The organism is Blastocatellia bacterium (assembly GCA_016713405.1).
GTDB lineage: Bacteria > Acidobacteriota > Blastocatellia > Chloracidobacteriales > JADJPF01 > JADJPF01.
The window spans coordinates 173015-230685 of sequence record JADJPF010000003.1; the positions used below are offsets into that span (position 1 = coordinate 173015).

Below are 57671 nucleotides of genomic sequence, written 5' to 3' on the forward strand. Positions count from 1 at the left end.
TTTAATATAATCCGGCAAATAAGTAGTCCCTAATATTTAAGACCAAGTTTCATTATTCTAACTTAAGATAAGCACATAATTTTGACTCTATGACACAAAATTCCAATATTAATATATCTTTGTATGCTCAAACAAATATTGGTATGGTTCGCCACGGAAATGAGGACAATTTCCTGGTGGTGGACTTAAGCTCGTCCGATACTTGGACAGTCGAAAATGCCAATTCCCCACCACAACGCTTATTAGGCTTTAACCAAGGCCACTATGGTTCTGTTATTGCCGTTTCCGATGGTATGGGCGGTGCCCTTGCAGGTGAGGTGGCTAGTCAATTAGCTGTTAGCTCTGTACGCGATCGGATGCTGCAATTTCAAGCAACCCCTAGTTTTTCACATTTTGCCTTTCCTGAAAGATTGCGCTTAGCGGTTGAGCAAGCTAACTATATCATTCACAGCGAGAGTCAAAACAATGTTGAATATACAGGAATGGGAGCAACCTTTACTGCTGCTGGCATAGAAGGTCATATGGCCTACTTTGCTCAAGTAGGTGACTCACGCTGCTACTTAGTACGTAATAACAAAATATCTCAAGTAACTAAAGATCAATCTTTAGTTAGCCAATTAGTTGAAGCAGGCCACATTACAGAAGAAGAAGCAGAACAACATACCTATAAAAATGTCATCCTTCAAGCTTTAGGTGCCCAACCTCGCGTTAACGTTATAGTGGATCGTATTAGCTTAAAACAAGGTGATACCTTATTACTATGCTCTGATGGCCTTTCTGGTAAGGTTAAAGGCATAGAAATGCTAAAAATTATCCAAGACTCAAATGGAGATCTTCAAGCTTCCTGTGATGCTTTGATAAAGTTAGCTAATGATCGTGGTGGCGAAGATAATATCACAGTATTAATTGCTAAAGTTGACGGAGAAGGTTTAGAGTCTCCTGTTCCAGAAGATCCTTCAAAAGGCGAGTTTGTTATTCGTGATTCTAGCTTGCCAGATGAAGTTGATCCTTCACAGCTTATTTTTGGTGATGATGAAACTCTAAAACCTGAAGAAGATGTAGTAGCAAAAGTACGTGAGCGGGATCGGGTAGATGTGGTAGAAACCCAAGAAGTACAAGCAACTATGCTTAATATGCAAGCTATTACACCCCAAATGCTTGCACAAATGGCAATGGAAGCACCTTCTGCTGAACCTACTTCTGATGAGCCTGCTGCAATACAACCATCAGCAGCTTCATCTAACAATTCTTCTGCTTCATCTAATTCTTCTGCTTCAGCACAAGAATCAGAAGAAGTTGAATATGCTGGTAGTAGTAGCCGAACACTTACCACAATCGTTGTAATTGTATTATTAATAGCTCTAGCAGTTTTTGCTGTATTCTATATCCGTAGTCAAAGAGGAGCAGCACCTGAACCAGCAACAAACACAGGAAAAGTTTTAGTAATAAGTGACATTTCTAAGTGCTAAAGACTTTTTTTTAACAATTTAATATTTTTCTAATTAAGCGCGAAATCCAAAACCTTTCGCGCTTAATTGTTTTATTAAAGAGTTTTTGAGAAAATTATTTTTGTTAAAACATTTGATAATTAATTAACAAAGGCAAATTTTAATGATCGAAAAATCAATAGGTGTTTTTGATTCTGGTATTGGGGGGCTAACGGTTTATAAATCAATTCGTGCAAACCTTCCCAAAGAAAGTATTATTTATCTTGGGGATACGGCCCGCATTCCTTATGGAACACGTTCACCTGCAACAGTACGCCGCTATGCTTATCAAGACGCAGCTTTTCTTTCTAGACAAAATATTAAAATGCTTATAATTGCTTGTAATACCATCTCATCAATTGCAATGGAGTTATTAAAAGAAAGTTTTCCTATACCGATTTTAGGAGTAATTGAACCAGGTGCAAGAGAAGCTGTAAGAACAAGTAAAAATGGTCGTATTGGTGTAATAGCAACAGAAGCAACCGTAGAAAGTGGAGCTTATACAAAAGCAATAGAAGCTATTAATCCTAATGTGTCTGTCTACGCTAAAGCTTGTCCCCTATTTGTTGCGCTAGCTGAGGAAGGCTGGCATAATCATAGCGCGACTAGGCTTATTGCAAGCGAATATCTAGCACCTTTACAAGAAATGGAAATAGATACTTTAGTTCTTGGTTGCACACATTACCCACTTCTAAAAAATGTAATTCAATCTGTAGTTGGTAGTCATGTAAACTTAATTGATTCTGGAGAATGTGTTGCAAAAGAAGTAACAACATTGCTTAATAAGTCTGAAGAAACTGATTTAGAAAATAAAGCAACAGATATTTTTTATGTTACCGATTCTGGAAAGCGTTTTTGTAGAATTGCAGAGCTTTTTTTAGGTAAACCTTTAGAAAACTTAATAGCTGTAGACATATGGGAAGCAAACGCAGAAGCTAAAACTGATCCAAATTGGTAAACTTTCAAAGGTGAACAATATTAAGTACATGGACAAAAATAATATTACTCTTGCTCGTTCCAATAACCGAGCATTATCTTCCTTAAGACAAGTAAAATTAATCCCCAATTTTACTAAACATGCTGAAGGCTCTACTTTAGTAGAGTTTGGAGATACTAGGGTACTTTGTACTGCTAGCATAGAAGAACGTGTACCACCCCACTTAAAAAATAAAGGTGTTGGGTGGGTGACAGCAGAATATGGTATGCTCCCACGTTCTACAGAAACACGTACTAACCGGGAAGTACGAAGCGGCCCTTCAGGTCGTACTCATGAAATTCAAAGGCTAATAGGTCGTAGTCTAAGAGCCGTAGTAGAAATGGAAAAGCTTGGCGAGCGAACCATCTTTTTAGATTGCGATGTCATCCAAGCCGACGGTGGAACTCGTACAGCTTCTATTACAGGGGCATTTGTTGCTCTAGTACTTGCTCTAAGAAAACTTAAAGATCAAAAGAAAATTGATTATGTTCCTGTTCGTGATTATGTTGCGGCTGTTAGTGTTGGTATTGTTGGAAATAAAGTCTTACTAGACTTAGATTATCAAGAAGATTCTCGCGCTGAAGTAGATATGAATATTGTTCGCACTGGCTCAGGTCGGTTTATTGAAATCCAAGGTACAGCAGAAACAAACCCATTTACACAAGAACAAATGGTAGAAATGGTTAAAGTAGCTAGCCAGGGAATAGAGCAGCTTATAACTGCTCAAAGACAAATTCTAGGAAATTTACATTAATTTTTTACTAAATATTTATCTATAAAAGAGATGTAGCTATGTTCTCACTAAGAAATAGAAGATATTTTTTACTTAGCTTTTTTTTATTAATTTTTGGATCATTATTGACTTTTTTACCTCAAGGAATTTCAGGTCAAGAAACAACAACTTATCAAGATCCAGAAGGTAAATACCAGCTAGAACTGCCTAAAAATTGGCGGGCAGTTTCTTATCAAGATGGCTCTGGTAATACAAGAGTAGATATAATTTATCGGGATAGAGCTTTTGGACTACTTAAAGTTAACCAAGAAACTATTTCTACAAATACTAGTTTAGAAACCCATATTCAAAGCGAAATAGATCAAAATCTGCGGTTTCGTCCTGGCTATGTTTACAATAATATAGAGCCTTTTTCTGGTGGAAACCTACGAGGAAAACTATTTGAATTTGATTTTACCGCTGCTGGACAACCTAAAAAAGGGCGAAATTACTACTTAACAACTTCTAATCAAACTCTTTGGGTACTTAGATTTACAGGCAATCGAAAGATTTTTGCACCTCTTCGCCATGAATCTGATGCGATTGCTCGTAGCTTTAAGCTAAATCAATAAAATATCTAAAAATCAGAAATTAGCTAGGTTAGCTAATTTCTGATTTCTTAAAAACTCTTTTACAACCCTTCATTGTGATTAAATAGGCACAATCACATTTTCGCCTACTATCTCACCACGCTCTATTGTCTCGCAACGATCCCGACGAACAACTACTACACGTTCTAACTTACTATTAGCAGGAATAGTAACATCATCTGTAACAATTACTTGGTGTAAAGTTGCATTAGCTTCTATTTTGATATCTTGCCAAAGTATTGAGTTTGTTACTCTCGCGCTTTCCGCTATTGTTGTGCCTGCTCCATAAACTAGATTTTTTCCTTCTTTGTATAAAAACTCTAAACTAATGTCTAAATACCTAGCTAAAGTGCTTAGTTCATACCAACCACCATTACTAATATGTGCCGCAACAATTTTTCCTTCTTTAATTGCTTTAGGGTAAACATCTGTAGTGGAATGAGAAAACTGTTTTTGTGGGATATAGTTAAATATTTCTTTTTCAAGTATTTGTATTCCTGTAAACATCAAAGGAATATTTTCTTTGTCTTTAGGATCAGGAAAAGGCCCAAACTTTTCTATATTTCCATTTTTATCAAGCAAAACATTTGAAAATCTCTCTCTTTGACGATTTTCCTTTAAGACAAGTGTTGCCAAAGCTTTACGGCTACGGTGTGTTTCAATTGCAGAGGCTAAATCAATATCTGTAATAACTTTTCCATTCATTACAATAAAAGTATCATTTTCTAATAAATGGCGTGCGTGATCTAAGGCTCCAGAAGTGCCAAGTATTTCTGTTTCCTCGCTATAAAAAATCTTGACTCCAAACTTTTCACCTGTCCCTAGAGCTTGACGAACTGAATCACCTTGATGATGTAAATTAACAATTATCTCTTTAATACCAAAGCGTTTTAGGTATTCAACAGAGTAACAAATTAAAGGTAGGTTTAGAAAAGGTACAGCCGGCTTAGTACGATCTATGGTTAAGGGCCATAACCTAGTACCAAATCCAGCAGCTAAAATCATTGCACGCATAGAGTTTGCCTTAAAATTTTTAGGTGAAAAAATTATCTATCTAAAATTAATTTTCTCGATTAATAATAAATTTAGAAATACTAACTAGTGCTTGTTTATAAGCATTTTCTGGTAAGTCTATAAGCAAGGCTTGTGCTTCCTGAGCATAACGTAGCAATTCTAGGCGAGAGCGTGATAAAGCCCCATGACTTTCTACTAAATTAATAATCTCATCTCTATCAACAGATATATAGTCTTGCTCTTCAACAACTCTACATATTTTTTCTAGTACACTGCTATCTGCTTGTTCACGTAGGTAAATAACCGGTAAAGTTAACTTTCCTTCTAATAAATCACTGGCAGCAGGTTTACCTAATTTTTCATCTGTAGAAGTAAAATCTAATAGATCGTCGGCCAATTGAAAAGCAATGCCAATTTTTAGTCCAAAAGTGCGCATTATTTCTTGTTGTTTGGGGGTAGCCCCAGCCAAAATTGCACCTATTTCACAACAAGCACTAATTAAATAAGCCGTTTTTCGGCAAACAATATCTAAATACTCTTTTTCTGTAATCTCTACTCGTCCTCGCTGCATCAGTTGAATTAATTCGCCTTCTGTCATAAGGCGAGTAACTCGAGTAAGAATATCTAAAATTTCAAAACAGCGTTCCTTTAAGGTAATTTCAAAAGCTGACATATAAAGCCAATCGCCAGCTAAAACAGCAATATCATTTCCCCATTCTGCTTTTACTGATGGGCTACCTCGTCTAATATCAGCATCATCAATAATATCATCATGAACTAAAGTAGCTGTATGTAAAAACTCCATCACTGTAGCCATACGTACAATATTTTCCGTAACTTTTGATCCTAGGGCTTGTGCAGTAAGTAAAAGCAAGGCTGGACGGACACGTTTACCACCTGTTTTTTGCAAGTATTGTCCAATGTGCATCATTAATTGCACATCACTATTAATCAACTGGGTAAACATATCTTCAACCCGATCTAAATCAGGTTTAATAAGCGAATAAATTTCTAGGGTTGATAGTTGGGGTATTGGAGTGCTTGTTAACATATTTAAGTTTGGCGATTGTATCATCAGTTTATTTAAGTGTCTATGAGGGTCTGAGTCTCATTTAGAGAAAAACTCCTTGACTAGTAACCAAAAATACTTGCTAAATGTTATTATTTAGCAATCTTAAAATATTATGAATAATAACTCTCTCTCTAGTAACAAAAAAGAAACAAATGCTGTTTTACAAGTGTTAGCTTTTCTGATACTCACATCTATTGTGTCGGAAATTATTTTTTGGCCGACAAATGGCCTACTAAATTATCTTTTACCCATAACCCAAGAAGAAAGCTATATCTCTAATTTGTTTTGGGTAATAAAACAACTTGGATTTCGCTTAACCTCATTAATAAGCGTTATCTTAGTTTCTATAGTCTGTATTCATTTATTTACTAATCGTAATATTAAATCCCTAGGCTTTTCTTCACATACAAATTACTTTAAAGATTATCTACTAGGATGTTTAATTAGTTTTGCTATGGTATCACTAATAGCTTTATTACAATTTTTAGTAGGTGGAACAAGTTACACTTTAGCACTAGCAAAGTTTTCTTTACTAGGCATATTACTAATGTTTCTTATGATGTTTGTTGCAGCCTTTTTTGAAGAAGTTATGTTTCGAGGTTATCCACTACAGGTTTTAGCAAGTCATTTATCTCCCATATATGCAACACTTGTATTGTCTGGCCTTTTTGCGATTGTACATTTAGGTAATCCTAATCCTACATTTTTTTCTACAGCTAACACGCTTTTAGCAGGTGTTTGGCTATCAATTGCTTACTTTAAGACTCGTAGTTTATGGCTAGCAACAGGACTACATTTAGGCTGGAATTTTACTTTAGGTGCAATTTATGGACTTCCTGTTAGTGGAATTATGGAGCTTTCAAAATATTCTTTTTTAAGCTCTCAAGATTTAGGAAAAACCTGGTTAACAGGTGGCAATTATGGCCCGGAAGGTGGCTTAATTACAACCATAATACTTTTATTAGGATGCTTTTTACTTTTCAAAATTAATTACTTAAAAATTAGCCCAGAAATGCAAAAATTCTTCCCAGATAATAACCAAACAACTACAGAAATTAAAGACACAAATAATTTAGATATTGTTGATAAAAATATTGCTTAAAATATTACTTCATAGGATATAAACTTTATGCTAACTCACATTGTTATTTGGAAATACCGAGATGATATTGACGAAGAAACTCGCCAAGAACATCGCAATAAATTAAGAAAATTACCTGACTTTATGCCTGAAGTTGATATAAAAAGCTTCAATGTTGGAGCAGATATTTTACACCTAGAACGCTCTTATCATACTGGACTAGTAGCAATTTATAAGGATCGTGCAGCACTTGAAGCTTATACAATTCATTCTGAACATATGGCCGTAGCCGCTTTTGGACGCTCAATTTCTGCTCATGTTGCTTCTGTGGATTTTGAAGATTAAGAAATTAAAAGGATAAATTAAGGTGAGTTTAAAAATTTTGCCTTTAAAAAACAGAAGGCCCGGAAACCTTTCTGGGCCGCACAACGACACTTTTATGTGTCTAATCCATTATCCATAACCGAAATAGTCAACTGAATGACTATTCACTCAGAATAATCGGCACAACAATCAAAAAAGTTGCGCGACGTTCAGAAAATTTTCAGGAAAAATTTCCTTTTTTGGGTTAACTAAATGAGTAACGATCAAATTATATCTTTTCTTAGAAATGCTATTACAGCACGATTGGAACTATTTGGTAGTCCCAATGAAAACGCTTTTCGTTTGTTTAATGGTTTTTTTGAAGGTTTTACTAATTTAGTTATTGATATTTATGCTTCTACAATTGTAATTCACAACTATGCTAATCCTCCTGAACAACTAGCAACATTGCTAACAATTATTTGCCAATATTTAACAAAGGAATTTCCTTGGCTACAGTCTATAATCTTAAAGACTCGTAATTCTAACGATTTAGCGGCCAAAAATGGTATTATTTTTTTAGGAGAAAAGCCAAATAACCGTATACGTGAGCATAAAGTTTGGTATTCAATAGACTTACTCTTAAATCGTGACACAAGTTTTTATCTTGATACTTATAATTTACGTGCTTGGATTCTTGATAATCTTGCTAATAAATCTGTCTTAAATACATTTGCTTATACTGGAAGCCTTGGAGTTGCAGCTAAAGCTAGTGGTGCAAGTCAAGTTATACACCTAGATCTTAACCGTAAGTTTCTTAACGTTGCAAAAACTTCTTATACTCTTAATGGTTTTCCAATAAATAAAAGTGATTTTCTTGCTGGTGATTTTTGGACTCAAATTAGCCATTTTAAGCGTATTGGCAAGACTTTTGATGCTGTTATTGTTGATCCACCTTTTTTTGCTATTACCAACAAAGGAAAAGTTGATCTTGTTAATGAAAGTTATCGAATTATTAACAAAGTACGTCCCTTAATTAACAATGATGGTTATTTGATTGTAGTAAATAATGCGTTGTTTGTTAGTGGTGCAGATTATTTTAGTTCTTTAGAAAAACTTTGTATGGACGGCTATTTATCAATTGAAACATTAATACCTGTACCAGAAAATTTTATTGGTTATGAGCAAACTAAAGTCAATTCGCCGCTTGTAGATCCTAGCCCTTTTAATCATTCAACTAAAATAGTTGTTCTAAAAGTAAGACGAAAAGCAATTATCATTTAACTAAACGATTTGTGCTAGTTGAAAAATAAAAAGGAGTTATAAATTATGGAAGCAAGTTATTGGCAGCAAAAATGGGAAAAAAACGAGATTGCATTTCACCAACCTGAAGCCAATCCATTACTAGTTAAATATTTCAATGAGCTTTCTTTAGAAAAGAACAGTCGCGTGTTTTTGCCATTGTGTGGTAAGACTCTTGATATTTCTTGGTTACTTTTCAATGGTTATAGGGTTGTCGGGGCTGAATTAAGCAAAACAGCTATTGAGCAGCTATTTACTGAGCTAGATGTAGAACCAAAAATATCAGCAGTTGGTGAAATGGCTCACTATAGCGCAAAAAATATAGACATCTTTGTTGGTGATATATTTGATTTGTCTAGTAATATGCTTGGTAAAGTTGATGCTGTTTATGATAGAGCCGCTTTGGTAGCATTGCCTGAGAAAACACGCAGTTGCTACACAACACACTTAATTGAAATTACTGGTAAAGTACCTCAATTACTAATTTGCTATGAGTACAACCAAAATTTAATGGAAGGCCCTCCTTTTTCAATTAATAAGGAAGAACTAAATCAACACTACAAAGATAAGTATGCTCTAACTCTTCTAGCAACTACTGATATTACTGGTGGATTAAAAGGACAATGTGCCGCAAAGGAATTAGTTTGGTTGTTAAAAAATTAGCAATGCTTGTGTAATGTAAATACTGTGATATATGGTAGTGCTAAAAAGTAATGCTGAATATAAATTCAGTTTTGGCAAAAATGAATTATTCTTCAGCATTACTTTTTACGTATTATCAAGAAATGTAATACACATTAGTTATATAGATTAGGGCTTTTTGTTAAAATGTAGACCTGTCATATAAGTAGTATTGTTACTCTCCACATACTCAGCTACTACAAAATCATAGTCATTCAGATTAATATCTGAGAATTTAAGAAACTTCAAGCCGTCATTAGTAATTAAAGGTATTGAAGTTCCTAGAGGTACTGTTAGCGTCAAGTTGTTAATAGTTATAGATCTATTTGCGAAATCAATTGCTTGTGGCTGACCACCAATCGTTTTGCCAAAGGTAGCACCATTTGTTTCAAACACATTTAATATCTGGCGTTTTTTGATCTTCTTGCTTTTCAATGGCTGATTCAGCACTACACTAATAGGGGAGCCAACGTCAACAAAAGTCTTTTGGAGAGCTTGTAGCTGCTCTTGAGTAACAGTCACACTAAAATCGCCAATAAGCGACAATCTTGTACCTTCGATATTGGTTATCCGGCTCAGAACAGCCATCTCTAGATCAGGTGCTTTTTCTAGCACAGAAACTTCATATGCCGTGAAAACACCATCCTTAAATTCAGCCCAGATAATAGCAGCCTGTCCATCTAATAAAGTGGTTGCACCACGAATCTCTGTCTTATCATTGATTACTACTGGCTGACCCAAAATATTAAATCCAGCAGCACTGACACCACTAATATTACCTGAAAATCTGACATCACGTGTCTTTACTACGGTAACGGTTTCAGCTTGAAGTAATGATTTAAAGTTGGTATTTGAGATAAGTTGCCCATTGCTATAAAGCAAGTCACCAACTTCGATTGTGCGTTTTACATTAGCAATCGAGATATCAGTAGTGAGATCTAGCTCACATTGCACAATATTACCATTAATTGATAAGACTTTTGCACCGCCAAAAAACTCTTTCTCTGGGTCAAACTCTGACTGGGCAAAGGCACTATTACTGCTAAAGAGCAAAATAACTGCAACAAATAATCCCGTCAGTATGTACTTTAACTTGTTAAAACAACTCGATATTAACATAACTATCATCTTCCTTTATTATATAATTAAGGCAATGAGCCTTTTTAACTGCTATAAGATGACGCGTAATTTCTATTCAAAAAGCATCATCAATAAGCTACCAATTAAAGCATCAAAGAGTAGTGAGCAAAATGTACTGAATTTCTATTCAGCATTACATTTGTATCATTACCAAAGATTCTGCTTTACTTCTTTCTGCTTGTAATGAATTGGTCAGTAAAGGAAGAAAAATTATTGAAACTTTTATTAGTGTTTTTACTAGTTCTATAAATGCTGCTTCTACTCATGTTCGTTCCATTAGCGGCTTTCTCACTAATTTAGTTTCTAAAATCACTGCTTTTAATCTCGCTAATTATCTTAACTTATTACTTGCTCAACCTGTTTTGCACATTTCTTCTATCGTTAATTAGCTTTTGGTTAACTAGCACAAGTCGTAACTAAATATTTAACATATCCAGCCTTGAGAATTTATTCCAACTAGTGCTAGACCTTCTGAGAAAGCATTTACCCAGTCATATTGTGAGCGAAAAATTACTTGTCCGGTTTTATCAATATAACCCCAGTCATTTTTAGCAAACCTAACCCCAGCTAAACCATCGGAAAAAGTCCAGCCAAATTCAAATTGTGGAGTAATAACCATTTCCCCTAAATAATTGATATAGCCCCACTTACCTTTAATCCCTACACCTGCTAGACCTTCAGAAAATGCCCACCCACAATCAAATTGAGGTTCTATTACATATTTGCCTGTCATATCAATGTAGCCAAACTTATTATTAATCGCTACTCCTGCTAATCCTTCAAAAAACCTGGATGCCCAATCATATTGAGCTTTAATTACAATTTCTCCCTGCTTATTTATAAAACCACATTTATTTTTATTAATTCGTACTGCTGCTAGTCCTTGGGAAAAATCATCTACCCATTCAAATTGCTCTCGGATTACATTGTTACCATTTTTATCTATATAGCTCCATTTTCCATTAGTTCTTACTCGTGCCAATCCTTCAACAAATCCACCAGCATTATCAAACTCAGGTTCTATAATCATTTCTGCTTTTTGATTTATATAACCCCATTTTCCATTTATTCCTACACAAGCCAAGTCTTCAGAAAATGCACCTGCTCCATTATTAAATTGGTGAGGGATTACTAAATTTCCAACTTTATCTATATAACCCCAAAGCCCATTATTTCTAACACTTACAATGCCTTGTCCAAAACTTCCTCCTCCTTCATAAAGGAAATCTATTACTTGTTTTCCCGATTTATCTATAAATCCATAATTTATATTACTTAGCATATGTTTCTTGCTTAAGTTGAACTTTGGTTTTCTTTATTTAAGGTTGAATGTCTTGCACCATATAAGAAATAAATAATAAGTCCAGCAGCCAACCAAACAATAAAACGTTTTATAGAAGTTGGAGGTAAATAATAAATTAGCAATAAACAAGAAAGAATACCTAATACTGGAATTACAATTCCAAATGGTACTTTAAAAGGTCGTTCTCGATTAGGATCCTTTACCCTTAAAATAATAATTCCTACACAAACTAGAATAAAAGCAAACAAAGTCCCAATATTAGTTAAATCTACCATCGCTTCAATACTAGATACGCCAGCAGTAGCAGCAACCGCAATACCTGTTAAAATTGTGGTGACATGTGGAGTCTTAAACTTTGGATGGATACGAGAAAAAACTGGTGGAAGTAGTCCATCACGTCCCATAGAAAAGAAAATTCTTGGTTGTCCTAATTGAAAAACTAGCAATACTGCTGTATTTGCTACTACTGCACCAAAAGCGACGATTCCAGCAGCAACATTTAAGCCATTATATTTTAATGCTATAGCTAATGGTTCAGCAGCACCTTCCGCTAGTTTTTGATAAGGAATCATTCCTGTAAGTACAGCAGCAACAACAATATAGAAAATAGTGCATACTATAAGCGAGCCAATAATCCCTATAGGCATATCTCGTTTAGGGTTTTTCGTTTCTTCTGCTACCGTCGAGACAGCATCAAAACCTATGTAAGCAAAGAAGATAACCGAGGCACCTGCTAAAATTCCAGACATTCCATTAGGTGCAAAAGGTTGCCAATTTTCTGGCTTAATATAAAAAGCCCCTACAAAAATAAAAAACAGCAAAATTATTATTTTAATTACTACCATTAAGGTATTAAATCCAACACTTTCTTTAATCCCTACTACTAAAATAGCAGTAATGGCAAGCACAATAAAAACAGCAGGTAAATTAAAAATTATCGGTATTCCACCAATGTTTGGAGCAGCAGCTAAAACTTGTTGCTTAAAGGCTAAAGCAGCTTGATATTTTTCCTGATTAGCTGGATCAGGCAGTACAAAAACGGAAGTGTAATTAGTAGACAACCAAATAGGGATATCAACACCTAACCCCCTTAGGAGTTCCTTAAAATAACCGGCCCAACTTATTGCTACCGCAACATTACCAACAGCATATTCAATAATTAAGTCCCAACCTATAATCCAAGCTATCATTTCTCCAAGCGTGGCATAAGAATAAGTATAAGCACTACCAGAAATAGGAACCATTGCTGCAAATTCAGCATAACAAAGCGCGGTAAAAGCACAGGCTACACAAGTAATTACAAAGGAAATCATTAAAGCAGGCCCTGCACCCAATCTTTCTGAGTCGCCTAAAGCAGCCGTGCCAACAGTAGCAAAAATACCTGTTCCAATAATCGCCCCTATGCCTAATAACACTAAGTCAAATGCTCCTAAAGCTTTTTTTAGCCCTTTTTCAGAGTCTTGAGCTTGAGCTATTAACACATCTAGGTTTTTTGTCCGAAATAGATTTTTGAACATTTCTTGCCTCCAAGCAGGTAGGTGGATAAAGCTAGGTTAGTTAGGTTAATTGCATACAATAGCCTAAAAAATATTATGTTAATAGCTAATTATGCAACTCAGCTAATCCTGTCTAAAGCTTACGAAAAAACCTTATTTTTTAACCCTATTTAAGAATTAAGAAAAGCATAAATCTTAAAATTAAAAGTTTTTCTAATTTTATAAAAGGTTAAAAATCCTCTCTTCAAAAGCAAGAAATTTATCTAAATAATTTGTCTAAATAATAAAGGCAAGAGATATTTAGCTCTTTTAGTTTTATTTGATTAACTTATTTTAATTTTTACTAATATTTTGTAAGCTAATGCTAATGGGTTTTTAAAGCAGATTTTTGGCAAATAAATTGAAGTTTCTTGTAAGCATGATCAAAAGCCCTGGTTAACAAAACAACCTTTAGCTACAGTTTCTCTTAAATTCATGCCATTCCATAAAGCTGTACATTCTGAAAGAACTCCAGATGCAGGCGTACTATTTACACCAAACTCAAATTCATTCAAAAAGTTATCTGTTGTGTCACTATCAAAATCTGTTTTTACTTCAAAACAAGTAAAAGGATCTAAAGCATAATGACCTGTAATAGAAGCATTAGTAAAGTCTTTACGTTTAGTTCTAATATTAGCTCCTGCTCTCCAAACACTACCAACTATGTCTATATATGCTTTAAACGTTATTCTTGGTAATGCCCCAGCAGATGGAATGGATATTTGGGAAGGAATAGTTTGCATTGCAGCATTTGTAGTAAAAGACGCTTTGGAAACGATCTTGCTTAACTTATTGTCAATCACTGTTTTGCTTACTTCTGCTTTATTAATAGATAAAGATTCTCTATCATTTGCTAGCACAATCTCTTTTGCATTAATACGAGTACCAGCAATTGTTAAAATCCCGTCTGCATCCGTGATTAAGTCAAGAATAGGATCTTCAAAACTAAAAATAGATTTTCCGTTTTCATCAATTCTTTCATAAGAAGAAACACATCTTACGGTTCCACGCATACCAGAACTTTCGTCTTTTTCCATTAAAAAAGCTTCTGACAAGTAGTTAATAAGTTCGTCTTCATCCTTAAAAATGTTTCTACCTGGTTTTAAGTAGCCTTTGCCATAAGGAAACCTGACTTCTACTTTACTACGACCAATAGCAGTAATTTCACAATTAGAATCTGTAGGCAATTTAAGATTTATTGTTGAGCTTATAGGTTTTGGAGATTTTCCAGTTGTTTTAGTTGGTAAAGCTAATAAATCAACTGGATTAGTAAGTAAACTAGCTGTAGTTATTAAAGATAGGTTTGTAAGAAAATTTCTACGAGAATTGTTAATATTATCTGAATTCATTGATATTTTTCCTTTAAGTTTTTAAATTAAGAAAAACCCTAAGATTTAAAAATAAATATTTCGGCAGATGAGCATCTAAACCCTAGGAAAATAAGGGTTTTCCAGGACACACAAAACCGAAATCTTTTTCTTAAAACCTTATAAAGTTGTTCTCGCTAACATGACAAAAGCTAAAAACACAATATAACAACTAGCTAAAAATTTTTACCAAATTTTTAGCTATATTTGGAGTTTATTAGTTAAGAAGATAATTTTTATCCAATCACCTAATAAATTTTAGCTGCTCAAAAACAAACATCTAATGTGCTAGATTAGCTTAAAAAGCTAGTAACAGAGTGCTAGAATCTCTCGCGTTTTTGAATCAATTAACTTTTAGGAAATTTACTAATGTCAACACCTCATTATCATTTAATTGGAATTTGTGGAACTGCAATGGCTTCGCTAGCAGGAATGTTAAAAGCAAAAGGTTTTCGTGTAACTGGTTCAGACGCTAATGTTTACCCTCCAATGTCAACATTTTTAGAGCAACTAGAAATTCCTGTAAACCAAGGTTTTTCAGCAGATAACTTACAGCCTCACCCTGATTTTGTTGTTATTGGCAATGCAATTCCTCGCGGTAATGCAGAAGTTGAATATACTCTTAACTCTCGCCTTAGATATGTTTCTATGTCAGAAGTATTAAAAGAACAATTTATTCGTGGGCGACACTCTGTTGTTGTTGCAGGAACACATGGAAAAACTACAACAACCTCGCTAATGGCTTGGGTGATGGATGTTGGCGGATTAAATCCTTCATTTTTAATTGGAGGAATTGCAGAAAATTTTGGTGTAAGTTTTCGAGTTACTGATAGCGATTATTTTGTAATCGAGGGTGATGAGTATGACACGGCCTATTTTGATAAAGGGCCTAAGTTTATGCACTACCTACCAATTACTGCAATAGTAAATAATGTTGAATATGACCATGTAGATATTTACTTTGACTTTGAGCTTTATAAACTAGCCTTTCGACGCTTTATAAATTTAATTCCTAGCAATGGTCATTTAATTGCTGGTGTTGATAGCGAAGTAGTCCGCGAACTTTTGCCCCGTGCATTTTGTCCTGTAGAAAGTTTTGCCGTTGATAGTGATAATGCTGCTCGTTGGCAAGCAAAAGATATTTGTTATGTTGATGGAAAAACACAATTTACTGTATTTTATGATGGTCAAGAATACGCTCAATTTACTACTTCACTAGTTGGTGATTTTAATATCCGCAACTCTTTAGCTGTAATTGCAGCAGCAGAAAAACTTGGTATTGAAAAAGAAAAAATTAAGCTTGGTATTGACACTTTTCGCAGCGTCAAACGCCGTATGCAAGAGCGCGGGACGGTTGCAGGTGTAACGGTTATTGACGATTTTGCTCATCATCCAACAGCAGTAAAAGAAACTCTTTTAGGCGCGCGTAAACGCTATGCAGATCAAAGAATAATCGCCGTTTTTGAACCCAGGTCTTTATCAGCACGTCGTAAACAGTTCCAAGCAGCCTATGAAGAAGCTTTTCAAGTCGCAGATATGACAATTATTGCAGCACTTTTTGAGCCTCACCGAGTAGCACCTGAAGATCAACTCTCCCCACAAGAAATTGCTGATAAATTAACCACTCAAGGCCGTCAAAGTTGGTCAATCCCTGAAGTTGACCAAATAGTTTCTCACCTAGAAACTATTGTAAAGAGTGGAGATATAATTATGGTTATGTCAAATGGCGGCTTTGGTGGAATACATGAAAAGCTATTAGAAATGCTTAAAAATAAATAATAGATATTCTTCAAAGAGAGTTTATAATCCATTTTGGTTATTTCAAATAGGTGTTAACTAGTGAAAGAATCCAAAAATACAGGTCAAAAAAACCAAAACATTTTGCACCATTACATTTGCCCTAGCTGTGGTGCTGATCAAGAATTTGAGCCTAAAGATGGTTGTTTATCTTGCGCTTACTGTGGACGGCAAGAACAAATCCCTGAAAGCGATGAGGCTGTAAAAGAGCATTCATATAAAGACTATTTACAACCTCAAAAACAAAAAACAGCCCTACTAGCACAAAATGCAATAGAGGCTACTTGCACTAGATGTAGTGCTTCTATTATGGTTATTCCACCAGATATTGTAGGAGATTGTTCTTTTTGCGGTACAAAAATCATAGCTCAACCAAAATCATCGAATCCTCTTATAGCTCCTGAAGCTATATTGCCTTTTAATATCACTAAATCCCAGGCTACTGATAATGTAAAAAAATGGATTTCATCCCGTTGGTTTGCCCCAAACGCGCTAAAGCAAATAGCTACACAAAGATCTATAGAAAGTGTTTATATACCTTTTTGGACATATACGGCTTATACAAATAGCCATTACAAAGGCGAACAAGGGGAATATTACTATGTAGAAAAAGGACGAGGGCAAAACAAGCGTCAAGAGAGAAAAACAAAATGGTACAAAGCCAAAGGCCAAGTCTCTCGATGGTTTGAAGATGTTTTAGTTCCAGCTATTACTTCTCTTCCACGTAAATATCTTGATAATTTGGCACCCTGGGACTTAAAACAATTAAAACCTTATGATCCCGCTTTTCTTCCTGGTCATAAAGCTCAACGTTACCAAATAGAGCTTGTAGATGGCTTTGAAACTTCTAAAGAAATAATGGCAAGCACAATAGAGGAAGATGTAAAGGAAGATATTGGAGGTGATACTCAACGAATCTCTAAAATCTCAACTCATTATTCTGCAATCACTTTTAAAAGCGTACTTTTGCCCGTTTATGTAGTAGCTTACTTGTTCAATCAAAAAAGCTATCAAGTTTTAGTTAATGCAAGAACAGGTGATGTTCAAGGCGATAGACCTTATAGCATATTAAAAATAGTTCTCTTCTCACTACTTTCAATAATTCTGCTTATAGGTCTTATTATTGTGTGTGTAGCAATTCCAATAATCCCAATAATTATTATTTTTTTATTAATAGTAGGGTTGATTGGTTGGGTTATATATGAGCAAATTAAAAAATCAAAGTAAAAGTACAAGGATGATAAAATTAATTAACTTGCATTTTAGTCTAAATAATACTAATAATTTATTTGCCCCTGTTAAACCAATGACTAGATATTTACCCAAGGAATAAAGCTTATGTCAAGCACAGCAATGATAAATACAGACCTAGAGATAATATATCCTGAAAGAGATGGTCGTCCAATGGCAGATAATACTAGGCAATATGAGTGGATAGTGTTAATAAAAGAGGGTTTAGATTCGCTATTACAAGACTTTGTAGCAGCAGACATTTTTTGGTATCCAGTAGAAGGAAACCCAAGAATAGTTCAAGCACCAGATGTAATGGTAGCTTTAGGTAGACCAAAAGGGCATCGTTCCTCTTATAAGCAGTGGCAAGAAGATAATATTGCTCCCAGAGTAGTTTTTGAAATACTTTCTCCTGGAAATACTTTGCCAGAAATGTTTAACAAACAACGTTTTTACCAAAGATATGGTGTAGAGGAATACTATGTCTATAACCCTGATTCTAATGAAATGTGGGGTTATTTTGGTCAAGAGCGTTGGCAAGAAATAGATAATTTTAATGGTTGGGTTAGCCCTTTACTTAACATTAGATTTGAGCTTACTTCCGATAATTTAATCATTTATCGCCCTGATGGCAAACGTTTTCTTTCCTTCTTTGAGCTTGAACAGCAAAATCAACAGCTTGAACAGCAAAATCAACAGCTTGAGCAGCAAAATCAACAACTTGAGCAGCAAAATCAACAACTAGCCCAGGAAAAAGAAAACTTATCTGCAAAAGCTGAACGCTTAGTTGCAAGACTCAAAGAATTAGGAATTGATCCTGAGCAGGTTTAGAGGTTAAGATTCTAAAAACTTCCTTTGTCGGCTTTTTGTGGCTAGGTCTTCATCAAATATAACTTTTTGACCGCGTATTATCAAAATTTGTTTTTTTATTTGTTTTTTTATAAGAATAATGGACTGTTGTTCTTGAGGTTCTTTCTTCTTTGGCATATTGCCCACCTGTATTTATTTTTAACCTATCGAAGCCGAGCCATAAAAAAAGCGTCTACATATTCACCTTCACGAAAAGAAAACTTAACTAGGCGGCCCTCAATTTCAAAACCAAATTTTTTATATAAAGCTATTGCTGCATCATTATCACAATAAACTTCTAACTCTAAGCGCAACAGATTCAACCATTTGTCAGCTAAATTAACAGACTCTTTCATTAAAGCAGAACCAACGCCTTTTCCTTGAAAATCATCCCTGACAGCCATTCCCAATTGACCAACATGGCGGCGGCGAGGATTATCAGGAAAAGTATGTATTCCTAAAGTTCCTGCTATTTCATCTCCAACACAGGCAACTAGGCTAAATAAGCCTGCTGGCGGATCGGCTAACTTTTTACGCCATAACTCTATGGAAGGAAAAGGAAGTTGTGAAGTACCCCAAATAGCCTTTGGGCCAACAAAAATTTTTTGCACCTCAAGATAGTCTGTAGGCTCAAGTCGTCTTATAACAATTTCCATAATTTTAATTTTTTCTTAATTTTAAGAACAAAGAGCAGTATAAACATTTTAGACGGTAACATTTTTAATAAACCTTTATCAACGATTAAATTCTGCTGCATCAAATCAATTACAAAAGTTTAATGCTAGATTAAAATTTACAAAAAACTGTAATTATTCTAGCAATTTAGTTTTTAGGAGTTCTAAAAATGAAGCCAGATCGTCCAAAAATTGGTTTAGCTCTCTCTGGTGGGGCTGCACGTGGTATTGCACATATTGGTGTTTTAAAAGTGCTAGAAGAAAATAACTTTCCCATAGACTTTATTGCTGGGACTAGCATGGGATCAATCATTGCTGGTGCTTATGCTGCGGGAATGAAAATCGGACTACTAGAAGAAATTGCATTAAGTATTCGTTGGGGAGATGTTAGCAAAGTTTCTTTTTCTCGTCTGGCAATTATGACTAACAACCCTTTAGAAAAATTACTGCGGCGTTTAATGCCTGTTTCAGACTTTGCTAAAATGAAGATTCCCTTGGCAATAGTAACAGCAGATGTTCAAACCGGCCAAGCTGTTGTTTTTACTAAAGGTGATGCAATCCGAGCCATTCGCATTAGTTGCAGTGTACCAGGCTTTTTTGCTCCAGAAATTGATAGCGAAGGCCGAATGTTAGTTGATGGTGGAATAGTTCAAAATCTGCCTGTTGATGCTACTAGGTCACTTGGAGCAGAAAAAGTTATTGCAATTGATGTTAATTCAGGTGTTGAAATGACTTCGCATCCTGCTAACATTTTCCAAATTTTAATGCAATCCTATATGGTTATCGGACGGGGATCAGCAGCTTTTCAAGCTAGCCATTCAGATTTACTTATAGAGCCTAATATTGGGCGAATAAGAGTAGACGAATTAGAGCGAGCCGCAGACTTAATTGCTGGAGGAGAAGCAGCTATGATAAAAGCGTTACCAGCAGCAAAAGCATTACTAGAAAATATAGAAAAAGCTTAACTTATGAGAATTTTTGCAATAGGTGATTTACATCTTTCACACGCTAAACCAAAGCCAATGTGGGTTTTTGGTGAGCATTGGCGAGATCATGAAAAAAAAGTAGCTGAAAATTGGTCTAGTATTGCCCAAAAAGATGACATTTTATTAATTGTTGGTGATATTTCTTGGGCTATGCGACTTGAGGAAGCGCGAGCAGATTTAGATTATTTAGCAGCTTTGGCAGGACAAAAGATTATCTTAAGAGGTAATCATGACTTCTGGTGGCCGTCTAAAAGTAAGCTAGAAAGCGTTTTAGACCCTAGCATTAAATTTTTACAAGCTAGCTCATTAATAATTGACAATGTTGCAATTGTAGGAACTCGCGGTTGGCAATGTCCCGGTCAAATACCCAGTGCAGATATGATGACAGAGGGTAAGGAATTTAGCTATACTGAAGCAGACTATAAAATTTACCAACGTGAAGTTGCTAGATTAAAACAAGCACTAGAGTCATTAAAAGGTAAAAAATACCAGCATTTAATTGTTGCCCTACATTATCCTCCAATGAATGCCCAACATGAGCCAAGTGGCTTTACAGAACTGATTGATAAATATTCTGCCAAAACTTGTGTTTATGGACATCTTCACGCTGAAGCAATTAACTTAGCTTTTAATGGGAATCGTAACCAAACACAGTATCAATTAGTTAGTGCTGATAGTGTAAGCTTTATGCCTAGACAGATTTTTTAACTAAATTGAAGCTAGCTGAACTAGTCGCTTTGGCTAATGAATGCTATGCTTTGAAATTTCGCAAGTAACAAAATAACAATTAAGGTTAAATAAGATAGTGTTTTTTCGATTTTCACAAAAAATTTTAGCCAAAAAATTTTTAATCCTCTGGCTATTTTTTATATTTTGGAGTTGTAAACAAGCAGATATTAAACCTGCTCAAGGTAAAATTGCGGACTTAAAACCTACAGTTATATTAATTTCCTTAGATGGTTTTCGTGCAGATTTTCTTAACAAAAATACTACCCCTATCCTTTATCAACTAGCTTCAGACGGCGTTAGAAGTGAGGCTTTAATTCCTGTATTTCCTACAAAAACATTTCCTAATCACTACACAATTGTTACAGGTCTATACCCAGAGCATCACGGCATCGTGTCAAATAGAATGTATGACCCAAAATTAAATAAATATTTTCCAGGCTCAGACCGAGAAGAAATTCAAAACGCTGCTTGGTGGGGTGGCGAACCTATTTGGATTACGGCTCAACTTCAAGGCCAAATTAGCGCAACTCTTTTTTGGCCCGGTTCAGAAACTACAAACGGACGTAATGCCAATCATTGGCTTCCTTATGATAAAAGCATGTCTTACCGTGATAGAGTTAATCATCTTTTAACTTGGCTAGACCTTCCACTAGAAAAACGTCCTACATTGATTACTTTATATCTAGAAGAAATAGACGAAATTGGTCATGACAATGGCCCAGATTCGCCAAAAATCAAAGAGGGTCTTTCTTTAATAGAAAATACTTTGCAAGATTTAATCGCAGGACTAAAAGCTAGAGGTATTTTTGAGCAAGTAAACTTAGTAATTGTTTCTGATCATGGAATGGCACAACTTTCAGAGGATAGAGCAATTTATCTGGACGATTACTTAGACTTATCAAAAATTAAAGTCGTCCAAGAGTCGCCATTAGCCTGGGTTTGGCCTAAAGAAGACGAGCTTAAAGAAGTTCATCAAAAATTATTAAAATCTCATCCAAACTTAAAAGTCTATCTTAAAGAAGAACTTCCTGAAAAATATCATTATCGTAATAATGATAGAATCCCTCCTCTTATTGCAATTGCTGATGAAGGTTACTTTATAACAACACATGGGATTATGAAATCTTTAGGGCGTACCTTTGCCAGTGGTGGAACACATGGCTATGATCCAGATTTGCCCTCAATGCAAGGAATTTTTATTCTTCACGGGCCCGCTTTTAAGAAAAACTTAGTCGCCCCTCCTTTTAGAAATATCAATGTTTATAATGTTATTAGCAATGTTTTAAGCTTAAAACCTGCTCCAAATGATGGTTGTACAGATTGCTTTCAACATCTGTTAAAGTAAAAATACGCAACTAAAAATATTTAATTGATGTTAATTAACAAATCCATCAAAAGAAACCGTTTTGTTTATTTACTTTTGACGCTGCTAGTAATTATCCTTGGGCTAGCTTCCCGTAAGTTTGCAAGTTTCCTACCTTCATTTGTTAATCTCTATGTAGGTGATAGTCTTTGGGCATTGACGATTTTTTGTTTTGTAGGCGTAATTTTTCCAAAAGCAAAAATTTGGCAAAACTTTTTAATCACGCTTATTTTCTGCTATTTTATTGAAATCACACAGCTTTATCATTCTCCTTGGATCGATGAATTAAGACGTAACCAACTAGCAAGTTTAATTCTTGGACGCGGTTTTTTATGGAGTGATTTAGTTTGTTATACTGTAGGAGTAACTTTTGGGTTAGCTTGCGAAATTGCTTACTTAAAATTTCTAAGCAAAAGAAAAAATTAAATCCTTTTTTTAGATCGTTGCAGGAAATCAAAGTAAGAAATATAATCAAAAAATAAAATAGATCATAAGAAGAAACACATATGAGCAAAATAAGAATAGAAAACAATGTGTTGGACAAAAAAAATCTGCCAACAATGTATGATTTACCTAGCGAAGAAGTAGGAGAAAGCGGATTGCCAGACATATTTCATATTTTTCAATCACAGCTTCTTAGAGAAACATTTCAACCCCTAACTATTCACCAAATGAGGTATTTGTAGCAACGGATTTAAATCTTTATTTTGATGTAAATCATCCAAGCTGGTATAAACGCCCTGATTGGTTTGCTAGCGTTGGTGTTCCTAACCTCTATGAAGATAAAGACTTACGCCTAAGTTATGTCGTTTGGCAAGAACAAGTTACACCGCTTGTTATAATTGAACTTCTTTCCCCTAGCACTGAAAATGAGGACTTAGGCAAAACTACTAGAGCTAAAAAAAGTAGCAGAAAAGGTAAAGAAGAAGAAATCCCGCCCAAATGGGAAGTTTACGAATCTATCCTAAAAGTACCCTATTATTTTACTTATGATCATCTAACAAAAAAAATACTAGCATTTCAGCTAAGTAGTGATGGATATATTTCTTTTTTACCTAACAGCCAAGGTTTTTACTATTTGCCTGATGTTGAGCTTTATTTAGGCTTATGGACTGGCTACTATGAAAAGGCTTCTACAATCTGGCTTCGTTGGTATGATCAACATTTTAATCTTATTCCTACTCCTTTAGAGCGAGCGCAAGCCGAAAAAGAAGCTTTAGCTGAAAAGCTTGTTAGTGCTAATAAGGAAAAAGAAGCTTTGTTGGCAAAATTAAAAGCTTTAGGCATTGATCCTAGTAGTTTATGAATGTGGGATTATTCCTATTATTTTTAATACTTCTGAGACTAATTTTTCCTCATTTCCAAAAGCATTTAGCCAATTTACTCCGCTGGTGTGTCGCCACCAAGTAAGCTGGCGTTTAGCATAATGGCGAGTATCAAGTTTTGTTTGTTCAATACAACTTTCTAAGCTACGCTGGCCTTGAAGGTATTCAACTACTCGACGATAACCATGACCACCAAAAGCTTTTGCATTTGGTGGAACACCGCATTTTAATAGATTTTCTACTTCAGCAATTAATCCATCGTTAAACATTTTATCTACACGAGTATTAATTTTGTTATAAAGCTCTTCTCTAGGAGGGTTTAGGGCAAAAATACAAATTCGCTTAACAAATGGCAAAGCTTCAGGCATTTTTTGTTGCCATTCAGTTATGGAACGTTTGGTTTGAAAATAAACTTCTAAGGCTCGAATACTTCTTGACCAATCTTTAACGGCTATTTTAGCGGCTGCTACTTTGTCAAATCTCATTAACATTTTATATATGTGTTCTGGGCCTTTTTTGGTCAAAATAGCTTTTAGTCGTTCTCTAAGTTTTAGGTCTGTGGTTAATTGCTCGTCAAATAACGAACCTTGCAAAGCACGCAAGTAGAAACCTGTTCCACCAACTAGTAAAGCATAGTTATTTTGCTCTTCAATTTCTGCAATTTTTGTTGTAGCAGCACGTGCATATTTTCCAGCAGTAAAATTTTCTGTTGGGCCGACAATATCTATTAAATGATGTGGTATGCCCTGCATTTCTTCTTTAGTAACTTTAGCTGTAGCAACATATAAACCTTGATAAACTTGTACAGAATCAAGATTTATAACCTCCCCACCTAAACGTTTAGCTAAAGCTATTCCCAAAGCACTTTGCCAGAGGCAGTTGGCCCAACTATTGTAATAATTGGATTTCCTACTTCTTTTGGTATTAATTGACTCATAATAATAGTTAAATTGTTTCTTGAATAATTTTAGCTAAGTATTCTGCTTGAGCAGTAATTTCTGACAAATTTTTACCTTCAATCATTACCCTAGCTAAATTTTCTGTTCCAGAATAGCGAAGTAGTAGCCGACCTTGACCAGCTAACTCACTTTCTACTTTTTTGGCAGCGTCAACGATTGCAGGAATGGAAGAAAAAGCAGGTTTACTTTTAACTTTGACATTAATTAATACTTGAGGAAATGTAATAAAATCCCTGCTTAACTCGCTTAGTTGTTTTGTTGGGTTGCTAGCTAGCACATGTAAAACTTGTAAGGCTGTAACAATACCATCTCCAGCAAGACTTATATGAGGGAAAATAATATGTCCAGACTGTTCACCACCAACTATAGAATCTGTTGCTAACAGTTCTTCTAGTACGTATTTATCCCCAACAGCGGTACGCTTTAGATCTATATCTAGGTTCTTTAGTGCAATTTCTAAGCCTAAATTGCTCATAACAGTAGCAACAATTAATTTGGGATTTAAGTTTTGATGGATTAGAAAATGTCTAGCTAAGATATAAAGGATTCGATCCCCGTCTACTATTTCGCTTGTTTCATCAACAAGCAAAGTGCGGTCAGCATCACCATCAAAAGCAATGCCTAGAGAACAGTTTTCTTTTTTTACCAATTCTTTTAAGTTATTTAAGTGAAGAGATCCACAATTCTCATTAATATTTTGCCCATCAGCTTGACAACCTATTAAAACAAGTTCTGCGCCAAGATCTTGAAATAATTTTGTAGCAAAATTTATAGCAGCACCATTAGCACAATCTAACGCGATTTTTAGACCTGAAAGCTTTAAGTTTTGAGCAATTTCTTTTTTAAGAAAATCTAAATAATGAATAGGAAGTTCGCTTAAGAAATTAATAGGATTTAGTGAGCTATCGTCTAAAATAGGCTGACTTGTAAGTAGTTTTGATTCAATAAATTCTTCATCATGTTCATCAAATTTGCGACCTGAAGGAGAGAAAATTTTTATTCCATTATCTTCATAAGGATTATGCGAAGCAGAAATTACAATTCCAACATCATAACCAAAATTTTTAGTTAAATAAGCAATGCCTGGTGTTGTTATAACGCCTGCTGAAACAACTTCAGCACCTACAGATATTAGCCCATTGCCTAAAGAAGTTTCAATCCAGCTACCTGAAGCGCGAGTATCTCGGCCAATTATAGCTTTAACTTTACGGTTAAGACGATTTTCTAAAAGTTCGCCTAATGCTTGACCAATAGTAAAAAGTGCTGTTTCTGTAAGTGGAAATTCTCCTGCTTTAGTTCTAATTCCATCTGTGCCGAAAAATTTTGGCATTTTTAACTGCTCCTAAAAATTTTTATTAATTACTAGCGGTGTTTTTTGATTGAAATCTGCTCTGGATCAATCTTTATAATTGTGACAGCGTTACTTGCTGTGGGAGGAAGATTAATTCTTGGTGTTGCAACCGAAGTGTCTGGTAAATCTTTAACTTCTATTATTGCTGAAACATTAGCAGGTGAAAGACTTTCTATTATAGATTTTCGACCTTCTAAATCAACCGTAACTGTTAAAGGACTAACACTAACTTTTTCTTCACTAGGATAAATATGTACAGGAATATTAGTTAATTTTCTTTCAATACGAATTTGTCCGATATCTACCCTAACTTCAATCTCAGGTGAACCAATAATGTTTACTTTAGGATCTCTTATATCTAAGTTAGGACGTTCAATAAAACTAATACGATGTTCAGATAAAGAAATCGTTTCTGTTGTGACTTCATCAATATTATTGACGCGGCTTTCTGGCCCTTTAATAGTCACAACACTTGGGTTAACGGAAACCGATGTAGATTCATAATCTTCAGGAACTTTACCTGTAAAACGTGCCACAACTTTAACTTTTTTCTCAACAATATGTTCAATAGTTAGTCTTGTCCTTTGAGGCTCAATGCTAATGACATCAATAGGTTGAGGAGAAATTATATCTGTATTTGAAAGTTGAATTACTCTTTCGCCAGGTTTGATATTTGCAAGCGAAACCCTAACAGTTAAAAGATCTGCTCTTAAATTTTCTATTATTTCTTTTGTCCCTTTTATACGAATATTAGCAGTTTTAATAGAGTAATCATCTGCAATTATTAAGCCTGGAGTTAAATCTATATATTCAATAGGCACAGCAAGCAAAGTAGTAGAAATAGTTTCTTGTTTAGAGACTGCACCCCATAAAACAACAGCTATTAATAGAGATATGATGGTTAAGATTTTATCTTCATAAAAATATTGTCTTAAAAGATTTCCAATCACACCAATAATAGAGCTAACTAATTCTGATAGCTGCTGCCATAGCTGCACTTTTTATATACCTCCCATTAATCTTTGCTAGCAAAAGGACGTGCATTAAAAACAGGTTGTTTAGCAGGATTAGTTGATAAACTTTTATCTAAAGGGTTAGCACTTAGGTCTGGAGAAAATGAAGCTTCTAAGCCATTACGACTACTAGATTTTTGAGGCTCTAAAGCCCGAACTAGCATAGCTCGTAGTTTACCACTATCTAAATTACGAATAATTTGTCCACGTTCAACAAAAGAAATTACACCCGTTTCTTCTGATACAACAATAGCAATAGAATCATTTTCCTCTGTAATACCAATAGCAGCACGATGTCTTGTGCCTAGTTCTTTAGCTAGTCGTGGGTTAAGTGTTAGAGGTAAAAAACAACTAGCAGCAGCAAGTCGGTTATTACGAATTATTACTGCACCATCATGAAGTGGAGTATTAGGATTAAAGATTGTCACCAATAAATCATAACTTGTAACAGAATCTAGCTTAACGCCCCGGTTAATATGGTCTTGTAGCCCAACATTACGTTCAACAATAACTAAAGCACCTATTTTTTCAGAAGCTAAAGAAGTAGCCGCCAAAATAATCTCATCATAAAACTCTTTATTGCTTTTGCTATCACGATTAGCGCGAAAACCTAGAGAAGGAAGACGAAAATTTTTACCAAAATGGGCTAGTGCTGTACGTATTTCTGCTTGAAATACTACGATAATTGCAATACCTAAATATAAGACAGCATTTCTAACAACTACTTGCACCGTTTGTAGTTGAAAATAGCCTGAAACTACATAAAGAAAAGTAAAAAACAAAATTCCATATAGAATTTGTACTGCACGAGTCCCGCGAAGCAACTTTAGTATTTCAAATACCAGCATAAACACTATAAGAATGTCCAACAAATCCAGCCATTTAAACTGGGTTAGAAAGTTGGGCAAACTAATAGGAAAGATAGAAGCCATTTCATTACCTCAAGAATGTTTGCTGATAATTTTGTTTGTTAGGGACAAACCAAAAACGCTTCTCTAAATAAATAGTTTCACAATGTAACTAAAATAATATGGAGCTATAAATAAAACCAAACAAAGCTATTAAGAGTTCATCTTATAAAATTTTAGCACTTTTTATAAGTAGTTGGCTGACCAAATGTTAGCGGCAGTAGGATGCAAGATCGGTTTTTTAGGTTGGTCTGCCGAGTTTTGGGGCAAACAATTGGTTATTAATAAATTATAGTTTTTTTTAAGTGTATTATTGCCGACTCATTACAGAAAATTCAAGCTTTAATTGGCAAGTTTTAAGATAAAAATTTTATTTTTCTTTTTCTAAGTTAACAAGTAGTTCTTTTAGAGCTTTAGCACGGTTAGCAAAAGGATTTTCTCCCGTTTCATCTAGTAAAATGGATTTGTCTAAATATTTTTTAGCTTCCTCTAAATTACCATTTTCAAAATAAAGCTCTGCTAAATTTGTGGTGGCAGCAATGTCTTGTGGGTTAAGTTGAAGTGTATATAAAAATTCCCCTGCGGCTAAGTCTTTTTCTTCCATTCTCATATAAAGCGCGGCTAAGCAACTATGTACAAAGGTGTTTTCTGGGTCAATTACAGATAGTCCAACAAGCAAATCTTTTGCATCTATGATATTTCCTTGCTCGGCTAATTGGCAGGCTAAAGCACTACAAGCATAAATTTGCTCATCACTCATTGACATTGCAGCCTTAGCAGTTGAATGAAGTTGCAAGGGACGAGGAAGGGAACGTCTCAAGGTGTTTAACATTTGCGTTAACTCTTTATTTGCCATTAATTTAGTGTCCTCAAAACACAAGCGCGGGCAACTTGCCCGCACTCATAAAATTTCAAATAAATTTCTAGTAATTAAATACTTTAGCTTAATCAACTAACTTATGGTCTACCATATAAGCTAAGTAAACATTGTCATACATATGATAACCAAATGGGTTTAATGTGTCACGTACAGAAGCTAGAGTTTGACTAAGAATTTGTGATCCTAATTTTCCTAAGAATTTTCCTGGATTGCTCTTTAAGCTTTGAATATCATCTGCGCCAAAATCATGAATTACTGTAGCAACAACATCTTTATCATGTCTAAGCATTTCAAAATTAGGTCTGCTTAATTCACCTGGCCCTTGTTCGCGGTTGATTTTTGTTCCATAAGGCTCACCTTTTCCAGATAGAAAAATATCTTCAGTTGTAAAGTAATCGCCTATGGTTTTGCTGCTAGCTGTACGTGGGCCGGGTGGGACGTTGCCAACAACATGACCTGGATTTGTTAGGTCTACTGGACAACCTGTTAAAGCAACTCGGACATTTTCACTCATTAACTGCTTAATTTGACTATCGCTATAGCCATTTTCTTTCATTTTTGTAATTGCAAGTGAAACGGCGTGTGTAGTCATAATTGTACCTTGGCTATAACCAACTAATTGCAATTTTTCAGGAGGATTTTTAGTTAGATCTTTATAAATTGCATTGGCTAATGTTTCTGTTGGCTTAGTTGGAATCCCTAAGAATAGCTCTTTAGCACATTGGAGTAGGTCTATTGCTGGGCCTTCAGTAGAATTATTAATAAAATTTACATTTTTATTTAGAAATTGCGCCGTTTTATTACCCATATCTGCACGAGTTAGTTCATTTGTAGCAATACCATTTACAGCATAAACTTTTGGTACAGTAGGAAGATTTTGACCTTTAGGATATTGCTCAAGTTTGCCATCATTTTTTAAGTCTGGAGTTAATTTGCTAGTTAGTGGAATTGTTCCAGCAACTAACTTTAATAAATACTTTAAGTTATCAAAGGAAAGTGGATTTTCAGGAAATCCTGCTCTTGGTGTTAAACTAGTAGTATTTGAGCTTAATTTAGGGAAAAGTTTTGATCCTAAAGATAGAATATCTTTAACTTTAGGTAGAAAACCTATAGAGTCAACCCCAGAGCTTTGATTAAGGTTTTGTGTTGCTGGTTTATTATCAGACTGATTAACAGGTAAATCCAACATTCTGCCGATATTATTAAAATTAATTGCCACAACTCCTCCAAATAACTGCAATATAATAACTTAAATAAATTTAACTTGATCTTGACTTTGACTTACTCGATTTAGTGCATTAGTAAAATTAGTTAAACTTTCACGATTGCGATAATAGACTTCTACTAATTCTTCTTTACTTAGGTCTATGGGTGGAATAACTGATTTTGGATCAAGTATCCATTGCCAAACTAAGACTTGTCGGGCAATATCTACTGGCTCAATAGCTTTTTGTGCTAGATTTTTAAGGCTTGGGATGCTTTCATCAACCAAATTTTCATCAGTCATCAATTAAATTACCTAAGAAAAGGATTTTACTGACTGAATTATCGTTCATTTTATCAGGTAAGTTGCTTGGACTTTGCCGGAGATTATAAAGCTATGCTAACCAAAGAATTACCTAATCCTAATAATCGCTCTGGGATCTCGCTAATTTTAATAATTGGGTATGCTACATTACTTTCTCTTATTATAACTTCTGGTTTTATAAGTTCTTATCAAGTTAGCCTTATTAGAAGTTCTGTTACCAATTTAGAGCAAGATCATATAAATCAACTTAATACAATATTTAAGATTCGAGAACTAATTTCTGAAATTTATTTTGAAGCACGAGACATAGTTAGATTAAGACGAGCCGACCCCAACATAAAACAATTTACTGCACTTCCAACTAATCTTAACTCTGAGCTAGAAAAACAACTACAAACAATAGAAGATTCAAGTATTAGCAAAACTGATGAATGGAAAAAGTTTAATTTATCCCTAGCACAATTTACTAAAACAGCTATTAATCCTTTCTACTTTCAAATCAATGGTTTAGCCCACCAACAAGAAACTTTTAAAGAACTTGATGAAGTAGTAAAAAAAATCCGTTTAGAAAGAACAAAGATCGCAGATCAAAGCAATGCCCTACAACTAAATGCAGAAAAAGCTATTAATACTACTACTAATGTTAGCATCGCTGTAGGTTTAATCGTAGCAGGTTTAACAGTAGTAGAAATCCAAAAGCGACTCCGGCAATTACAACTATCTTTTCGAGTAATTAGTCAGGCCCGCGAATTTAACCGCAATATTATCAATGGTGTAGTAAATGCTTTATTTACACTTGATACAAGCGGAAGTATTTCTAGCGCAAACCAAGCTTTTTACAATTTATTTAATTTAACACCTGATGTTTTAGGTCGTTCCTATCAAGATTTCTTAAAAAATGAAGCAGAACTTTATCAAAAAATCACTGAATTATATGAAAACAGCAATATTATCAATAATAATTACTGCGGTAGAATTAACTTAATGCCTAATGATAAGCTTTTACGAGCAGATTTATATATAACAGCACTTAAAATTAATGAGCAGCCTATAGGATTTATTCTAATACTAGTGGATGTAACAGAAATGGAACTAGCCCAACAAGAACGCACCCGTAACCAAGCCCTAGTTGCAATTGGACAAATAGCCGCACAGGTAGCACATGAAATAAAAAATCCTTTAGGCAGTATAAAACTAAACCTTACTTATTTAGGGCGTACAATTGCTAAAAATGAAGAAGCTATAGAAGTAATTTCTGAAATTCAAAGCGGCGTTGACCGACTTAATAAAACCATTTCTGAGCTATCTACTTTTGTTCGTCCAAAAGAATTAATGCTTTCTAACATAGATATAAATCTTAATATTGAAGAACAGTTAGCATTTATTAAAGACAAAATCCAAGAAAAAAATATTCAAGTAGAATGTCAGTTTCAGTCTGATTTACCTTTAATAAAAGCCGATAGTCATGAATTAGGCAAAGCTTTTATTAATTTTTTGGTTAATGGTGTTGAAGCAAGTAAAGAGGCAGGAAAAATTATTATTGCTACTAAATCACTAGAAAATAAGGTTTTAATTAGTTTTACAGATTTTGGTATAGGAATGACTAGGGAAACAATTGCAAGAATTTTTGAGCCATTTTTTACCACTAAACCAACTGGTACAGGTCTAGGAATGAGCATAGCAAAACGAGTTATTGAAATGCACAAAGGTAGCGTTCAAATTAATAGCAAAATAGGCGAAGGTAGTCAAATAAATATAGAACTGCCAATAACTTAAAAGCTTTTAGCTTTCTTGCTCTAAAGAACTATCATCCGTTTCATCAGTTAAACCATGTTTTTTCATAAGGCTATAAAGCCTAGCTCGGTAAATACCTAAGCTTTTGGCTGCTGCAACTTTATTCCAATTAGTTTTTTCTAAAACATATAAAATCGCTTTTTTTTCTATTTCATCCAAAGAAAAATTTGTTAATTCTTTGCTACTAAAAACTAAATCATCTATAGAGCTTTTTTGCTCCACTACGCTAGTAACGTTACTGTTAACAATTTCTGACATTCGCTCTAAATAAATATTTGCAGGGCGAATTTCTTCTTCACGACAAAGCAAAACGGCTCTTTCTAAAACATTATGTAGCTCTCTAACATTACCGGGCCAACTATAGCTATACATTAGCTCATAAGCATCAGGTGTAATTCCTACAATTTTCTTTTGGTATTTTTCATTAAAACGTTTGATAAAAGTTTCTGCTAGAAGCGGTATTTCCTCTAAACGCTGTTTTAGAGGAGGAATTTTTATAGTAATAGTATTAATACGGTAAAAAAGATCCTGTCTCATTGTGCCTTTTTCTACAGATTGGTTTAAGTCTCGATTAGTAGAGCAAATTAAACGAAAATCTGCTGGTATTTCCTTACTACTTCCTACTTGGCGGTAGCTACGATTTTCTAAGATACGTAGCAGCTTAGGTTGTAATTCTATAGGCATTTCGCCTATTTCATCTAGTAGCAATGAGCCACCATTAGCAGCACCAATTAGCCCTTGTTTAGCATCTACAGCACCAGTAAAAGCCCCCTTTAGATGTCCAAAAAGTTCAGACTCAAAAAGGTCTTTTGGTAGTGCAGCACAATTTACTTTAATAAAACTTTTCTTAGCTCGTAAACTATTGTAATGAATAGCATTAGCAACAAGTTCTTTTCCCGTGCCAGATTCACCAATAATTAGCACATTTGCATCCGTCCCAGCAACTAAATCAATGGTTTCAAAGACTTCTTGCATCGCCTGACTGCTACCAATAATAGAATAATATTCATTATTTTTTCTAAGCTGTTTTCTAAGGTTTTCTGATTCAGCAACTAGCATTCGACGTTCTAAAGCTTTGCTAACTAGTAGTTCTAGCTGTTCAGCATCAACAGGTTTTTCTAAAAAGTAATAAGCTCCTATTTTAATAGCTTCAATGGCTCGTGCTAGCGTTCCATGTGCTGAAATGACAATAACTTCTGTAGTAGGACAATGCTCTTTAGCAAAACGAATAATGTCAAAACCATCTCCATCAGGCAGATTAAGATCTGTCAAAATCAAGTCAAAATCATCATTCTTAATAGTATTTATCCCACTAGTTAAGGTTTCAGCTATTGTCACATCATAATTTAGGCTAACTAAAACTCGCCGCAAGGCTTTAGTTATCAGGTTGTCATCATCTATGCAAAGTATCTTGGGGAGAGATTTCATAAATTTCGCTTGTTTAATTGCTAATTTTATTTAGACATAAACTTTATATTAGAACATCAAAAACAACTGAGAGAAACTTTGACTCCCAGTTGTTTTTAACATTTTGCTTTTTATAACTAGAAAATCTCTTTAAGGCAAGACATTTAACTGCCCTGATTTAATGCCTTCATTAACAAGTAATCTAATTTCTACACGTCGGTTTTCTGCACGACCAGATTTTGTCTTATTATCAGAAATAGGTTTAATTTCTCCTACACCTACCATATTTATTTTATAAGACGGAACATCTTTTTCTACTAGGTATTGAAACACAGATTGTGCGCGTAGTTGGCTAAGTTTACGATTAGCATCAACACTACCTGTAGCATCTGTAAAACCTTTAACTTCTAGTATATAGCCATTTTGTCCTAAAATTTCATTTACTATTGCATCTAGTTTTGCTTTGCTTTCATTTGTTAAGGTGTGTTGGTTAAGTTTAAAGTTAATGGTTATAATTTGTTGCTCTTGCCAATTATCTAGTTTATTTACTCGGCCATCTACCTTAGCAGTTTCTGCCAGAGATTCTTGTTTAGCTAAAGAAGCTTGGCGTTTTGCTTCTTCTTTTGCATCTTCAATACCACGACTGCTACGTTCATCTAAGTCTGAAAGGTCTGTTTGTAATTTTTTAGTTGTTGTATCCAAAGTATTTGCTTGGTTTTCTAAGTTATCTGTTTTGTCTTTTAGCCCTCTTACACCGCTTTCTAGCTCTGTTGCCCGACCTTCTATCGGCGAAACCCTTTCATTTACAGTAGTTCGGACATATTTTTTGCTAGCACAAGCTGGAGCAAAAGTTAAAAAAAGCATTAGTGCAAACATTAAACTAGTAATAGATTTGATAGACATTTTAAGAAATCCCCCTCATTTTTAAGTAAGTCCTTTAAGTATTAAAATTTATTCCCCTGTAGTCGTTTCATCTATGTTTACTTTCCAGCGATTATTTTCTTTCGTTAAGCTAATTCGGGCATAACTAGGCGCATTGCTAGCTTTAACCTCTAAACTAGCTTGATCTGTTAAGATAGTTTCATTACGAAAATCAAATGATGTTACATTATTAGCTAACATTCCTTGAGCATCTTGGTCAACAATGCGTTTTAGAGCTTGATCTAAGTTAAGGTTTGTACTTGTGCTAGCTTGTTGTAGGTTTGTTAGGCTTCTTTGAGATAAGTTTTCTCTAACAACTCGGTAATTTCGCTCGCGTACAGCTTCTAGGAAATTTTTAGTAACTTCTGTTGGTGTAGCAATTTTTTCCGCTACTACAACAGGTTCAGTTTTAGGACTAGTGTTTTTTACATTAGTTGCTTGTGTGCTGCTACAACCTGTTAACGCCAAAGCAGAGACAAAAATAAGCAGACAAATACTATTAAGCCATTTCATTTTGGTATCCTCCAAAGTTAATTTTTATTTTTTGCTGAAAAAAAGAGTCACCTTAAAAACCTTCTTTAAGGTGACTTATTCCAAGAACAGCGTTAATAGGGATTAGAGAGTTGCACTAGTGAATTACTACCATTAGCTAACAGACTGCCAACCATCGCCCCTTGAGGGCCGCTTAATCTTTGATATGGATCATTACTAAAATTAACATTTCTAATTAGATTAGGATTATTAATACTAGCATTATTACCGCTAATATTTTGCGCAGGTACTTCCCTATTAGCAAAATTTACTGGTCGAGTTTGTGGGTTACGACTTGGAGCTTTTAAGTCATTACGAGTTAAAGCATAAAGCGTAGAGCTACCACCACCAATTAAAGCACCAATTCCAGCACCTTTTTTGCCACCTATTGCAGCACCAAGACCAGTGCCTACAAGACTACCAGCAGCAATTGTGCTAACCATACGGGTTTTACGACCATAGCCAGAGTCACGTTTAGCAAGTGAATGTGCTGTTAAAGCACCGCCGCCTATTAACGCACCAGCAGCAGCCCCTCGACCACCGCCTATTAATGCACCAACTCCGGCCCCAAGTGCTGTACCAACACCAATTTTTGCAGCAGTCCTAGTTTTTGAATCACGTCGCTTTGTTTCTCTAGCTATTGCTGGAGACATTACAGTTATTATTAATATGAATGAAATGATTACTGAAGAAAGCTTATTCATTGCGATACCTCCTAAGTAAAATTTTTATAACTGTTTGAAAATTAAAAGTTTATTTATTTTATTTATTTTATTTATTTTATTTATTTATTTTTTATCTTTACTTGCCCTTAGATATAATCAAATGGTGTGCCATAAATAAAGATTTTCTATAAGCTATTTATTTAATAACTAATTAGCTAAATTCCAAGCTGAAAATAATAAAAAGAGGTAAAATCTAAAGCAAGTTATTGTATGCTTTTTAGACAGGCTGTATTAAATCAATACAAAGCTGAGAAATAAAAATGTCTTGAGGTTAAATTTCGTTGCAATTGTTTACTATAACTGGGAGCGCAAGATTTTACTGGCAGGTAGGCAAAAAGCTTGACATCGCACTCCCAGCCAAGCATATTTACTTAAATTATTTTAAGACAGACAAGTACAGCTTATTATTTACTTAATAAACCGTACTCCTAAACGAAACATATCTGACTCTTTATCAAGTGTTGCGCTAACAACTTCTGCTTTTAATAAAATTTTGTTGCCTCTATCAATAATAATTTTGCTTTTTAGTGGGACTAAAGAATAAGTGAATAGTGCGGCTCCATGTTCAGTAATATCTAAAATTACAGCAAATTGCTCTTCTGCTTTTTTATTATTGGCTTCTTTAAATTTTATTAGAGTATTTGTTTCTTCGCGGATTTCTCGCCTGTGTTCTATTAAATTAGTTGTGGCTAACATAACCCCTCCTTTTATAGGCTGAAAGTTATTTTTCTAACTAGCAATCAACATACCAAAGAAAATCAAAAGCTTTGTTTATATAACTTATTGCTTTGACTATAGTTATAATAAAAGCTTTAATCAAAAATTTCCTAATTGTCAAAATCTCTCTTTTCTATAAAGGTTTTAAGAGCAAATTTCCACAATAGAGTTGGATAAAGATTTTCTAGCTTTGGTTCCTTTCATAAATTAGCTTAAGACCTTCTAACAGCAAATCATCGTCTATTATTTCAATAATTGCCGAACCTTTGCCGATTAATGGAGCTAGCCCGCCTGTTGCAATCACAGTTTTTTGTGGCCCTAGTTCATCAATCATTCTAGTTAAAATTCCGTCTACTAGGCCAATATAGCCAAAATAAAGTCCTGATTGAATGCTCATAATTGTAGAAGTACCAACAACTTTTTCAGGATGACGAATCTGCACCCTAGGCAATCGAGAAGCACGTAAAAATAAAGCTTCTGAAGAAATTTGAACACCTGGCGTAATAACTCCGCCTAGATAATCGCCTGCTGGAGAAATTGCGTCAAATGTCGTTGCTGTTCCAAAATCTACAACAATGCAAGGCCCTCCGTATTTGTGAAAGGCTGCAACAGCGTTAACAACGCGGTCAGCACCTACGGCTTGAGGTGTATCATAGTGTATTTTAATTCCAGAATTTTTTTCAGGTTCAACAAAAAGTGGCTCAATTTCAAAATAAGTTATCGCCATTTTATATAAAGTAAAATTTAGGGTTGGCACTACAGAAGAAATTGCAATAGCTTTTATAGCTGTAAAATCTAGTTTTGCTAAAGTAAAAAGATTACGACATAAAATACCATACTCGTCTATAGTCCGATCTCGCTCTGTGGTAAGCCGCCAACGGGCTACAATCTCATCTCCTGCATAAACACCTAACACAGTATTTGTATTTCCTACATCCATCACTAATAACATATTGTTTCCCCTTCGCTAGTTATTTCATTGCCATAAAGAATTATTTCTTGACCTGTTGAATCTTTTATTTTTAGCGCACCTGTCTCTAATAACCCATCTGTAACAGCTAAAACTTCTTTATTATTTAATATAACTTTTATTTTCTTACCTTTAGCAAAACTTGATAATTCTTCCCATCTTTTTAGAATATTATCAGACTTAATGTTCAATATTTGATACCAATAATCTAATTTTTTAAGTAGCAAGTCCAAAAAGTTGTCTCTATCGACTATTAAGCCTGTAGCCAAATAAATTGATGTTGGCAAGCGGTTAAAATTTCCTTCAGGAAAAGACTTTTGAGATAGGTTAACTCCAATGCCTACAATAATATAATTTAAGTTACTATCCTTAAAAGAGCTTTCAATTAAAATTCCTGATACTTTGCAATTATTTATGAGGATGTCATTGGGCCATTTTATATCAATAGCAACGGGGCAACTTTCCATAATGGCTTCTGCTGTAGCAACAGCCGACATCAAAGAAATTAGAGGAAAGCTTTTTAGATCAAGTTTTGGCGTAAGTAGCAAGGAAAAATAGCAACCTTCTCCAGTGGCAGAATACCAAGAACGCTGCATTCTGCCACGTCCAGCCGTTTGCATATCGGCCAATGCTCCTACACCTTCTAAAGGGTTTTGACTAGCTTCTATTTGGGCATTTTGAGCATATTTTTTTAGGAAAGTGTTAGTTGAATCTATTTGCTCAAAATGAAAAATTTTTGCAGAAAAACTTGCTAAATTTTTAGAAATAATTCTTTTTGGAGTTTCTTCAACCATAAAAACAGCAAGTTAATAGCCCAAGCCTATCTTAAAACTAATATCAACAGCCGGGGCAGAATGAGTTATTGCGCCAATAGAAATTAGGTCTACGCCTGCTTTAGCATATTCAGCAACATTTTCTAAAGTGATGCCTCCAGAGGCTTCTAGTAAGATATATTTTCCTCGTTCGCTTTTTCTAACAATTTCAACAGCTTCTTTAACCTGCGAAGGCTTCATATTGTCTAACATAATAATATCTGCACCAAAATTAATAGCCTCGTTTAATTGTTCAAAGCTGGCTACTTCTACTTCAATTTTATGTAGATGCCCTGCACGTTCACGAGCGCGTTTTATTGCCGTTTCAATGCCGCCAGCTAGCAAAATATGGTTATCTTTAATTAATATGCCATCATCCAAGCCAAAGCGATGATTATATCCGCCACCTATTAAAACAGCATATTTATCAATCATTCGTAATCCTGGCATAGTTTTACGTGTATCAACAATTCTAGCTGAAGTGCCTTCAGTAGCAGCAACATATTGACTTGTGAGCGTAGCAATACCAGACATTCTTTGCATTAAATTTAACGCCAAACGTTCGCCCATTAGCAAGGTTGTAGCAGGCCCGTCTAAGCGAGCAATTTCTGTGTTAGCTTTTACTCGTTCACCTTCATAAACAAAGGCTTCCAGTTGTAATTCTGCATCCAAACAAGTAAATACAGTTTCAGCAACTTCTAAACCAGCAACAATCATTTCTTGTTTAGCTAAAAATTTTCCTCTACCCCGCGTAGCCTCAAGCACTGTTGATTGTGTGGTAATATCGCCACGTCCAAGATCTTCACTAAGAAAACTAGTAATTGAATCAAAAAGTAAATTTTTATCTATCTGCATTAATAAATCCCTGAATAATTAAAATATAGATTGGGTGGAAGTTGGCTAGCAAAAAAACTAGCCAACCAAATTTTATAAATTAGCCATAGTTGCTCTGATGGTTTCACATTGATTTGTTAAATCTTCTACTCTGCTACGTGCTTGAGCAACTACATCTGCTTGAGCTTTTTCAACAAAGCTTGGATTAGACAAACGTTGAGAAAGCTTTTCAATTTCTGACTCCATTTTTGCTAACTCTTTCTTTAGACGATCCCGTTCTTTATCAAGATCGATCAATCCTTCCAATGGGATCGAGATCTCAATCCCTGTGATCACAGCACGAGCAGAAAATTTTTCTACCAGCAGATCAGATCTGATCTCGATCGCTTTTACTCTAGCTAGTCGTTTGATCGCGTCTTCACTCTCTACGATCACCTTTTGCAAAGCTTCATCCTTGATCCCAAGCTTGATCGTCAAGAACTCACTTACAGGTAAATTCATTTCTGATCTTACGCTTCTGATCTTAGTGATCAACGCGATCACATTTTGCATTTCTGCTTCGATCTGATCGTTGATCATTTCACGATCAGCTTCGGGAAATGCTACAAGTGAGATCGATTCCCCTTCGTGTGGTAGTCTTTGCCAAAGTTCTTCTGTGATGTATGGCATAACTGGATGTAGCAAGCGCAAAGACTTCTCTAAAACATACATAATTCTTTGACGGGCAAGTATAACTTCTGGAGTCGTCTCTTTAGCTGCTACTAACACTTTTGCAAGTTCAATATACCAATCGCAAAAATCACTCCAAAAGAAGTGATAAAGTGTTTGTGTAACATCATAAAACCTAAATTGATCTAAAGCTTTGTTAGTGTCTTCAATTGCACGGTTTAAGCGCGACAAAATCCAACGGTCGTAACGGGAAGGATCCGTTCCAAAAGCTTCTGCATTAAATTCAGTTTCGCCCAAGTTCATCATCACAAAACGGGAAGCATTCCAAATTTTATTAACAAAATTGCGTGCAGCTTCCATTTTTGGATATTCGCGGACATCAGCACCTTTTTTAACTTCTTGTAGGTCTACATCTGCGCCACCTGTAACAGAACTAGCTAAAGTAAAGCGCACTGCATCCGTGCCATAGCGGTCAAAAACATCTAGCGGGTCAATTACATTACCTTTCATTTTTGACATCTTTTCACCATCAACACGAACTAGACCAGTAATATAAACCCTACGGAATGGGACATCTCCCATAAACTTTAGGCCCATCATCATCATTCTTGCTACCCAAAAGAAAATAATGTCAAATCCTGTAATCATTTCTGTAGTTGGGTAAAAAGTCTTTAAGTCGTCTGTTTCATTAGGCCAACCCAAAGTAGAAAAAGGCCAAAGTGCCGAAGAAAACCAGGTGTCAAGCACATCTTCATCTTGGCGAATTTCTGTACTTGCACATGTGCTACAAGTTGTGGGTGTTTCACGTGCAACATTTATATGATTATTTGCACAATACCAAGCAGGTATTCTATGACCCCACCAAAGTTGTCTAGAAATACACCAATCTTGGATATTTTCTAGCCAATCATAGAAAGTTTTAGTCCAATTTTCAGGAATAAATACCGTCCGACCATCTTGTACAGCTTTAATAGCTTCTTCAGCCATACCTTTCATTTTTGCAAACCATTGTGTAGAAATCAGCGGCTCAAGCACCGTGTCGCAGCGTTGGCAATGTCCGACTTTGTGGGTGTAATCTTCTACCTTAACCAATAGTTCAAGGGCTTCTAGCTTTTCTATGACTAGTTTACGAGCAGCAAAACGGTCTAAACCTGCAAACTCTTCGCCTGCTTCAGCAGTCATTTTTCCATGTTTATCAATTACAGAAATTTGCGCTAAGTTATGAGTTAGCCCCATCTTAAAGTCATTAGGATCATGTGATGGTGTAACCTTAACGACACCTGTTCCAAAATCCATTTCTACAAGCTCATCACAAACAAAAGGTATTTCTCTGCCAACTAATGGTAAAATTGCATACTTACCATGAAAAGCTTTGTATCTTTCATCATTTGGATGGATTGCAACGCCTGTATCACCAAGCATTGTTTCTGGTCGAGTGGTAGCAACAACAATTTTTTCTTCGCTATCTTTAATTGGGTAAGCAATATGATAAAGTTTAGCTTTTACTTCTTTTTTTGGTGCTTCCAAATCAGATAAAGCTGTTTGGTCTTTAGGACACCAGTTCACCATATAGGCACCACGATAAATCAAGCCTTCTTCATAAAGTCGAACAAAGACTTCACGAACAGCTAAAGAAAGCCCATCATCTAAAGTAAAGCGTTCTCTAGTCCAATCACAGCTAGCACCTTCTTTGCGGATTTGACGTTGAATTGTTCCACCTGCATGTTCTTTCCATTGCCAAACACGGCGTTCAAATTCTTCTCGTCCAAGTTGGGTACGAGTTACTTTTTCCTCAGCTAAAAGCCGTTTCTCTACAACAATTTGGGTTGAAATGCCTGCGTGATCTGTGCCTGGCAACCAAAGAGCATTATAGCCCTGCATCCGTCGCCAGCGAGTTAAGCTATCCATCAAGGTATGCTGCAAAGCATGTCCCATATGCAAATAGCCTGTTACATTAGGTGGAGGAATAGAAATACAAAATGATGGTTTTTCTGATTTAGCTTGAGCAATAAAATAACCCCTGCTTTCCCAAATAGGATACCATTTACTTTCTATTTCTTTTGGTTCATATGTTTTTGGTATTTCCATAAATTATTATTTTGACCTTATTTATATGGTATAGAATGAAATTTTGTAGAAAAGGCAATTTAACCATAAAAAGCAAAAAGCGGACAGTAGAAAAAAGCAGATTTATTGCTTATCTTCGACTACGCGCTTTTGATGTTATGGTTGCTCAAGACGATTATTTGCTTTCCAAATAAAGGCGCAATTTATCCTATAAATGAAGTGCTAGGCATTCTTGGGAGCTTTTAATTTAAATAAATAGCTTAGCAGCATTAGAAGAAACATGAGAAGACAAATATTGCATAACTTCTTTCTGCATAGTTTCAATTTCAGAAATATAACTGCTAACAAGAAGTAGGAAACTCTTTAGGTCTAGCAGTTACTTTTTTTGATATTTTACTTTATTACTTAATATCTAACACTGCCGCGATTCATCCACACGACTCGCATTCGTGGGCTTTCTCGCGGAAGATTTTTAGGTAAGCTATCAACATTTCTCAGTTACAGTTTTTAGCTTAATTAGCTTGTATATTTTTTACAGTATAACCCTTTGTAGGAGGGTTATGCCAATAAACCCTATTTGCCTTTAGTGCTTCAAGTTCTCGCTCATTCTCGCTCATTATGGTTTTGATCTCTTTTGCGGTCAGGTTCTGCAACAAACTCAAAACTGGTGTTACGTCATGATAGCCAATCATCACGCTACCATCTTCAAACTCATAGATGATATCAGCACCTAGTAACAGTGCGATTTTGAGCATAGGTGTGTTTTTATGGGTTACGGCAAAAAAGACTTTCTGCCCAAATAGATATGCGTGGTGAAGCATGAAACGGTATAGGTATAGTACTGGTTCCAGACCTGTGCGCGCTTTTGGTACTAACCCGCCCGACAAACCGTAAAAAACTTCACCCCTAATTCCATGTGTATAGCAGTACTCATCAAGTGCTGCATATACTTGTGTGTGTAGGTACTCACTCTTTATCTCAGGGTTATAGCAATCGCTCATCGCACGCTCGGCAACCTCTGCACAATCAAGCAACAGTCCTATTGAGAAGCCAGTGATCTGTGTGTAGCTATGGTGAAGAAAGAGAAAGGCTTGATGTTGTTGCATCCTATCAAGGATCTCTTGCACAAGTGACGTATCTATCAAACAACTAGCAAGTTCTGCACCACAGTCACAGAGGGGTTGAATCATATGCTCGTACTCAGCAAAGCTAAAACGCTTGCCATAACCTTCGGCTGTGCAGTAGTAAGCCAAACGCCATTCTTCACCGCCAAAGATTTCAGAATAACATTCTTCAATTTCCTGTATTTTATCTAGTGCCTCTTGATAACTAGTGGATCTTATATTTGTTGGTGACGCAACTAGCTCTTGCCCAAGTTGGTAAATTGGGAAATCTTGCACACGCTGTTTAATTTTCAGATAGCCACTATTCATTTTTCTACCCCTTATTAGTTTTATAAATTTGTTAAGTAAGGCGTAAAAGTTTTAAAAAGTGGTCAACAAAAATTCCGAGAACTTAAAAAACTGAAAGAAAGTTGAACTGATTCAGGTTGCTTGGACAATTGATTAGGCTCAACCCAATCAGGAGAATCATCAGGAAAATAAAAGATAGTGTTATGAGTAGAAGACCAAATCTTCCAAAGCAAGAGTTCTTCCCTACAATTGTCATATTTTAGTGGATCAGAGCCAAATTTAGCCATCATTTTGGCTCTAAAAGAAAGCTTGCTAAAAATAACTTCTCCAAAAAAGAATGCTAACTGAGAAACTACTCCTCTAGCTCTTAGAATTTTTATTAATAAACTTTTCTAAATTATCACTAGCCTGCTTTCTGATAGCTGCTTGAACAGGTGGAAACCATCCCAATATCTTCCCTTTTATTCCTAGTGCCATAGCAGCCCAAGCCCATAAATCAAAGCTATCCGTATGTTTAACTATCTTTCCTTGCTTAAACTGGAAAACTGCGTCAATTTTATTATGGACTTTATTCCCAGTTTGGCTAAAAGTATAAAAAGCTTCCCAATGAGCTTTGCCTTCGTTATCGTCAGCTTTTATAGCACTAGTTTTAATTTCTAAGTCTGCTGCTCGCTCACAAAGCATTTGCCACATAGCTTTAGCTCTTTCACCCTTCAAGCCAATAAAAACAGCATCAGAAAATTCTATATCCTGGTGATAGCATTCATTCATCCCTTTATAATCACGTTTTTGGAAACATTGATAAAATTTTTCAATTAATTTTTCATTTGGGTGCATTTTGCCTCCTAGAGTCAATTAACATCAAAACTAGCAAAAATTGTTGGGGTTAATTATTAACACTTTGTTATTATTGCAAAAATATCTGCCACCAAGTAAGCTAAATGTCAGGTCATAAAAATCCGTGAAATTTCTTTATCTTGTTTTTATTGGAATAATTAACATTTTTTATAGCCTAGGTCTATCACTAATTGAATTAGTACTTTTTGGTAAATATTTTTGGTGGTGGAAACTTCACGGACTACTATTTTTTTCTTACCTAAGCGATGGCCCTTATTTAATCACTAAACGAGAAGGTAAACGCGCACCTGTACTAGCTCAAAATCTAATTTATGGGGAAACTCCTTGCTTAACTATAAAAAAATACTTGAAGAAGCCAACATCCAACCTACAGACCATTTTGTTGACTTAGGTTGTGGTCGTGGCCTTATTACCATTTTTGTTAACCTTTATTTCCAAATCCCTACAACAGGTGTAGAAATAATTCCAACTTTTATCAGACGGGCGCAAGTAATAAGTAAAACTCTAGGTTTAACTAAAGTTCGCTTTATTAAAGAAAATCTTTCTTGGGTAACGCTTGAGCAAGTAGGGCGAGGAACAATTTTTTATTTAGCTGGAACAACTTTTCAAGAGGAATTGCTTGCTAAAATCACAAACAGATTAGAGTTATTGCCTGTAGGAATAAAACTTATTACCTTATCAGACTCAATTATTTCACCACATTTTAAGTTAATAAAAGTAAGTGAGTATTATTTTTCATGGGGAAAGACCGAAGTATATTTTCATGAAAAAGTTAGTTAATAGCTTAGTAGACGATAGGTTGAGCAAAAAGTTATTAATGTGATATAACAAAATATCCTTGATTAAAGCACATTAAAACCATTTAAGAAGTTTTGGAGAGTTATTTTAATGACAGCAAAAATTAATAAAGTTTTGCCTGCTGCGGCAGTACCTGCGGGGAAGTTATTATAAGTTGTGAAAACTTTGACGCTTCTAACTTTCGTATTTGCAAAGCTTTATTTGGTAGCAGCCAAGGACGAATAATTAGCGCGTCTACTAAACGTGTAATTGTTGCTGCACCAGAAGCACAACAACTAGAAGATTGTGTGTCAGGTCTTAAACTTTGTGTTGGAAATCAAGAAAGTAACACGGTTGATTTTAAGTTAGGTGAAAAACTAGCCGACAGCCTCCATCCTGTAACCAACCCAGCATTTGACCCAGACACGGGAAATATTTATGCAACGCTTTCTGGTTCTCGTGGTCAAAAAGTTCCTGTGTCAGTTTGGAAAATATCCCCTAAAGGTGAAACTACTCCGTTTCTTTCCAATATAGTAAACCCTACAGGAATTGCTTTTGACCCAGACGGAACAATGTATGTTTCTAGCCGACATGACAGCAATGTTTATTGTATTTCTCCTTTTAAGGAAGCAGAACCCTTTGCTAAAAACTTGGGTATTGCTACAGGAATTGCTTTTGACAAACTAGGTAATCTTTACGTAGGGGATCGTCAAGGAAATGTTTACCAAGTAAGTAAAAAAGGCGTAGTAACAACATTTGCAACCTTAGAGCCAAGTGTTTCTGCCTATCATTTAGCTTTTGGCCCGGACGATTATTTATATGTAACCGGCCCAACAGCATCAAGCTATGAAAGTATTTCACGCATTAGCCCAACAGGTGACGCTTCTTTATTTTATAGCGGGCTTGGTCGTCCTCAAGGTTTAGCTTTTGACATAGATGGAAATTTATATGTTGCAGCAAGTCTTTATGGTCATCGTGGAATAGTAAAAATTACTCCCGATAAACAGTCAGAACTTTTTATTGCTGGTAATTCTTTAGTTGGTCTAGCTTTTGATGATAGCGGACATATCATTACAGCTAGCACAAGTGAAATCCATAGAGTCGCCCTAGGTATTAAAGGGTATTTAATTTCTAATTTATCTTAAGCTTAACTGGGAGCGCGAGCATCTTGCTCGCATGTAAATAAAATATTTGCTCTCTTAAAACATAAATAATCATAATTTTCCCACCTTTATACATCTTTATTTAACTTTTTTACTATCAAAACCGTTGAAGTTGACACTATAAAAACGGCGTGCTACTTTGGCAAGAAGCCAAGTTTTTTTTGAAGGAAAATTTATGAATTTTGATCCTGGCAATTTTATACTTTCTTATGTAGTTTTTGTTTTTTCTCTTACTTTGCATGAAGTTGGACATGCTTGGACTTCAGAAAAGTTTGGCGATCCTACTTCCCGTTATTTAGGCCGTATTTCTCTAAATCCTTTAGTACATATGGATCCTGTTGGTACCGTGCTACTTCCTTTAATTGGAGCTTTAACTGCGCTTCCCGTTATTGGTTGGGCTAAACCTGTGCCGGTCAATCCGCTACTTTGGCGAGATAAAACTATTGCTAACATCGCAGTTTCTGCTGCTGGCCCGATAGCTAACGTAATTATTGCTATTGGATCTCTATCTATATTAAAAATATTGCTTTACCAAGAACTTATTACTTTTAACCTTAATGGTGGACTTACAGAAATATTAATTCCAACAAATCCAAGTCCAATTTATGCAGCAATTTGCAAACTATTGCTTTTTGCTTTAATCATAAACATTGCCTTAGCAATATTTAATTTAATTCCTATTCCCCCACTAGATGGTAGCCATATTTTATCAAGTGTTTTAAGTATTGCTTCGCCTTCGCTTATGGAAATGTACGAAAGTTTAAGACCTTATGGTTTTATGCTTTTAATTTTATTTGTTATTGTAAATGACTCTTTACATATACTTTCTTCGCTGCTTTTCCCTGTGTTATTTTTGGCACTAAAGTTTTTAGCTCTATAAAGTAATTTTTTAGGAGAAGTTTATCTGCTGTGTCTCTATCTCTAGTAAATGATCTTAATGCCTTTTCAAACACCCCTTATAAAATTAAGTTAGATATTTTTGAAGGGCCGCTAGACTTACTTCTTTACTTAATAAAAAAAGAAGAACTTGATATTTATGATATTCCTATTGCACATATTACCGAAGAATATCTAAAGTATATCCAGCTAATGCAAGAGCTAGATATTGATTTAGCTAGTGAGTTTTTGGTAATGGCAGCAACCTTAATTCATATTAAATCTAAAATGCTCCTTCCTGTTATTAATGAGAGTAGCGAGCTAGAAAACCTAGAAGACCCCCGCCAAGAGCTAGTTAAACAACTTTTAGAGCATAAAAAATTTAAGTCTGCTGCTGAAATGCTTTGGTCACGTGTACAAGTTGAACAAAATGTTTTTGTCCGTGCTGCAATAGAAACCGACTCAGAAAATCCAGAAGTTGCAGCTACCGTGTTTGACCTAGTTTCAGCTTTTCAAAAAATCCTGACTCGGCGTAAAGAACAAATTGCAGTAGAAATAGCTAATGATAAACTTACACTAGCACAAAAAATTGTGGAAATTAAATCTTTACTTAAAAACCATTTGCAGATTAATGTTACTAACTTAATGGAAGCAGCCCTTTCAAAAGCGGAAATTATTATTATATTTCTAGCTATACTTGAATTAGTAAAAGAGTCCGTTATAGGATTGATGCAAACAGAGACATTTGGAGAAATTATTGCTACTAGAATAGATATAAAGAAATATGACTCGCTCGCAACTCAAGCCAATAATTGAAGCTCTAATCTTTGTTGCTGATCAACCAATCCAACTTAAAGAGATTTGTCAGGTATTTCCAGCAGAAGACCCTCAAGAAATCCAGCAATCACTCTTAGAACTAGTTGAGGAATTTAATTCCCGTGCTAGCGGTTTGGAGATTCGGGAAATTGCTAACGGTTGGCGTATTAGTACCCGCCCTTTTTATCATGAGGCTATAAGGAGCTACTTAAAGGCTAAACCTTCGGCTAAATTAAGTTTAGCTGCACTAGAAACTTTGGCTGTTATCGCCTATAAACAGCCTGTAACAATACCTGAGATTTTAGAAATTCGGGGTGTCAGTTCTTCATCAGCAATAAAGACTTTATTAGATCGTCGGCTGATAGTCCCCAAAGGGCGAAAAGATTGTGTCGGTCGCCCAATTATGTACGGCACATCGAAAGAATTTTTGATCCAATTTGGCCTCAAAGACCTTTCAGAACTACCAAACATTGAAGATTTTGAAGAATTAATAGCAAATTAAATTTATGGAAGAACGTTTACAAAAAATTATTGCCAATGCTGGCATCGTCTCCCGACGTAAAGCAGAAGAATTAATCCAAGTTGGAGAAGTCACAGTCAACGGTAAAGTCATTACCCAACTAGGAAGCAAAGCCGACCCCAACCACGACCATATTAAAGTTAGTGGTAAGCTAATTAACCCTAAGATAGAAAACTTACAAAAAGTTTATATTCTACTTAATAAACCTAAAGGCTATTTATCTAGTCTTTCGGATCCAGAAAACCGACCATTAGTTACAGAATTACTCCCTAATTCTTTGCCAAAAGTGCATCCTGTCGGAAGATTAGATTTTAATACTGAAGGTTTACTTATTTTAACTAACGATGGCGATTTAACTAAAATTGTTACTAGTGCCTCTCAACACGTTCCAAAAGTTTATGAAGTTAAAGTTAAAGGAACACCTACAGAACAAGCATTAAATCGTCTGCGAGCAGGAATTGTTATTGAAGATAGAAAATCTGCTCCTGTTAGCTTAAGAAGACTAGAAACAAGTGATGCTGGCAATAGTTGGTTTGAAGTTATCCTTTATGAAGGACGAAATAACCAAATTAGAAAAATGTTTGATGAAATAGGCCATTCTGTCAGCAAGTTAAGACGTACTCGAATAGGTCATGTTACAGATGACTATCTACCTATAGGAAAATTTCGCCATCTTTCACCTGGAGAAATAAAAAAATTCCTCTCCAAAGCAGAACAAAAAGCAGAGCAAAAAATAGAGCGAAAACCAGAGCGAAAACCAGAACAAAAAGAGCTTTCCGATACCGTGAACGTTACGGACGTTGTTGATGTTACTGATGCCGTCGATGTTGTTGATGGTGTTGATGTCGTTGACATTGCCGATGTTGCTGATGTTGCTGATGCTGCCGACGCTGTTGATGTTGTTGATGCTGCCGACGCTGTTGATGTTGATGCTGCTGATGTTGCTGATGCTGTTGATGTGCCTAAAGTAGTTAAAGTGCGTAGCGACCATTCCAAAGCACCCAAACTTGTTAAACGTGGTGATGATGCCTATTCCAAACGCCGTGATATAGATTTAGGTAGAGATGATGCCCGCCCCCCTCGTCGGGAAGAAGGTTTCCGCCCTAAACGCAAAGACTTTGATGATAGACCTCCTCGCCGTGACTTTAGACCTAGAAGCGATGATGCCCGTCCTCCTCGTCGTGATTTTGATGACAAACCTCGTCGTGACTTTGATGATAGACCTCCTCGCCGTGACTTTAGACCTAGAAGCGATGATGCTCGTCCTCCTCGTCGTGATTTTGATGACAAACCTCGTCGCGACTTTGATGATAGACCTCCTCGCCGTGACTTTAGACCTAGAGGCGATGATGCCCGTCCTCCTCGTCGTGATTTTGACGACAAACCTCGTCGTGACTTTGATGATAGACCTCCTCGCCGTGATTTTAGACCTAGAAGCGATGATGCTCGTCCTCCTCGTCGTGATTTTGATGACAAACCTCGTCGTGACTTTGATGATAGACCTCCTCGCCGTGACTTTAGACCTAGAAGCGATGATGCCCGTCCTCATCGTCGTGATTTTGATGACAAACCTCGTCGTGATTTTAGACCTAGAGGCGATGATGCCCGTCCTCCTCGTCGCGACTTTGATGATAGACCTCCTCGCCGTGATTTTAGACCTAGAGGCGATGATGCCCGTCCTCCTCGTCGTGATTTTGACGACAAACCTCGTCGTGACTTTGATGATAGACCTCCTCGCCGTGATTTTAGACCTAGAGGCGATGATGCCCGTCCTCCTCGTCGTGATTTTGATGACAAACCTCGTCGTGACTTTGATGATAGACCTCCTCGCCGTGACTTTAGACCTAGAGGCGATGATGCCCGTCCTCCTCGCCAAGAGTTCAAACCTAGACGACGTGATGAGGTTGAAATTGAAAACAAAGATTTTAAGCCTGCTAGAAAAGAAAGATTTTCAGATGAAAAACGATCCTTTAAGCCTAGAAGGGGCTTTGATAAAAACAAAGATCGCGTTAACCCTGTAGCAAAAAAAGCAACTAAAAGGTTTAGAGATTAAGGATTGCTCGATCGTGATCGATAAAGTTTCGATCACGATCGGATCTAATTAACAGATCTAAATTTATATATATGTTTGTATCTAAATTGGAAATAGAATTTATTTATTTATATATACTTGAAAATAGATAAGATATCGGTATTTTACAACTATTGATCGTTGATCATTGAATCGATCATTTTTCTTGATCGTTGATCTGTTTTTAGGAACTTGATCTTAAAAATGTGATCGTTTTCCTTGATCGTCCGATCATTTGATCCCATTATTGATCTCGGATTTTATCAGACTCTTTATAACAATTAATAATTTGATAACTTGGAGGCTTGACGCTGTGACACAAAAAAAAGCAGAAAAAGAAATTACATCGAATATGCACAAATTAGCCAAAGAATTACAAGATTTATCAGAAAAGCTTAAATTAGGTGGTGGGCTAGACAAAATCAAAAAGCATCAACAACAAGGAAAACTAACAGCTAGGGAGAGAATAGCCAAGTTGTTTGATAAGGATCGTCATTTCCAAGAAGTAGGGCTACTTATTGCTTATGACCAATATGATGGTCAAGCCCCGGGAGTAGGAACAATTATTGGGTTTGGAGAAGTTTGCGGACGTGAAGCGGTAGTGGTGGCTAATGATGCAACAGTCAAGGCTGGGTCTTGGTGGCCGGAAACTATAAAAAAGATTTTACGCGCTCAAGAAATAGCAATGCGTTGTCATGTACCTATTATTTATCTAGTTGATTCTGCTGGTGTTAATTTGCCTTATCAAGGTGGGGTGTTTCCCGGTCAATATGGAGGCTCAAGGATATTTTTCTATAACTCAATAATGCGTCGTTACTTAAAAGTCCCCCAACTTTCTGCTGTTATGGGTCAATGTGTGGCAGGTGGTGCTTATCTACCTGCTTTAAGCGATAGCATCATAATGGTTGAAGATAAAAGCTTTATGGGGTTAGGTGGCCCAAATCTAGTTAAAGGTGCAACAGGCCAAAGCGTTGACGGTGAAATTTTAGGCGGAGCGCGAATGCACAATGAAATAAGCGGTGTAGCACATTATCGAGTGCCTGACGATGAAACTTGCATTTTGAAATTACGCGAACTTGTAAAAGATCTTCCTCCCGCAACACCACCACGTGCAGCAATTGAAGCAGCAAAAGCACCAAAAAGACCTGAAAAAGATATTTATGACATTATCCCTAGCGATCATCGCCTGCCTTATGACATGCGAATGCTGCTAGATTGCATTTTAGATGATGGCTATCTAAATGAATTTCAAGCTGATTATGCCAAGGAAATTATTACTGGTCATGCTCGTATCTGTGGGATTCCTGTAGGGATTATTACAAATCAACGTGGTTTAGTTAAAGGTGCAAAAGGTAAACCACCTAAATTTGGTGGAATTATTTATGCTGATAGTGCCGACAAAGTAGCCTATTTTATAGAAACCTGCAACCGTCAAGGAACTCCGCTACTTTTTATTCAAGATGTGTCTGGTTTTATGGTTGGTGTAGATGCTGAACAATCTGGAATTATTCGCGCTGGAGCAAGATTTGTAGAAGCAATGGCAACGGCTACAGTGCCAAAAATAGTATTGACTGTAAATCATGCTTCTGGTGCTGGATATTATGCAATGGCTGGACAAGGTTTTGACCCTGATTTTATTTTCTCTTGGCCTACAGGCAGAATGGGAGTAATGGAAGGTGAGTCGGCTGTTATGGCTCTCTTTAGTGGGCAATTAGATAAATTAAAAGCCGCAGGAAAAGAACCAGACGAAGAGCTAAAAGCAGCAATGAATAGTGTTAGAGCAGATTACAACCATCAATTAGACGCTAAATATGCTGCTGCTCGTGGTTATGTTGATGCTGTAATTATGCCTGAAGAAACACGTGCTTGTTTGTCTTTAGCACTACGCACAACATTAAATAACAGTGGCCCACATCTAGGTAACTTTGTTTTACCCAGTAATTTAGCTGGTGTGTAAAAAGGAAAATAACTAATGTAAAAGCCTAGTGTTTTATTTCTAGGCTTTTACAATTGGATTTTATTGAACCATTCCACAATTAAGACAAAAGACATCTCCAAAGCTAACCGTCTGTCCACAACCACTACAAATGCTAGTTTCAGGTACATGCACAGCCGTTTTATCAACAGCAGCACCACACTCAATGCAAAAAACGTCTTCTGGAAGCACATCTGCGCCACATTCCTGACAAGCAATACTATTTAATGAATGTTTTATTTGCAGCGGGTCTTCAGAATCATCAGGAAAATATTCAAACTGTTCTCCTGTTATTTGAGGTTCAAAAATCTTTGCAAGTCTACTGGTAGTTGCTCGTTTTATATCACTAATTTCTGGAATAGGTTTTGATTCTATCTCTAGTCCTGGTAATTCTATAGAAGCATTCACCTTATCAATATTTAAGTTTGGTATTTCATCAACAGGTTCTAATACTTCTTCTACATTTTCTTTTTCCTCTGGTACTTCAAATTTATAATCTATTTGAGGTTGAGTTTCCTTTTGTTCTAATACTATTTCACATTTTGCTTCTATAGGTTCTGGTGTTTCTTCAGTTTCTTCAATATCTATACCTATATCTGTTTCTACTTCTATAGTTTGAATATCATCTTCATCCATATCATCTAAAGATTCTATTTCTATATCCATATCTATATCTGGCAGATCATCTAAATCATATATTTCTTCTATTTCTTCTACTTTTTCATTTACTTCATTTTTATTTTTTATAGAAATATTTAATGTTTGGTTATCAAACTCTTGTTCAAGGCCATTTATTGGAGCAACACCAGTCCAAATAAAATTTAAGAGAGAGATTAGCAAATTAGGTTCTACAGATTTAGGTAAGTAGCGAGTAGCACCAACGCGCCGGGCTTCTAGGTAGTCAAAAGGTTCATCTTCACTAAATGTTAATACTACCGCAGTATCTCTTGAAGCTGGAATACTTTTGATTTCGTCACAAATTTGATAGCCTAGTTTCCCAGGCATTATAACCGCAAGTAAAACAATATTAGGTTGAAAATCCAATACTCTAGCCAAAACTTGCTCACCATTGTTAATGGTTTCGACCTGATGACCTTGTTCATGTAATAATCTTTGTAAATCAGAATAAGTAGTTAGGTTAGGATCTGCAATTAAAATTTTGCAAGCCATATTTTAGGATGTAATCCACTCCTGTTAATTTTTGTAAAACTTTTAAGGCGTAATTAGGTAAAGATTAAAATACTGAACAATCGAAGCTAGAGAGTCATTATACTTCATAAGCAAGTCATTTAGGTAACTACAAATAGCACTTTAAGCTAAAATTATTGCTAAAACTAGATATAAATAACTTATAAATAATTGCTTATAAATGCTTTTATATGCTAAAAAAGGAAAATTTACTTTTTTAAAATAGGCAAATACTTTGTATTTATTACTTAGCAATGTTAGAAACTCCATGATTTTACATGCTAGAAGTTCCTCTCCTAATGAATGTTGCGGACTAGTTGCGGGAAAAGATAAACTTTTTACTACATATTATCCGCTAGCAAATTGTGCTGAAGAACCTACAAAAAATTATTTTGCTGCCCAAAAGAATTACTGCTAGCCTTAAAAAAAATATCTTTAGCTAAACAAGATTTATTAGGTATTTATCATTCACATGTAAAATCTATTGCTTATCCTTCGACTAAAGATATAGATTTGGCTGTTTATCCAAATGCAGTTTATTTTATTATTTCGCTGGCTGGGGAAGAAAGTCTGGCTGCATTTGAAATTAAATCAAAAAATGTTATTAATGTTGATTTCTCAGTTATTGAATAAAAATAAATTTTTCTAGGAGATATTAAATGTCTAACCTTTATGAAAAAGCTCTGGAAGCTGCAAAAGTAATTAAATCAAAATCTACATGGGATATAAAAACCTTAGTTATTCTTGGATCGGGGCTTGCGGCTTTTGCTGATAAATTATCAGACGCTATAATAATAAATTATAATGAAATTCCTTATTTTCCTGAGCCAACGGTGATAGGACACAAAGGAAAAATGGTTTTAGGGCTTTGTGGAGGCTGTCCGGTGGCAGTAATGGCAGGACGTTTTCATCATTATGAAGGTTATACAATGGAAGAAGTTACATTTCCAGTTCGAGTTGCGGCATTGATGGGAATTAAAAACCTGGTAGTGACTAATGCTTCAGGTGGCTTAAATCCTGAATTTGAAGCTGGGGACATTATGATTATTTCTGATCATCTTAACTTAATAGGAGCAAATCCATTAAGAGGGCCAAATGATGAGCGTTTTGGGGTAAGATTTCCTGATATGACAGAAGTTTACTATTCACCTTTTAGAAAAATAGCAGAAAGTGAAGGCCAAGCATTAGGATTAAACTTAAAACAAGGTGTTTATACGGCATTACCTGGCCCAAATTATGAAACACCAGCAGAAGTAAGAATGCTGAGAGTACTAGGGACTGATGCGGTAGGAATGTCAACAGTACCAGAAGCAATTGTAGCTAAACAAATGCACATGAAAATATTAGGAATTTCTTGCATTGCTAACCTTGCAGCAGGCATAAAAGAAGGTACATTAGATCATCAAGAAGTGCTAGATATGAGTGCAAGCGTAAGTGAAAAATTCATCGAATTATTAAACAAAATCGTGCCAAAATTGGAATAGAATTTTTGCTAATTACGCCCAGCCCTGTCATGACTGGGTTATTACAAAATGCCCCTACAGGACATTTAAGGTTTTAATGCTTCTTTAGAATCAATAACTTACTTCTAGCTAATAGTTAAAAATAGCTCAAGAAATTCTTGGGCTATTTTTATTTAGCCCTTCTTTGAAAAAGTTTCTGCCTCAATAAATACTTTTTTAACTTCTGGGAATGTTTGCTTTATTTGGCTATCCATTTTGCTAATCAAGGTTTCTACTTCTAGTGAAGAAACAGCATCGGTAAAATCAGCATAAATAACTTTTTTTGACAAAGAAGCCGTAAAAAGAGCCTTTCTGTTTTTAGAAATTATTTACTTATCATTTATTTTATCAGACTCTATTTTTTGCCAAACCATCATTCTTGGTGATGGGCCAATTTCATAGATAAGTTGGAAATCCTTGGGAAAATCTGGCATTTTTTCTAACTTTTGCCAAAGAGAGTCACCTTCTTTGACAACAACAGTATTAACATTTTCAGGAATTTTTTCTGAATGCCAACCATCAATGCCTTCAAATACAATATCTTGGAATTTAAGACGGCTAAAAGCAATTACTGCTGCTAGATCTCCGCTATAGATTAGAGTTTTCTTTTGTGGTGGATGAGTAAGTAAATAATTAGTCAGCTTTCTACGCGCACGAGATTCACTAATATTAAAGTTATTTCGATAAGGTTCTTGAATTACAGCTAATTGATTTACTCCAGCAGAAATAAGCCAGTAATAATTAAACACAACTAGAGAAAAAACAATAAGAAATTTTTTAGTATTATCTGGTTTTAGAAAAATAATAGGGAATATTGCTAAAGCTAATGTGATGTTTAGGCCATAACGCACATTAAGCAAAGAAATTGCGCTAAGTGGATATATTTGTATATTGCCAGTGTAGAGGCTATAAATAGTAAAAAGAAATGGAATAACTAATAAAAAAGTGGGTAAAACTTTAATTAAAAACTCTTTATTTTTTGCTCTAAAAATAAGAAAAATAGTATAAAAAAAAGAAAATATTCCTAGCAAAGAAACTAGTCCAGAACAGGCTAAAGAACTAGCAATAGCAACTAGACTCGCCAAAGGTAGATTGCCTACAGTAAAATCAGCCCAACCCAAACGAGATTGTAAGCGTAAATAAATACCTTTTGCCGAATAAAAGCCATTATAAAACTCTAGCGGATTACCATAAATTGCCCAGTTATGCCAAAGCCAATAGATTATGCCTAGAGAGCCTATAGCAGCCCAAAGAAAGACTGACTTCGCCCTTTCCTTGATATTCCCTTGTTGAGCAATAGAAATAACTAAAACAGCACCTGGTAGCATTGCCCAGGCTTCATAACGGGTAAGTGTAGCAAGCGAAGTTATAAAAGCTGACAAGATTAAGTATTTTTTTGAATCACTCAAAGACCATTTTAATAACAAATAAAGAGCTAAAACATAAGTAGCTAAAAAAGGAAGTTCGGTCATTGGGCTAGATTGTAGATAAAGAATGCTAGGGTTAAGAGCAAAAATCAAGGCGGCTAAAATTCCTGCTAGCAAGTGTTGTTCTTGCCTAAAATAACTAGAAGCAAAAATATTAGCGATTTCAAACAAAGACATTACACAAATCAGGTAAGAAATCATTGAAACAAGACTTCCAGCCAAGCCTGTACGCCAAAAATAGTCATGCCAAATAAAAGGAAGCATTAAGAAGTGTGGAAGTGGCAACCAAGGTGATCCAAGCTGAATATAACGTTGCCAAATACTAGTTGTGTCTAGGTCTACGATTTTTCGAGCAATATTTAGGTGGGCAATCCCATCACCATAAAGATTTGTTAGACCTAAATGAAAAAAATATAAATAGCTAAATAAACTAATTATTAAAGAAAAAACAAATATAAATATGCGCGTTTGATTGAGTGAGTAGGATTTATTTAGCATTAAAAGGAAATAGCTAATAAATTAAGCTGGTATAAAGAAAAAAGTAAATTAGAAAAACCAATAATATGCCAACCTTAAAATGCGTGATCGATGACCAAACTTTTAGATTGGCATCTATATGCCAAAATTGTAAAAAATTAAAGATTTTTTTCTTCCATAGGTAAATCATTTTCTGCAATAGGTTTTTCCTTACGTCGTCTCATCAACTCTCTTAAGCGTCTTCTTTTTTGGCGTACCTCAAAACGATTTCGGACTTTGCCATAAAATTTATAAAAATAGCCAACCATTGAATAAAGCGAAGAAAAAACCACTATCCAAAGCATACCACGTCCGGCTGAGTAACAAAACAAGCGAAATTGGTCAATTGTAATGTCTTTTGTTTTAGTAATCTCTAATAAAATTTGTCCAAAATTTGGGTTATCAGATGGAGGTAAACCATTAACTGTACCTAAAAGTAATAAAGTAATGGCTAGAACTTGGGTAGCCATTTTTAGTTTACCCATTTTAGAAGCAGCAATAGTAAAGCCTTCAGTAGCAGCAATAGAACGCAAGCCAGAAACAGCAAATTCACGAGCAATAATAATTACTACGGCCCAGGCAGGAGCAACATGAGTTTCTACTAAGGAAATAAAAGCCGCTGAAATCAATAATTTATCTGCAATTGGATCAAGTAAAGTTCCTAAAGTAGTAACTTCTCCACGTCGACGGGCAAGAAATCCATCCAACAAATCTGTAAGTGCAGCAGCTAAAAATAGCGAAACACCTAGAATTTGTTGGGGCATACCAAACTTGCTTGCAACATTTGTTAGTAAGACTACTACCAATATTGGCACAAGAAATATACGTGTAATAGTTAGCGTGTTTGGGAGATTCAAACTGCCCTACCTACAATGTCCATATTAGGAATTTATCAGCATAAAAATAAT

General features: G+C 35.4%; 57 protein-coding genes and 1 pseudogene. 28 read left to right on the forward strand and 30 right to left on the reverse strand.

The genetic code is table 11. The features are described 5' to 3' along the window. Nucleotides 1-89 precede the first annotated feature (89 nt). From IPK14_04040 to IPK14_04055, 4 genes are all read left to right on the forward strand, one after another. The gene (locus IPK14_04040; protein ID MBK7992595.1) at nt 90-1469 is read left to right on the forward strand and encodes a serine/threonine-protein phosphatase; all 1380 of its coding nucleotides are present in this window, start codon (nt 90-92) and stop codon (nt 1467-1469) included. 142 nt (nt 1470-1611) lie between these two features. Then, the gene (locus IPK14_04045) at nt 1612-2445 is read left to right on the forward strand and encodes a glutamate racemase (GenBank protein ID MBK7992596.1); all 834 of its coding nucleotides are present in this window, start codon (nt 1612-1614) and stop codon (nt 2443-2445) included. Between the two features lie 28 nt (nt 2446-2473). Then, nucleotides 2474-3217: a ribonuclease PH gene (gene rph, locus IPK14_04050; protein MBK7992597.1), complete on the forward strand. Its 744-nt coding sequence runs from the start codon at nt 2474-2476 to the stop codon at nt 3215-3217. 38 nt (nt 3218-3255) lie between these two features. Beyond that, nucleotides 3256-3807, forward strand: coding sequence for a hypothetical protein (locus tag IPK14_04055; GenBank protein ID MBK7992598.1), 552 nt, complete (start codon nt 3256-3258; stop codon nt 3805-3807). Between the two features lie 78 nt (nt 3808-3885). Here the strand turns inward: IPK14_04055 and IPK14_04060 are convergent, their stop codons facing one another. Together IPK14_04060 and IPK14_04065 are read right to left on the reverse strand one after the other, a co-directional pair. Next, entirely contained in the window at nt 3886-4839 is a 954-nt protein-coding gene (locus IPK14_04060) for an NTP transferase domain-containing protein (GenBank protein ID MBK7992599.1), read from the reverse strand. Between the two features lie 46 nt (nt 4840-4885). Then, a complete protein-coding gene (locus IPK14_04065) occupies nt 4886-5914 on the reverse strand; it encodes a polyprenyl synthetase family protein (protein MBK7992600.1) in 1029 nt (342 codons plus the stop codon). Nucleotides 5915-6023: 109 nt separating this feature from the next. Between IPK14_04065 and IPK14_04070 the strand changes: the two genes are divergently transcribed. The 4 genes from IPK14_04070 to tmpT all read left to right on the forward strand — a co-directional run bounded on the left by IPK14_04070 (nt 6024) and on the right by tmpT (nt 9260). Further along, the gene (locus IPK14_04070) at nt 6024-7013 is read left to right on the forward strand and encodes a CPBP family intramembrane metalloprotease (GenBank protein MBK7992601.1); all 990 of its coding nucleotides are present in this window, start codon (nt 6024-6026) and stop codon (nt 7011-7013) included. Nucleotides 7014-7040: 27 nt separating this feature from the next. Then, entirely contained in the window at nt 7041-7337 is a 297-nt protein-coding gene (locus IPK14_04075; protein MBK7992602.1) for a Dabb family protein, read from the forward strand. Nucleotides 7338-7568: 231 nt separating this feature from the next. After that, nucleotides 7569-8579, forward strand: coding sequence for a class I SAM-dependent methyltransferase (locus tag IPK14_04080; GenBank protein MBK7992603.1), 1011 nt, complete (start codon nt 7569-7571; stop codon nt 8577-8579). Nucleotides 8580-8624: 45 nt separating this feature from the next. Then, nucleotides 8625-9260 (forward strand): thiopurine S-methyltransferase, encoded by a 636-nt coding sequence (tmpT, locus tag IPK14_04085; GenBank protein MBK7992604.1) that lies wholly within the window; start codon nt 8625-8627, stop codon nt 9258-9260. A 147-nt stretch (nt 9261-9407) separates the two neighbouring features. Here the strand turns inward: tmpT and IPK14_04090 are convergent, their stop codons facing one another. From IPK14_04090 to IPK14_04105, 4 genes are all read right to left on the reverse strand, one after another. After that, nucleotides 9408-10397 (reverse strand): hypothetical protein, encoded by a 990-nt coding sequence (locus tag IPK14_04090; protein ID MBK7992605.1) that lies wholly within the window; start codon nt 10395-10397, stop codon nt 9408-9410. Nucleotides 10398-10842: 445 nt separating this feature from the next. Then, nucleotides 10843-11700 carry a WG repeat-containing protein gene (locus tag IPK14_04095; GenBank protein ID MBK7992606.1) on the reverse strand — a complete coding sequence of 286 codons (858 nt, stop codon included), beginning with the start codon at nt 11698-11700 and terminating at the stop codon, nt 10843-10845. An 11-nt stretch (nt 11701-11711) separates the two neighbouring features. Continuing rightward, entirely contained in the window at nt 11712-13238 is a 1527-nt protein-coding gene (locus tag IPK14_04100; protein ID MBK7992607.1) for an amino acid permease, read from the reverse strand. A gap of 401 nt (nt 13239-13639) precedes the next feature. Then, nucleotides 13640-14605, reverse strand: a complete 966-nt coding sequence (locus IPK14_04105; protein ID MBK7992608.1) for a hypothetical protein — start codon at nt 14603-14605, stop codon at nt 13640-13642. Between the two features lie 387 nt (nt 14606-14992). Between IPK14_04105 and mpl the strand changes: the two genes are divergently transcribed. From mpl to IPK14_04120, 3 genes are all read left to right on the forward strand, one after another. Then, nucleotides 14993-16402, forward strand: a complete 1410-nt coding sequence (mpl, locus tag IPK14_04110; protein MBK7992609.1) for a UDP-N-acetylmuramate:L-alanyl-gamma-D-glutamyl-meso-diaminopimelate ligase — start codon at nt 14993-14995, stop codon at nt 16400-16402. Between the two features lie 60 nt (nt 16403-16462). Further along, a complete protein-coding gene (locus IPK14_04115; GenBank protein ID MBK7992610.1) occupies nt 16463-17647 on the forward strand; it encodes a hypothetical protein in 1185 nt (394 codons plus the stop codon). Nucleotides 17648-17773: 126 nt separating this feature from the next. After that, nucleotides 17774-18481 (forward strand): Uma2 family endonuclease, encoded by a 708-nt coding sequence (locus IPK14_04120; protein MBK7992611.1) that lies wholly within the window; start codon nt 17774-17776, stop codon nt 18479-18481. A gap of 3 nt (nt 18482-18484) precedes the next feature. Here the strand turns inward: IPK14_04120 and IPK14_04125 are convergent, their stop codons facing one another. Both IPK14_04125 and IPK14_04130 read right to left on the reverse strand, forming a co-directional pair. After that, a complete protein-coding gene (locus IPK14_04125) occupies nt 18485-18637 on the reverse strand; it encodes a hypothetical protein (protein MBK7992612.1) in 153 nt (50 codons plus the stop codon). A gap of 26 nt (nt 18638-18663) precedes the next feature. Beyond that, nucleotides 18664-19155: a GNAT family N-acetyltransferase gene (locus IPK14_04130; GenBank protein MBK7992613.1), complete on the reverse strand. Its 492-nt coding sequence runs from the start codon at nt 19153-19155 to the stop codon at nt 18664-18666. Between the two features lie 188 nt (nt 19156-19343). Between IPK14_04130 and IPK14_04135 the strand changes: the two genes are divergently transcribed. The 5 genes and pseudogenes from IPK14_04135 (at nt 19344) to IPK14_04155 (ending at nt 23557) form a co-directional block, all read left to right on the forward strand. Beyond that, a complete protein-coding gene (locus IPK14_04135) occupies nt 19344-20138 on the forward strand; it encodes a patatin-like phospholipase family protein (protein ID MBK7992614.1) in 795 nt (264 codons plus the stop codon). 3 nt (nt 20139-20141) lie between these two features. Then, nucleotides 20142-20867, forward strand: a complete 726-nt coding sequence (locus IPK14_04140) for a metallophosphoesterase (protein MBK7992615.1) — start codon at nt 20142-20144, stop codon at nt 20865-20867. 97 nt (nt 20868-20964) lie between these two features. Continuing rightward, the gene (locus IPK14_04145; protein MBK7992616.1) at nt 20965-22233 is read left to right on the forward strand and encodes an alkaline phosphatase family protein; all 1269 of its coding nucleotides are present in this window, start codon (nt 20965-20967) and stop codon (nt 22231-22233) included. A 27-nt stretch (nt 22234-22260) separates the two neighbouring features. After that, entirely contained in the window at nt 22261-22677 is a 417-nt protein-coding gene (locus tag IPK14_04150) for a DUF2809 domain-containing protein (protein MBK7992617.1), read from the forward strand. Nucleotides 22678-22757: 80 nt separating this feature from the next. Continuing rightward, a pseudogene (locus IPK14_04155) lies at nt 22758-23557 on the forward strand (Uma2 family endonuclease). Here the strand turns inward: IPK14_04155 and miaA are convergent. From miaA to IPK14_04190, 7 genes are all read right to left on the reverse strand, one after another. Continuing rightward, on the reverse strand, nt 23552-24436 hold the full coding sequence (miaA, locus tag IPK14_04160; GenBank protein MBK7992618.1) for a tRNA (adenosine(37)-N6)-dimethylallyltransferase MiaA: 885 nt from the start codon (nt 24434-24436) through the stop codon (nt 23552-23554). The pseudogene IPK14_04155 and the gene miaA sit on opposite strands and share 6 nt — an antisense overlap. Before the next feature lie 85 nt (nt 24437-24521). After that, complete coding sequence (gene glmM, locus IPK14_04165) at nt 24522-25865, reverse strand: phosphoglucosamine mutase (GenBank protein ID MBK7992619.1); 1344 nt, start codon at nt 25863-25865, stop codon at nt 24522-24524. Between the two features lie 32 nt (nt 25866-25897). Then, nucleotides 25898-26884 carry a hypothetical protein gene (locus IPK14_04170; protein ID MBK7992620.1) on the reverse strand — a complete coding sequence of 329 codons (987 nt, stop codon included), beginning with the start codon at nt 26882-26884 and terminating at the stop codon, nt 25898-25900. Nucleotides 26885-26901: 17 nt separating this feature from the next. Further along, nucleotides 26902-27747: a TIGR00159 family protein gene (locus IPK14_04175; protein MBK7992621.1), complete on the reverse strand. Its 846-nt coding sequence runs from the start codon at nt 27745-27747 to the stop codon at nt 26902-26904. A 430-nt stretch (nt 27748-28177) separates the two neighbouring features. Beyond that, on the reverse strand, nt 28178-28663 hold the full coding sequence (locus tag IPK14_04180; GenBank protein MBK7992622.1) for a tetratricopeptide repeat protein: 486 nt from the start codon (nt 28661-28663) through the stop codon (nt 28178-28180). Nucleotides 28664-28751: 88 nt separating this feature from the next. Next, nucleotides 28752-29906, reverse strand: coding sequence for a hypothetical protein (locus tag IPK14_04185; GenBank protein ID MBK7992623.1), 1155 nt, complete (start codon nt 29904-29906; stop codon nt 28752-28754). Nucleotides 29907-29936: 30 nt separating this feature from the next. Next, complete coding sequence (locus tag IPK14_04190) at nt 29937-30194, reverse strand: hypothetical protein (protein ID MBK7992624.1); 258 nt, start codon at nt 30192-30194, stop codon at nt 29937-29939. Between the two features lie 93 nt (nt 30195-30287). Here IPK14_04190 and IPK14_04195 point away from each other — a divergent pair, with 93 nt between their 5' ends. Then, complete coding sequence (locus IPK14_04195) at nt 30288-31991, forward strand: PAS domain-containing protein (GenBank protein ID MBK7992625.1); 1704 nt, start codon at nt 30288-30290, stop codon at nt 31989-31991. Between the two features lie 6 nt (nt 31992-31997). Here IPK14_04195 and IPK14_04200 read toward each other — a convergent pair whose 3' ends face one another. From IPK14_04200 to IPK14_04240, 9 genes are all read right to left on the reverse strand, one after another. Then, nucleotides 31998-33437, reverse strand: coding sequence for a sigma-54-dependent Fis family transcriptional regulator (locus IPK14_04200; GenBank protein ID MBK7992626.1), 1440 nt, complete (start codon nt 33435-33437; stop codon nt 31998-32000). Nucleotides 33438-33566: 129 nt separating this feature from the next. Beyond that, nucleotides 33567-34319, reverse strand: a complete 753-nt coding sequence (locus tag IPK14_04205) for an OmpA family protein (protein ID MBK7992627.1) — start codon at nt 34317-34319, stop codon at nt 33567-33569. A gap of 48 nt (nt 34320-34367) precedes the next feature. Continuing rightward, entirely contained in the window at nt 34368-34850 is a 483-nt protein-coding gene (locus IPK14_04210; GenBank protein ID MBK7992628.1) for a DUF4878 domain-containing protein, read from the reverse strand. A 92-nt stretch (nt 34851-34942) separates the two neighbouring features. Next, nucleotides 34943-35572: a hypothetical protein gene (locus tag IPK14_04215; protein ID MBK7992629.1), complete on the reverse strand. Its 630-nt coding sequence runs from the start codon at nt 35570-35572 to the stop codon at nt 34943-34945. Nucleotides 35573-36001: 429 nt separating this feature from the next. Beyond that, a complete protein-coding gene (locus IPK14_04220) occupies nt 36002-36289 on the reverse strand; it encodes a PilZ domain-containing protein (GenBank protein ID MBK7992630.1) in 288 nt (95 codons plus the stop codon). 205 nt (nt 36290-36494) lie between these two features. Then, a complete protein-coding gene (locus IPK14_04225; protein ID MBK7992631.1) occupies nt 36495-37262 on the reverse strand; it encodes a type III pantothenate kinase in 768 nt (255 codons plus the stop codon). Continuing rightward, a complete protein-coding gene (locus IPK14_04230; protein ID MBK7992632.1) occupies nt 37253-38074 on the reverse strand; it encodes a biotin--[acetyl-CoA-carboxylase] ligase in 822 nt (273 codons plus the stop codon). Before IPK14_04230 ends, IPK14_04225 begins: the two co-directional genes overlap by 10 nt. A 12-nt stretch (nt 38075-38086) precedes the next feature. After that, complete coding sequence (gene nadC, locus IPK14_04235) at nt 38087-38947, reverse strand: carboxylating nicotinate-nucleotide diphosphorylase (protein ID MBK7992633.1); 861 nt, start codon at nt 38945-38947, stop codon at nt 38087-38089. 72 nt (nt 38948-39019) lie between these two features. Further along, nucleotides 39020-41683 carry a valine--tRNA ligase gene (locus tag IPK14_04240; GenBank protein MBK7992634.1) on the reverse strand — a complete coding sequence of 888 codons (2664 nt, stop codon included), beginning with the start codon at nt 41681-41683 and terminating at the stop codon, nt 39020-39022. Between the two features lie 35 nt (nt 41684-41718). Here IPK14_04240 and IPK14_04245 point away from each other — a divergent pair, with 35 nt between their 5' ends. After that, nucleotides 41719-41856 carry a hypothetical protein gene (locus IPK14_04245; GenBank protein MBK7992635.1) on the forward strand — a complete coding sequence of 46 codons (138 nt, stop codon included), beginning with the start codon at nt 41719-41721 and terminating at the stop codon, nt 41854-41856. Nucleotides 41857-42174: 318 nt separating this feature from the next. Here IPK14_04245 and IPK14_04250 read toward each other — a convergent pair whose 3' ends face one another. Beyond that, nucleotides 42175-43095, reverse strand: a complete 921-nt coding sequence (locus IPK14_04250; GenBank protein MBK7992636.1) for a hypothetical protein — start codon at nt 43093-43095, stop codon at nt 42175-42177. A 339-nt stretch (nt 43096-43434) separates the two neighbouring features. Continuing rightward, nucleotides 43435-43911, reverse strand: a complete 477-nt coding sequence (locus IPK14_04255) for a nuclear transport factor 2 family protein (protein MBK7992637.1) — start codon at nt 43909-43911, stop codon at nt 43435-43437. A 345-nt stretch (nt 43912-44256) separates the two neighbouring features. Here IPK14_04255 and IPK14_04260 point away from each other — a divergent pair, with 345 nt between their 5' ends. The 7 genes from IPK14_04260 to IPK14_04290 all read left to right on the forward strand — a co-directional run bounded on the left by IPK14_04260 (nt 44257) and on the right by IPK14_04290 (nt 52112). Beyond that, nucleotides 44257-44712, forward strand: a complete 456-nt coding sequence (locus IPK14_04260; protein ID MBK7992638.1) for a methyltransferase domain-containing protein — start codon at nt 44257-44259, stop codon at nt 44710-44712. Between the two features lie 305 nt (nt 44713-45017). Beyond that, complete coding sequence (locus IPK14_04265) at nt 45018-45854, forward strand: gluconolaconase (protein ID MBK7992639.1); 837 nt, start codon at nt 45018-45020, stop codon at nt 45852-45854. A gap of 193 nt (nt 45855-46047) precedes the next feature. After that, a complete protein-coding gene (locus tag IPK14_04270; protein ID MBK7992640.1) occupies nt 46048-46752 on the forward strand; it encodes a site-2 protease family protein in 705 nt (234 codons plus the stop codon). A 29-nt stretch (nt 46753-46781) separates the two neighbouring features. Beyond that, on the forward strand, nt 46782-47564 hold the full coding sequence (locus IPK14_04275) for a segregation/condensation protein A (GenBank protein ID MBK7992641.1): 783 nt from the start codon (nt 46782-46784) through the stop codon (nt 47562-47564). Then, a complete protein-coding gene (gene scpB, locus IPK14_04280) occupies nt 47533-48066 on the forward strand; it encodes an SMC-Scp complex subunit ScpB (protein MBK7992642.1) in 534 nt (177 codons plus the stop codon). The genes IPK14_04275 and scpB overlap by 32 nt, the downstream gene beginning before the upstream one ends. 4 nt (nt 48067-48070) lie before the next feature. Then, nucleotides 48071-50137, forward strand: a complete 2067-nt coding sequence (locus IPK14_04285) for an rRNA pseudouridine synthase (protein MBK7992643.1) — start codon at nt 48071-48073, stop codon at nt 50135-50137. 370 nt (nt 50138-50507) lie between these two features. Further along, on the forward strand, nt 50508-52112 hold the full coding sequence (locus IPK14_04290) for an acyl-CoA carboxylase subunit beta (protein MBK7992644.1): 1605 nt from the start codon (nt 50508-50510) through the stop codon (nt 52110-52112). Between the two features lie 60 nt (nt 52113-52172). Here the strand turns inward: IPK14_04290 and IPK14_04295 are convergent, their stop codons facing one another. After that, complete coding sequence (locus IPK14_04295; GenBank protein MBK7992645.1) at nt 52173-53300, reverse strand: response regulator; 1128 nt, start codon at nt 53298-53300, stop codon at nt 52173-52175. A 286-nt stretch (nt 53301-53586) separates the two neighbouring features. Between IPK14_04295 and IPK14_04300 the strand changes: the two genes are divergently transcribed. The 3 genes from IPK14_04300 to IPK14_04310 are packed head-to-tail and all read left to right on the forward strand — an operon-like array spanning nt 53587 to nt 54802. Then, entirely contained in the window at nt 53587-53736 is a 150-nt protein-coding gene (locus IPK14_04300; GenBank protein ID MBK7992646.1) for a Mov34/MPN/PAD-1 family protein, read from the forward strand. Further along, nucleotides 53730-53951 (forward strand): Mov34/MPN/PAD-1 family protein, encoded by a 222-nt coding sequence (locus tag IPK14_04305; GenBank protein ID MBK7992647.1) that lies wholly within the window; start codon nt 53730-53732, stop codon nt 53949-53951. Before IPK14_04300 ends, IPK14_04305 begins: the two co-directional genes overlap by 7 nt. 26 nt (nt 53952-53977) lie before the next feature. Further along, nucleotides 53978-54802 carry a purine-nucleoside phosphorylase gene (locus IPK14_04310; GenBank protein ID MBK7992648.1) on the forward strand — a complete coding sequence of 275 codons (825 nt, stop codon included), beginning with the start codon at nt 53978-53980 and terminating at the stop codon, nt 54800-54802. 152 nt (nt 54803-54954) lie between these two features. Here the strand turns inward: IPK14_04310 and IPK14_04315 are convergent, their stop codons facing one another. From IPK14_04315 to pgsA, 3 genes are all read right to left on the reverse strand, one after another. Then, on the reverse strand, nt 54955-55110 hold the full coding sequence (locus tag IPK14_04315) for a hypothetical protein (GenBank protein ID MBK7992649.1): 156 nt from the start codon (nt 55108-55110) through the stop codon (nt 54955-54957). A 39-nt stretch (nt 55111-55149) separates the two neighbouring features. Beyond that, the gene (locus tag IPK14_04320) at nt 55150-56745 is read right to left on the reverse strand and encodes a glycosyltransferase family 39 protein (protein ID MBK7992650.1); all 1596 of its coding nucleotides are present in this window, start codon (nt 56743-56745) and stop codon (nt 55150-55152) included. A gap of 137 nt (nt 56746-56882) precedes the next feature. Next, nucleotides 56883-57620, reverse strand: a complete 738-nt coding sequence (gene pgsA, locus IPK14_04325; protein ID MBK7992651.1) for a CDP-diacylglycerol--glycerol-3-phosphate 3-phosphatidyltransferase — start codon at nt 57618-57620, stop codon at nt 56883-56885. Between the last annotated feature and the right edge of the window lie 51 nt (nt 57621-57671).

Bases quoted from the DNA above. Each gene is read 5' to 3' on its own strand.
- IPK14_04040 (MBK7992595.1), top strand. From the start codon at position 90: ATGACACAAAATTCCAATATTAATATATCTTTGTATGCTCAAACAAAT.
- IPK14_04045 (MBK7992596.1), top strand. From the start codon at position 1,612: ATGATCGAAAAATCAATAGGTGTTTTTGATTCTGGTATTGGGGGGCTA.
- rph (MBK7992597.1), top strand. From the start codon at position 2,474: ATGGACAAAAATAATATTACTCTTGCTCGTTCCAATAACCGAGCATTA.
- IPK14_04055 (MBK7992598.1), top strand. From the start codon at position 3,256: ATGTTCTCACTAAGAAATAGAAGATATTTTTTACTTAGCTTTTTTTTA.
- IPK14_04060 (MBK7992599.1), bottom strand. From the start codon at position 4,839: ATGCGTGCAATGATTTTAGCTGCTGGATTTGGTACTAGGTTATGGCCC.
- IPK14_04065 (MBK7992600.1), bottom strand. From the start codon at position 5,914: ATGATACAATCGCCAAACTTAAATATGTTAACAAGCACTCCAATACCC.
- IPK14_04070 (MBK7992601.1), top strand. From the start codon at position 6,024: ATGAATAATAACTCTCTCTCTAGTAACAAAAAAGAAACAAATGCTGTT.
- IPK14_04075 (MBK7992602.1), top strand. From the start codon at position 7,041: ATGCTAACTCACATTGTTATTTGGAAATACCGAGATGATATTGACGAA.
- IPK14_04080 (MBK7992603.1), top strand. From the start codon at position 7,569: ATGAGTAACGATCAAATTATATCTTTTCTTAGAAATGCTATTACAGCA.
- tmpT (MBK7992604.1), top strand. From the start codon at position 8,625: ATGGAAGCAAGTTATTGGCAGCAAAAATGGGAAAAAAACGAGATTGCA.
- IPK14_04090 (MBK7992605.1), bottom strand. From the start codon at position 10,397: ATGTTAATATCGAGTTGTTTTAACAAGTTAAAGTACATACTGACGGGA.
- IPK14_04095 (MBK7992606.1), bottom strand. From the start codon at position 11,700: ATGCTAAGTAATATAAATTATGGATTTATAGATAAATCGGGAAAACAA.
- IPK14_04100 (MBK7992607.1), bottom strand. From the start codon at position 13,238: ATGTTCAAAAATCTATTTCGGACAAAAAACCTAGATGTGTTAATAGCT.
- IPK14_04105 (MBK7992608.1), bottom strand. From the start codon at position 14,605: ATGAATTCAGATAATATTAACAATTCTCGTAGAAATTTTCTTACAAAC.
- mpl (MBK7992609.1), top strand. From the start codon at position 14,993: ATGTCAACACCTCATTATCATTTAATTGGAATTTGTGGAACTGCAATG.
- IPK14_04120 (MBK7992611.1), top strand. From the start codon at position 17,774: ATGATAAATACAGACCTAGAGATAATATATCCTGAAAGAGATGGTCGT.
- IPK14_04125 (MBK7992612.1), bottom strand. From the start codon at position 18,637: ATGCCAAAGAAGAAAGAACCTCAAGAACAACAGTCCATTATTCTTATA.
- IPK14_04130 (MBK7992613.1), bottom strand. From the start codon at position 19,155: ATGGAAATTGTTATAAGACGACTTGAGCCTACAGACTATCTTGAGGTG.
- IPK14_04135 (MBK7992614.1), top strand. From the start codon at position 19,344: ATGAAGCCAGATCGTCCAAAAATTGGTTTAGCTCTCTCTGGTGGGGCT.
- IPK14_04140 (MBK7992615.1), top strand. From the start codon at position 20,142: ATGAGAATTTTTGCAATAGGTGATTTACATCTTTCACACGCTAAACCA.
- IPK14_04150 (MBK7992617.1), top strand. From the start codon at position 22,261: ATGTTAATTAACAAATCCATCAAAAGAAACCGTTTTGTTTATTTACTT.
- glmM (MBK7992619.1), bottom strand. From the start codon at position 25,865: ATGCCAAAATTTTTCGGCACAGATGGAATTAGAACTAAAGCAGGAGAA.
- IPK14_04175 (MBK7992621.1), bottom strand. From the start codon at position 27,747: ATGCTGGTATTTGAAATACTAAAGTTGCTTCGCGGGACTCGTGCAGTA.
- IPK14_04180 (MBK7992622.1), bottom strand. From the start codon at position 28,663: ATGGCAAATAAAGAGTTAACGCAAATGTTAAACACCTTGAGACGTTCC.
- IPK14_04190 (MBK7992624.1), bottom strand. From the start codon at position 30,194: ATGACTGATGAAAATTTGGTTGATGAAAGCATCCCAAGCCTTAAAAAT.
- IPK14_04195 (MBK7992625.1), top strand. From the start codon at position 30,288: ATGCTAACCAAAGAATTACCTAATCCTAATAATCGCTCTGGGATCTCG.
- IPK14_04200 (MBK7992626.1), bottom strand. From the start codon at position 33,437: ATGAAATCTCTCCCCAAGATACTTTGCATAGATGATGACAACCTGATA.
- IPK14_04205 (MBK7992627.1), bottom strand. From the start codon at position 34,319: ATGTCTATCAAATCTATTACTAGTTTAATGTTTGCACTAATGCTTTTT.
- IPK14_04210 (MBK7992628.1), bottom strand. From the start codon at position 34,850: ATGAAATGGCTTAATAGTATTTGTCTGCTTATTTTTGTCTCTGCTTTG.
- IPK14_04215 (MBK7992629.1), bottom strand. From the start codon at position 35,572: ATGAATAAGCTTTCTTCAGTAATCATTTCATTCATATTAATAATAACT.
- IPK14_04220 (MBK7992630.1), bottom strand. From the start codon at position 36,289: ATGTTAGCCACAACTAATTTAATAGAACACAGGCGAGAAATCCGCGAA.
- IPK14_04225 (MBK7992631.1), bottom strand. From the start codon at position 37,262: ATGTTATTAGTGATGGATGTAGGAAATACAAATACTGTGTTAGGTGTT.
- IPK14_04230 (MBK7992632.1), bottom strand. From the start codon at position 38,074: ATGGTTGAAGAAACTCCAAAAAGAATTATTTCTAAAAATTTAGCAAGT.
- nadC (MBK7992633.1), bottom strand. From the start codon at position 38,947: ATGCAGATAGATAAAAATTTACTTTTTGATTCAATTACTAGTTTTCTT.
- IPK14_04240 (MBK7992634.1), bottom strand. From the start codon at position 41,683: ATGGAAATACCAAAAACATATGAACCAAAAGAAATAGAAAGTAAATGG.
- IPK14_04245 (MBK7992635.1), top strand. From the start codon at position 41,719: ATGAAATTTTGTAGAAAAGGCAATTTAACCATAAAAAGCAAAAAGCGG.
- IPK14_04250 (MBK7992636.1), bottom strand. From the start codon at position 43,095: ATGAATAGTGGCTATCTGAAAATTAAACAGCGTGTGCAAGATTTCCCA.
- IPK14_04255 (MBK7992637.1), bottom strand. From the start codon at position 43,911: ATGCACCCAAATGAAAAATTAATTGAAAAATTTTATCAATGTTTCCAA.
- IPK14_04270 (MBK7992640.1), top strand. From the start codon at position 46,048: ATGAATTTTGATCCTGGCAATTTTATACTTTCTTATGTAGTTTTTGTT.
- scpB (MBK7992642.1), top strand. From the start codon at position 47,533: ATGACTCGCTCGCAACTCAAGCCAATAATTGAAGCTCTAATCTTTGTT.
- IPK14_04285 (MBK7992643.1), top strand. From the start codon at position 48,071: ATGGAAGAACGTTTACAAAAAATTATTGCCAATGCTGGCATCGTCTCC.
- IPK14_04290 (MBK7992644.1), top strand. From the start codon at position 50,508: ATGCACAAATTAGCCAAAGAATTACAAGATTTATCAGAAAAGCTTAAA.
- IPK14_04295 (MBK7992645.1), bottom strand. From the start codon at position 53,300: ATGGCTTGCAAAATTTTAATTGCAGATCCTAACCTAACTACTTATTCT.
- IPK14_04300 (MBK7992646.1), top strand. From the start codon at position 53,587: ATGATTTTACATGCTAGAAGTTCCTCTCCTAATGAATGTTGCGGACTA.
- IPK14_04310 (MBK7992648.1), top strand. From the start codon at position 53,978: ATGTCTAACCTTTATGAAAAAGCTCTGGAAGCTGCAAAAGTAATTAAA.
- IPK14_04320 (MBK7992650.1), bottom strand. From the start codon at position 56,745: ATGCTAAATAAATCCTACTCACTCAATCAAACGCGCATATTTATATTT.